The sequence below is a fragment of the Bradyrhizobium sp. genome (assembly GCF_036735945.1).
In the GTDB taxonomy this organism is placed as follows: domain Bacteria; phylum Pseudomonadota; class Alphaproteobacteria; order Rhizobiales; family Xanthobacteraceae; genus Bradyrhizobium.
The window spans coordinates 54818-101096 of the sequence record NZ_DAINNI010000009.1 but is presented as its reverse complement, the minus strand read 5'-3'; the positions used below and the strand labels follow the sequence as shown (position 1 = coordinate 101096).

The following is a 46279-nucleotide window of genomic DNA, read 5'->3' as shown; positions in this document are numbered from 1 at the left end:
CCATGTAGCTTTCGAGCTTGGTCATGTTGACGCCGTTGGTGGCAAAGCCGCCGAGTGCCTTGTAGAGCGCGGCCGGCAGGTTGCGCACCCGGAAAACAAAGGATGTGACCAGCGGCCCCGAGCCCTGTTTGGCCCAATCGGCCTCGCGCGCCAGCACCACGAAGCGCGTGGTGTTGTGGGCCTCGTCCTCGACGTCCTCGGCCAGGATATCGAGACCGTAGATCTGCGCCGCCAGCCGCGACGCAATCGCGGCCACGGTCTTGTCCTTGCGCTCGGAGACGTCGCGCGCGCTGCCGGCGGTATCGGCCGCGACGACCGGCTTGATGCCGAGCTTGCGAATGATACGGCGGCACTGGCCGAGCGCGTGGACGTGGCTTTCCACCGACTTGATATCGGAGAGCTCGGTCCCCTTCAGCGCCATCAATTGGTGGCGGACCGGCAGAAACCATTCGCCAATGATGAAGAGGCCGGAGGCCGGCAGCAGATGATGGATGTCGGCGACACGGCCGGCGACCGAGTTCTCGATCGGGATCATGCCGAGATCGGCCTCGCCCGAGGAGATCGCGGACAGCGCGTCCTCGAAGGTCGCGCACGGCAACGGCTCGGCGTCGGGATAGGCCTCGACGATCGCGATATGGGAATTGGCACCAGGCTCGCCCTGGAATGCGATTTTCAGCTTTTTGGTCATGGCTCGTTTCTCTGGCGGGCCTTTTAGCAGCCGCTCAGGGCTTGGCTAGTACGTCTTGGCTAGTATCTTGCGGGCGATTTCGAGGTCGGCCGGGGTATCGACGCCGCGGGGGACGCTGTCGACGAGGGTGATGTCGATCCGCATCCCTGCCTCCAGCGCGCGGAGTTGCTCGAGCTTTTCGTGTTGCTCCAGCGGCGACGGCGGCAGGGTCACGAACCGCTCCAGCGCGGCGCGGCGGTAGGCGTAGAGCCCGATATGGTGGTAACGCGGCCCGTCGCCGTAGGGCGCGGTGGCGCGGGTGAAATAGAGTGCGCGCAGCCGGTTCGGCCCGATCGGCGAGCCGACCGCCTTCACCACGCTCGGCGCCTTGTCCTCCTCCTCGGTATGGATCTGTGAGGCCAGGGTGGCGATATCGACCGCGGGATCGTCGAGCGGGGGCAGCGCGGCGCGGATCGTATCGGGCACGATGGTCGGGAAATCGCCCTGCAGATTGACCACGATCTCCGCCCTGCCGGCCGGGTCGAGCGCCAGCATGGCTTCGTGGATGCGGTCGGAGCCGGAAGCGTGGGCTGAGCGGGTCATCACCGCCTCGCCGCCGGCGGCCCTGACAGCGTCGGCGATCTCGGCCGTGTCGGTCGCCACCGCCACCCGGCCGATATCGGCCTCCTGGGCCCGGTGGAGGACGTGCACGATCATGGGCAGTCCGGCGATGTCGAGCAGCGGCTTGCCCGGCAGCCGGGTCGCCGCCATCCGGGCGGGGATTAGCACCAAAATACGGGAATCGGTCATGGTCTGAGGGCCCGGGCGGACGGCTGGATTTGATGGGGATGGGACTAAATCCGGCGCGTTTATACGGGTTGCCAGAGCCCGGGCAAACCGATATCTCAACCCTGCTGAGGGTGCGGCGCGAAAGGCTGATTCCTCGCGCCCACCCGTGGCCGTTTTGCCGGCCTTCAGTCGATCTATCCGGCCTGGAGCCTGATCCGTTATGGACTCCTTCGAACTCAACAAGATTATCGGTGCCATCCTCGGCACCTGCATTCTCGTTCTGGTGACGAGCTTTGCCGCCCATGCGATTTTCGCTCCCGTGATGCCGGAAAAGCCGGGCTTCGAGATCGCCGTGAAGGAAGACAGCCATGGCGGCGGAGCCAAGGAAGCCGCGGCTCCCGCAGAGCCGATCGAGAAGCTGCTGCAGACCGCGTCCGTCGAGAAGGGCGCTGCCGCCGCCAAGAAGTGCGCGGCCTGCCACACCTTCGAGAAGGGCGGCCCCAACCGCGTCGGCCCGAACCTCTACGGCGTCGTCAACGAGCCGAAGGGCCAGGGTCATGCCGGGTTCAATTTCTCGGCTGCCATGAAGGGCAAGGGCGGCAACTGGACCTTCGACGATCTCAACAAGTTCCTGACCAACCCCAAGGCTTTCGTTCCGGGCACGGCCATGGGCTTCGCCGGCATCGCGAAGGACAGCGAGCGCGCCGACGTCATCGCCTATCTGAATTCACTGTCGGAGCATCCCGCGCCGCTGCCGACCGCGGCGAAGTAAGCTCGACCGTCCGGTATGGACGTCGCCACCACTTGACGGCCAGGCATTGCCTGGCCGTTTGCGTTATCGGGGATCGCATCGTTGCTAGCGGGGTTGTTACCGGGGCTATTCGCCGCAGCAGGCATGTTCCCAAGCTGCTATCATGAGGAAAAAGCAACGTAATTCGTCGAATACTTGCCTTATATTAGGTCCTCACTAGCTCCGCCTTGTTGCACGGTTCGCGCCTGGGGCCGCCGCGGACTTCGGCAACACGGATATTGGTGTCAGCAACAGGAATTCTGCACTTGGCAATTACCCGACGACATCTCCTCCAGGGCGCCGCGGCTGCCGCCATGGCCCCCGCGCTGGGGCTCGCCCCCGGAATTCCCGCGATCGCGCCAGCCAATGCTCAATCTGCGGCCGGCGAAGCCACCTGGCGCCATGCGCTGTCGCTGTTCGGCGAGGTCAAGTATCCGGCCGACTTCAAGCGGTTCGACTACGTCAATCCGGACGCCCCCAAAGGCGGCACGGTCCGCCAGATCCAGGTCGGCACGTTCGATAACTTCAACATCGTGGTCTCGGGCGTGAAGGGCTCCATCGCAGCCGCGGTGCAGCTCATCTACGAATCTCTGATGACGGCGTCGCTGGACGAGGTCTCGACGGAATATGGCGCGCTGGCCGAGGCCGTCAGCCATCCCGATGATTTTTCGTACGTCATCTACCGCCTGAGGCCGCAGGCGAAGTGGCACGACGGAATGCCGGTGACGCCGGAGGACGTGGTCTTCTCGCTCGACTCCTTCAAGAAGCATCATCCGTTCTATTCAGCCTATTACCGCCACGTCGTGAAGGCGGAAAAGAGCGGCGAGCGCGAAATCAAGTTCACCTTCGATGCTTCAGGCAACCGCGAACTGCCGCAGATCGTCGGCCAGCTCATTATCCTGCCCAAGCATTGGTGGGAAGGCACCGACAGCGAGGGCCGCAAGCGCGACATTTCCGCGACCACGCTGGAGAAGCCGCTCGGCTGCGGGCCCTACCGTATCAAGGATTTTGCAGCCGGCAGAACGGTGACGCTCGAGCGCGTCAAGGAATACTGGGGCCGCGATCTCGGATTCGCCATCGGGCGCAATAACTTCGACGAACTGCGTTACGAATACTTTCGCGACGGATCGGTCGCGCTTGAAGCCTTCAAGGGCGATCAGGTCGATTGGCGCACCGAGAACAGCGCGAAGAACTGGGCGACGGCCTACGACTTCCCGGCCGTCACCAACAAGCGCGTGCTGCTGGAAGAATTTCCGAACCGCAGTTCCGGCGTGATGCAGGCGTTTGCGCCGAATCTCCGCCGCGCCAAGTTCGGCGATCCCCGGGTGCGCCGCGCGCTGAACTACGCGTTCGATTTCGAGGAAATGAACAAGCAGATCTTCTTCGGCCAGTACAAGCGCATCAGCAGCTATTTCGATGGCATGGAAGAGCTGATGGCAACCGGCTTGCCGGAGGGCAGGGAGCTGGAAATTCTCGAAGCCGTCCGCGCCGAGGTGCCCGCCGAAGTCTTCACCAAGCCGTACACCAACCCGGTCGGCGGCAACCCGGAAGCGGTGCGCGAGAATTTGCGCGAGGCGGTGCGGCTGCTCAAGGAAGCCGGTTACGAGGTGCGGGATCGCAAGCTTGTCGATGTCAAGTCCGGCGCGCCATTTGCGATCGAGTTGCTGACGCAACAACCGGACTTCGAACGGGTCATGCTGTTCTACAAGCCTTCACTGGAACGTCTCGGCATCGCCGTCAGCGTGCGCACGATCGACCCGATACAGTATGAAAACCGCATGCGTAGCTGGGATTTCGATATCATCACCCAGTCCTGGGGGCAATCGCTGTCGCCGGGCAATGAGCAGCGAGAAGACTGGGGTTCGCAGGCGGCCGACATGGCAGGCTCGCGCAACATCGTCGGCATCAAGAATCCGGCGATCGACAAGCTGATCGATCGCGTGATCTTTGCCAAGGATCGAGCCGATCTCGTCGCCGCGACCAAGGCTCTCGATCGCGTGTTGTTGTGGAACCACTACGTCGTGCCGCAGTGGAATTATCCCAAGGTTCGCACCGCGCGCTGGGATCGCTTTGGCCGGCCCTCCGAACTGCCGAAATATGGCCAGTCGGGTTTTCCGACGCTGTGGTGGCACGACGCCGACAAGGCAGCCAAAAACGGAAATAGGTCTTGAAGGAAAAGCGCATGGCGCTACTCAATCGCCGGCACGTACTCGGTCTCGGCATCGGCGCGCTGACGGCTGTCCGGTTTTCTCCCGCTCTTGCCGACAATGGCGGCGCCGAGATGCATGGCATGTCGGTGTTTGGCGACCTGAAATATCCGGCCGACTTCAAGCATTTCGACTATGTGAATGCGCAGGCGCCGAAGGGCGGATTGTTCTCCACGATCCCCTCGACCCGTGCCTACAACCAGTCGTTCCAGACGTTCAATTCGTTCAACGCCTTCATCCTCAAGGGTGAAGGCGCCAAGGGCATGGAGCTGACCTTCGACTCGCTGATGGCTCGCGCCAATGACGAGCCTGACGCGATGTATGGCCTCGCGGCAAAGTCGGTCTGGATCTCGCCGGACAAGCTGACCTACAGATTCACGATGCGTCCCGAGGCGCGGTTCAACGACGGCTCGAAACTGACGGCGCATGACGTTGCCTTCTCGCTCAATACACTGAAGGAAAAGGGGCACCCGCTGATCCTGGTGCAGCTCCGCGATTTCGTGAAGGCGGAGGCGCTGGACGACGCGACGGTGGCTGTGACCTTCGCGCCGAACCGCGCGCGCGACGTGCCGCTCTATGTCGCGAGTCTGCCGATCTTCTCCAGGGATTATTACGCGAAACGTCCGTTCGATGAATCGAGCATCGATGTTCCGCTTGGCTCGGGGCCGTACAAGGTCGGCAAGTACGAGATCAACCGCTACGTCGAGTTCGATCGCGTCAAGGATTGGTGGGCGGCCGACCTTCCCGTCAACCGTGGCAGCTATAATTTCGACACGGTACGCTACGAGTTCTATCGCGACCGCGACGTCGCGTTCGAAGGCTTTACCGGCAAGAACTATCTCTACCGCGAGGAGTTCACCGCGCGGATCTGGGCGACGCGCTACGACTTCCCGGCGATCAAGGACGGCCGCGTCAAGCGCGAGACCCTGCCGGACGAACTGCCGTCGGGCGGGCAGGGCTGGTTCTTCAATACCCGCCGCGACAAGTTCAAGGACCCCCGGGTCCGCGAAGCGGTCATCAACGCGTTCGATTTCGAATGGACCAACAAGACCGTGATGTACAGCGCCTATGCGCGCACGGCGTCGCCATTCCAGAATTCGGACATGGTGGCGGCCGGAAAGCCGTCGCCGGCAGAATTGAAGCTGCTCGAGCCGTTCCGCGGCCAGGTGCCGGACGAGGTGTTCGGCGAACCCTTTGTGCCGCCGGTGTCGGACGGGTCGGGCCAGGACCGTCAGTTGCTGCGCAAGGCACAGCACTTGCTGCAGGAGGCGAAACTGCCGGTCAAGGACGGCAAGCGGCTGCTGCCGAACGGCGAGGTCTTCACCATCGAATTCCTGCTCGATGAGCCGTCGTTTCAGCCGCATCATGCGACCCTCATCAAGAACCTCGGCCAGCTCGGCATCGAGGCCAGCATCCGCCTGATCGACGCCGTGCAGTATCGCGCGCGGGTCGAGTCCTTCGACTTCGACATGACGACGATGCGCCTTTCGATGTCGCCGACGCCGGGCGACAGCCTGCGTCCGTACTTCACTTCGCAGGCAGCGGCCACCAGGGGATCGTACAATCTGGCCGGCGTGGCGAACCCCGCGATCGATGCGCTGGTCGACAAGGCGATCGGCGCCGAGACGCGCGAAGACCTGACGGTCGCCTGCCGCGCGCTCGATCGCGTGTTCCGGGCCGGCCGTTACTGGGTGCCGCAATGGTATCGCACCAATCACCCGATCGCCTATTGGGACCTGTTCGCCCATCCGGAGAAACCGGCGCGCTACGCGCAGGGCACCGGCGCGCCTGACAATTGGTGGTATGACGCCGCCAAGTCCGCCAAGCTCGATCAGGCGAAGTGATCCATGACCGGCTATATTGCCCGCCGAATCCTCCTGATGGTTCCGACGCTGCTCGGGATCCTGTTCGTGTCCTTCGTGGTCGTGCAGTTCGCGCCGGGCGGACCGGTCGAGCGCGTGCTGGCGCAGCTCTCCGGCGCCGATACCGGCGGCACCTCGCGGATTTCGGGCGGCGGCAGCGATCTCGGCCCGCGTGGCCAGCCCGGCGCGGCGGCGGATGCCGTCAGTTCGAAATATCGCGGCGCGCAGGGGCTCGATCCCGATTTCATCAAGAAGCTGGAAGCGCAGTTCGGGTTCGACAAGCCGGCGCCGGAACGCTTCGCGCTGATGGTGTGGAATTTCGCCCGCTTCGATTTCGGCAAGAGCTATTTCCGCGACGTCAGCGTGGTCCAGCTGATCAAGGAAAAGCTGCCGGTCTCGATGTCGCTCGGCATCTGGATGACGCTCTTGACCTATCTCATTTCGATCCCGCTCGGCATCCGCAAGGCCGTCGCCGACGGATCGAGGTTCGACACCTGGACCTCGGCCGTGATCATCATAGGCTTTGCGATCCCGGGATTCCTGTTCGCGATCCTCCTCATCATCCTGTTCGCCGGCGGCTCGTTCTTCAATATCTTTCCGTTGCGCGGGCTGACCTCGGACGGCTGGTCGCAGTTCCCCTGGTACTGGAAGATCATCGACTATTTCTGGCACATCACGCTGCCGCTGATCTCGATGGCGCTCGGCGCCTTCGCCACCATGACGCTGCTGACCAAGAACTCGTTCCTCGACGAGATCCGCAAGCAGTATGTGATGACCGCGCGCGCCAAGGGCTGCAGCGAGCGGCAGGTGCTCTACGGCCACATTTTCCGCAATGCGATGCTGATCGTGATCGCGGGCTTTCCGGGCGCGTTCATTCACGCCTTCTTCTCCGGCTCGCTCCTGATCGAGACCATCTTCTCGCTCGACGGCCTCGGTCTGCTCGGTTTCGAAAGCGTCCTGAACCGCGACTATCCCGTGGTGTTCGGAACGCTGTTCATCTTTTCGCTGGTCGGCCTGGTGATCAACCTGGTCTCGGACCTGACCTATATGTGGATCGATCCGCGGATCGACTTCGAGGCGCGCGAGGTCTGATGACGATCACTGCGCCCCAACCGGTGGAAACCTCGACGCAATCGCCGCTCGGCGAGGCGGTCCCGATCACCCGCCATCGCTTTGCGCCGTCACCGCTCAACCGCCGCCGCTGGCAGAACTTCAAGGCGAACCGTCGGGGCTACTGGTCGTTCTGGATATTCCTCGCGCTGTTCGGCATTTCGCTGTTCGCCAACTTCATCGCCAACGACAGGCCGCTTCTCGTCAAATATGACGGCCGTCTCTATTGGCCGGTGCTGTTCAACTATTCGGAGACGACCTTCGGCGGCGACTTCGAGACCACTGCCGACTACCGCGATCCGTACCTGCAGAAACAGATCGCGGAGAAGGGCGGCACCGTCATCTGGCCGCTGATCCGCTTCTCCTACGACACCCATAACCTCGACCTGCCGACGCCTGCGCCGTCGAAGCCGACCTGGATGCTGACCGAAGAGCAGTGCAAGGAAGTGGTGCAGAGGAAGGGGCTCAAAGGCTGCCGCGATCTCGAATACAACTGGCTCGGCACCGACGACCAGAGTCGCGACGTGGTGGCGCGGCTGATCTACGGCTTCCGCATCTCGGTGCTGTTCGGCCTGACGCTCACCATCGTCTCCTCGATCGTCGGTATCGCCGCCGGCGGCGTGCAGGGCTATTTCGGCGGCTGGGTCGACCTGACCTTCCAGCGGCTGATCGAGGTCTGGACCGCGATCCCCTCGCTCTATCTGCTGCTGATCATCTCGGCCGTGCTGCCGCCGGGCTTCTTCATCCTGCTCGGCATTCTCCTGCTGTTCTCCTGGGTGTCGCTGGTCGGCCTCGTGCGCGCCGAATTCCTGCGCGGACGAAACTTCGAATACATCCAGGCGGCGCGGGCGCTCGGCGTCTCCAGCCGCGTCATCATGTTCCGCCACCTGCTGCCGAATGCGATGGTAGCGACCATGACGTTCCTTCCCTTCATCGTGTCGTCCTCGGTGATGACGCTGACCGCGCTGGACTTCCTCGGCTTCGGCCTGCCGCCCGGCTCGCCGTCGCTCGGCGAACTATTGTCGCAGGCCAAGGCCAACGTGCAGGCGCCATGGCTCGGCTTCACCGGTTTCTTCTCGGTCGCGATCATGCTGTCGCTCCTGATCTTCATCGGTGAAGCCGCGCGCGACGCGTTCGATCCGCGCAAGACGTTCCGGTAGGGGCCCGCGCATGGATGCCATCAACCAGCCCCTGCTCGATGTCCGCGACCTCTCGGTGGCGTTCGGCAACACGCTCGCCGTCGACCAGGTCTCGTTTTCGATCAGACGCGGCGAATGCGTGGCGCTGGTCGGCGAGTCCGGTTCCGGGAAATCCGTCAGCGCGTTGTCGATCCTCAAGCTCCTGCCCTATCCCGCCGCCTCGCATCCGTCCGGCAGCATCCGCTTCCGTGGCAGCGATCTCCTGCGCGCGTCGGAAGGCGAGATGCGCGAGATCCGCGGCAACGACATCTCGATCATCTTCCAGGAGCCGATGACCTCGCTCAATCCGCTGCACACGATCGAGGCGCAGATCGGCGAGATTCTTCTGCTGCACAACGGCATCAGCGGGCAGATGGCGCGGGCGCGCACGCTCGAACTGTTAACGCAGGTCGGAATTCCCGATCCCGAAACAAGGCTGAAGAGCTATCCGCATCAATTGTCCGGCGGTCAGCGCCAGCGCGTCATGATCGCGATGGCGCTTGCCAATGAGCCTGATTTGTTGATCGCGGACGAGCCGACCACCGCGCTCGACGTCACGGTGCAGGCGCAGATCCTGGCGCTGCTCGCCGACATTCGCCAGCGGCTCGGCATGAGCATGCTGTTCATCACCCACGATCTCGGCATCGTGCGCCGCATCGCCGACGTCGTCTGCGTGATGAATTCCGGCAAGATCGTCGAGCAGGGGCCGGTCGAGGAGGTCTTTACGACGCCGAAGCACGCCTACACGCGCGCGCTTCTGGCGGCGGAGCCGAAGCCCGATCCGGCGCCGCCGCGGCCGAACGAGCCGGTGGTGATGTCGGCCGACAATCTCAAGGTCTGGTTTCCGATCAAGCGCGGGCTGTTTCGTTCGACCGTCGGCCACATCAAGGCGGTGGATGGCGTCAGCATCGCGGTGCGCAAGGGCGAGACGCTCGGCGTCGTCGGCGAATCCGGCTCGGGCAAGACCACGCTGGGGCTGGCGCTGCTGCGGCTGATCTCCTCCGATGGACCGATCGTCTTCCTCGGCAACGACATCCAGGGCCTGCGCTTCAAGGACATGCTGCCGTACCGCCGCGACATGCAGATCGTGTTCCAGGATCCGTTCGGCTCGCTCAGCCCGCGCATGTCGGTCGGCGACATCGTCGCCGAAGGCCTGACCGTGCACCAGAAGTCGCTGTCGTATGAGGAGCGCGAGGCGCGTGTCGTCAAGGCGCTGCGCGACGTCGGCCTCGATCCCGAAACCCGCTTCCGTTATCCGCACGAATTCTCCGGCGGGCAGCGCCAGCGCGTTTCGATCGCGCGTGCCGTGGTGCTGGAGCCGAATTTCGTCGTGCTGGACGAGCCGACCTCGGCGCTCGACATGCTGTTCCAGGCGCAGATGGTCGACCTGCTGCGCGAGCTGCAGCGCAAGCGCGACCTCACCTACATGTTCATCTCGCACGATCTGCGCGTCGTCGCCTCGCTGGCCAGCCATCTGATCGTGATGCGCAACGGCCGGGTGGTCGAGGAGGGGCCGGCGGCCGAGTTGTTCAAGAATCCGAAGACCGATTACACCCGCGCGCTGTTTGCGGCTGCGTTCCGCATCGAGGCGGTGCCGGACGTCACCGCCGCTACGTAGCTTGCGGCATCTCGGCCGCATGATTCGAGACGGCGCTTCGCGCCTCCTCACCATGAGGAACTGAGACCCTCATCCTGCGGAGCCGCGAAGCGGCGTCTCGAAGGATGTGGCCCGGCTTGCTCAATCCAGCCGCTTGATCGCCGCCACTTCACTGCCCGCCGCCTTGATCCGCGCAATCGCCTCGCGCGTGTTCTCCACCACGGTTGCCATGTAATGCGCGTTGGCGTGCACCATGGTGTCGGCGTCGCGGACGATCGCGACGTGACCCTTCCAGAAGATCAGGTCGCCGCGCTGCAGCTTTTTCATTTCGGCAGGACTTAACGCCCGGCCCAGGCTATCCTGCTGCATGTCGCTGTCGCGTGGGCAGCCGGTGCCGGCGGCATTCAGCGCGACCTGGACCAGGCCGGAGCAATCGATGCCGAGCGAAGTCTTGCCGCCCCAGAGATAGGGCGTGCCGACAAAGCGTTCGGCGACGGCGACGAAATCCTGCTCCATCTCGTCGAGGCCGCCGACATGGCGGCGCGGCAAATAAAGGCCATCGCTCGTCACGGCGAAGGCGCCGTCTTCGCGCGCCACGTTTATCCGCGCGCCCATCGGCAGCGTCTCGGCCGGCGGCAGTTTGATGGAGGGACCGGGGAACGCGAAGGTCAGCAGCGCCGTGACCTTGTGCGTCGGCGCGGCGCCGGGCCTCGCAAGCGCGGCATCGGGAATCCAGCCGACATAGCCGTCGCTGCTCAGTTGCCCCCAGGCCCAGCCTTCACCATTGCGGTCATAGATCGTGACGCGTTCGCCCTTGAGCGCCTGCGTCGACAGCATGGCGTCCGAAGCGGGCCCCTCGCGCAGCGGCGCGATGGGGGCGCGCACGCAAAACTCCTCGCCGTCGACGAAGCGCGCGGCCTGCACCTTGCCTTCGAGATATCTTGCGGCGACTTCGGGCCGGGCCGGCGTCAGGCGCGGATCATCCATAGCGTTCGCTCAACAGTTTGTAGATCGCGCGCGCGGCCTGGCATTCGCCGCCCTCGGGGCGCGCCGGCTTCGCCGACGGCGTCCAGCCGTAGATATCGACATGCAGCCAGCTCCTGGCATCGGTGACGAAGCGCTGCAGGAACAGCGCACAGGTGATCGAGCCGGCAAAGCCGCCGCTTGGTGCGTTGTTGATGTCGGCCACCTTTGAATCCAGCCAGGAATCATAGGGCGGCCACAGCGGCATTCGCCACAACGGATCGTTCTCTCGCTTCGCGTGCACCGAGACGCTTTCGGCGAGCGTCTCATCATCTGTGTAAAATGGCGGTAAATCCGGCCCCAGCGCCACCCGCGCCGCGCCGGTCAGGGTGCCGAGATCGATCAGGAGATCCGGCTTCTCCTCGTCGGCCAGCGCCAGCGCATCCGCCAGCACCAGCCGTCCCTCGGCGTCGGTGTTGCCGATCTCCACCGTCGGCCCCTTGCGCGACTTGAAGACATCGAGCGGGCGGAAGGCGTTGCCGGCGACCGCGTTCTCCACCGCGGGGATCAGGACGCGCAGCCGCACCTTCAGCTTCGCATCCATCACCATCTGCGCCAGCGCCAGCACGTTGGCGGCACCGCCCATGTCCTTCTTCATGATCAGCATGCCGCTGGACGGCTTCAGGTCGAGGCCGCCGGTGTCGAAGCAGACGCCCTTGCCGACCAGCGTGATCTTGGGATGCGCGGGGTCGCCCCAGCGGAGGTCGATCAGGCGCGGGGCGCGCGGCGAGGCCATGCCGACGGCGTGGATCAGCGGAAAGTTCTGCGTCAGGAGTTCACAGCCGGTGATGCAGTCGAAGCTGGCGCCGAAGCGCTCCGCCAGCGCCTCGGCGGCATCGGCCAGTTGCTCCGGCCCCATGTCGTTGGACGGCGTGTTGATCAGGTCGCGCGCCAGCGCGGCGGCTTCCGCCATTCGCGCGATATCGGCGGCATCGACGCCATCCGGCGGCACCAGCCGGACATCGGGCGTCTCCGCCTTGCGGTAGCGGCCGAAGCGGTAGCTGCCGAGTGCAAAGGCGAGCGTCGCCAGCCGCGTGTCGTGCGGCGCGTTGGCGAATCGATAGACGCCCGGCGGCAACAGGCCGGGCAGCGCCCCGGGCCGGAACAGGTCGCGCGATTTGCTGCTCTCGTCCTCCAGCCCGAATACGACCTGCGCGATTCGTCCGTCGGCGGTGGGCAGCGTCAGGCATTTGCCGGGCCTGGCGGTGAAATCATTGGCCAGCGCGAATTGCCGTGCCTGCTCGGGAAGCTCCCTGGCGACCGCATCCCAGGTGGTCTTGCTGGCGAAGGTGATCGGAATGGCGGGGGCGGAGGGCGCGGTCTCGAACGGGGATGGCATGCAGGTCTCGCGAAGGGGACGGGAGGGCGGGCTGTGGGGCTGCATAGCACGGCCGATTAACCGGCCGTTAGGGTTAACAGTTTATTGCTGCCTTGTTCGGACCCATCCGCCAGCCATTTTCGCGAGTTCAAGTAGCCATGCGCCGACCGTCCAGCCATGCCGGGTTTCTTGCCGGGTCTCTCGCCGGATCCCTTGCCCGGTTCCTTACCTCCGCGGCCGTCACTGCCATGCTGGCCGCAGGCCTTGGCGGCTGCCAGACCATGTCGGACATCACGGGTTCGCTGACCTCGTCGTCGTCAAAGACGCAAACCGCTGCCGTCCCCGAAGATCCGCGCCGCGCCGCCGAGATCTATGGCGAACGCTATCGCGCCAATCCCAAGGACGCCGAGGCGGCGCTCGGCTACGGCCAGGCGCTCCGCGCCACCGGCCAGCGCGCGCAGGCCGCCGCCGTGCTCGAACAGGCCACCATCGCGCATCCCGGCAACAAGACGATGCTCGCCGCTTACGGCCGCGCGCTCGCCGACAACGGCAATTCGCAGGCCGCCTTCGATGTGCTAAGCCGCGCCCATTCGCCCGCCAATCCCGACTGGCGCATCCTTTCGGTGCAGGGCACCACGCTCGACAAGATGGGCAAGCACGAAGAGGCCCGCGGCTACTATGCGAGCGCGCTGAAGATCGTGCCGGAAGAACCCTCGGTGCTGTCCAATCTCGGGCTCTCCTACATGCTGACGCGGGAATTGCCGCAGGCCGAGGAAACCCTGCGGCGCGCCTATGCCAATCCGGGCGCCGACGCCCGGGTGCGGCAGAATTTGGCGCTCGTGGTCGGCCTGCAGGGCCGCTTCGCCGAGGCCGAGACCATCGCCAAGGGCGGTCTGCCGCCCGACGAGGCCAGCGCGAACGTGGCGTACCTGCGGGAAATGCTGAACCGCAAGGACAAGGACAATTCGCGTCCGCCCGGCGGCAAGGCGACCATTCCGGTCGCAGCCCTCGGCCGGGACTGAACCCGCAAGCCCGCGGCCGGGATCGCAGCCGCGATAGCCCGCCCACATCCACCATCATTCATGAATGATCGATCCGCCGCAGCGCATCGGCTGAAGGCGGGTCGGGCAGCGCTGTCCGGAATTTCATCGGGCTGTCGCCCCGGCTGAGACGTTCGCGGGCCGCGGTCGAATGGGCGCGGCTCGCGGCCGCGCCGATCGCCTCACGGCATCATCTGGAGCTTGATGTAGGTCGGTCCGAGAATGACGATGAACAGGCAGGGCAGGAAGAACAGGATCATCGGCACGGTCAGCTTCGGCGGCAAGCCAGCCGCCTTCTTCTCGGCCTCGGTCATCCGCATGTCGCGGTTTTCCTGGGCCATCACGCGCAGGCTCTGGCCGAGCGGGGTGCCGTAGCGTTCCGACTGCATCAGCGCCAGACAGACCGATTTGACGCCCTCGAGGCCGGTGCGCTTGGAGAGGTTCTCGTAGGCGATCTTGCGATCCTGCAGGTAGGACAGTTCCGCCGTGGTCAGCGCGAACTCTTCCGACAGCGCGACCGATTGCGAGGTGATTTCGGTCGAGACCTTGCGGAAGGCGACTTCGACCGACATGCCTGATTCGATGCAGATCAGCAGCAGGTCGAGCGCGTCGGGAAAGGCGCGCTTGATCGAGAGCTGGCGCTTGCTGATGGCGTTCTTCAGGAACAGCATCGGCGCCTGCAGGCCGAGATAGGCGGCGCCGACGCAGATGCCGAGCTTGACCGTCAGCGATTTGTCCATCTGCGCGATCACGAACACGTAGAGGGCCGCGCCGAGAAACAGCACGATCGGCGTCACCGCGCGGGCGAACAGGAATGTGACGTAGGGCGCATGGCCGCGATAGCCGGCCATGATCAGCTTGTCGCGCGCGGCCTCCTGGGCCAGCCATTTGGTCAGGTTGAAGTCTTCCACCACCTTGGAGACGAGTTGCTTCGGGGTTTGCCGCAGCGACACCTTCTCCGACTTGTTGAGGCGCTCGCGCTCACGCTGACGCAGCCGCTCGCGTTCGCTGGCCACCGCCTTCATGCGCTTGGCCAGGCCCTCGCCGGCGAGCAGCGGCATGATCAGCGTATACGCGGTCGCGCTCGCCGCAATGGCGGCGAGCAGCATGGTCATGAACCGCGGGTCGTGCATTTTCTGGATGATGAAGTCAATCATGGTCGCACCGTCAGAAGTCGAAGTTGATCATTTTCTTCATCACCAGCACGCCGATCGTCATCCAACCGACGCAGCACAGCAGCATGAACTGGCCGATATGATGAGTCCAAAGCAGCGAGATGTAATCGGGCGTCGAAAGCCAGACCAGGAACATCACGGCCGGCGGCAGCGAGCCGATGATGCCCGCGGAGGCCTTGGCTTCCATCGACATCGCCTGGATCTTTTCCTTCATCTTCTTGCGGTCGCGCAGCACCTTGGAGAGGTTGCCGAGCGCTTCCGACAGATTGCCACCGGACTTCTGCTGGATCGCGACGACGATGCCGAAGAAGTTCGCTTCCGGAAGCGGCATCCGCTCGTACAACCGCGAGCAGGCTTCGCCGAGCGGCATGCCGATGGTCTGGGTTTCGATGATGGCGCTGAATTCGCTCTTGAGCGGCTCCGGCGCGTCGGCGGCCACCACCTTGATCGACTCGAACAGCGGCAGGCCGGCCTTGATGCCGCGCACGATGACGTCGACGGCATCAGGCAGCGCCTTCAGGAACGCCGTCTCGCGGCGCTTCTTCAGATAGCCGAGCAGCCAGCGCGGCAAGCCGAGGCCCGTGGCGAACGCCATGGCCACGGCCGCCAGCGGGTTGTGGCCGACGAAGAACGCGATCACGAATCCGACCGCGCCCATGACGCCGGACACGATCCAGAATTTCTGGGTCGTCCACGTTCCGAGGCCGGCCTGGGCGAGGCGAGTCGAGAGCGGAATGGACTTTTCCTTCTTGCGGCGGGCGTCGAGTTCCTTCAGCGATCCCTCGACCTGCTCGCGGCGGGAGCGCTGGGTTTTCTCGACCTGCCGTGCCGGCGCGTCGTTGCGGGCAATCGAGGCGCGGCGGGATTCCGCCTTCCGCTCGCCCGACAGCATCGGATAGATGAATACCCACGCCAGACCGCCGATGGCGGTGGCGGCCAGAAAGGCCAGTGCGAGTGCCTGCATTGTTGCCTCTGTTAAGCGCCTTCGGTGACTTCAGCAGCGTCGAGCGCGGCTGCCAGCCGCTTCTCTTCGTTGTAATAGCGCGCCCGGTCCCAGAATTTCGGGCGTCCGATGCCGGTCGAGCGGTGCCGGCCGATAATCTTGCCGTTCGCGTCCTCGCCGACCATGTCGTACAGGAACAGGTCCTGCGTGATGATGGTTTCGCCTTCCATGCCCATCACCTCGGTGATGTGGGTGATGCGGCGCGAGCCGTCGCGCAGGCGCGCCGCCTGCACGATGACGTCGATCGAGGCGCAGATCATTTCCCGAATGGTGCGCGAGGGCAGCGAGAAGCCGCCCATGGTGATCATCGATTCGCAGCGCGACAGGGCTTCGCGCGGGTTGTTGGCGTGCAGCGTTCCCATCGAGCCGTCGTGGCCGGTGTTCATGGCCTGCAGCAGGTCGAACGCCTCGGGTCCGCGGACTTCGCCGACGATGATCCGCTCGGGACGCATACGCAGGCAGTTGCGGACCAGTTCGCGCATCGTGACCTGGCCTTCGCCTTCGATGTTGGGCGGCCGGGTTTCCAGCCGCACCACGTGGGGCTGCTGCAACTGAAGTTCGGCGGCGTCTTCGCAGGTGATGACGCGCTCGTCATGCTCGATGTAGTTGGTCATGCAGTTCAGAAGGGTGGTCTTGCCGGAACCGGTGCCGCCGGAGATCAGGACGTTGCAGCGGACGCGGCCGATGATCTGCAGGATCGTCGCGCCCTCCGGCGAGATTGCGCCGAACTTGACCAGCTGGTCGAGGGTGAGCTTGTCCTTCTTGAACTTACGAATGGTGAGCGCGGGGCCGTCGATCGCCAGCGGCGGCACGATGGCGTTGACGCGGCTGCCGTCGGCGAGGCGGGCGTCGCATATCGGCGAGGATTCATCGACGCGGCGGCCGACCTGGCTGACGATGCGCTGGCAGATGTTGAGCAGCTGCTGGTTGTCGCGGAAGCGGATGCCGGTCTTCTGGATCTTGCCGGCGACTTCGATGAACACCGTGCCGGCGCCGTTGACCATGATGTCGGCGATGTCGTCGCGCGACAGCAGCGGCTCCAGCGGACCGTAGCCGAGCACGTCGTTGCAGATGTCGTCGAGCAGCTCTTCCTGCTCGGCGATCGACATCACGATGTTCTTGATCGCGATGATCTCGTTGACGATGTCGCGGATTTCCTCGCGCGCCGATTCGCCGTCGAGCTTGGCAAGCTGGGCGAGGTCGATCGCCTCGATCAGCGCGCCGAAGATGGTGGCCTTGACCTGGTAGTAATTGTCGGACCGCCCCGAAGCCGCGGCCGGGGCGGGCGGCGGCTGCGGCTTGGGCGGGGCAATAGGAGGCGAGGCGACGGTCGGCGCGGCGACCTCGCGCGGCGGCGCTGCGGCGGGAGCCGGCTCCGGTGCCTGGAAGGCGGGCTTCAAAGCCCGGTTATCATCATTTCCGCTACGCTTACCGAACACGATGGCACTCCACGCGGGCGATCTACTTCTTGGCCCGCAACTTCTCGATCAAGGGCGACAGCAACGAACTCTTCGGCTTCTTGGTCTCGCCGCGGCCGGTAAGCCGCTGCGCGATCTGCAGGAAGATCTCAGTGGTGCGATGGCTCGCGGCAATTTCCGCGATCATCTGGCCGTTATTGGCGGCCGAACCGAACATCTGTGGCTCGAACGGGATCGTGGCGATCGGGTGGCTCTCGATCGCCTTGGCGAACTCGGCCGCCGGGATTTCCGGGCGCTTCGGGACGCCGACCTGGTTGAGACAGTAGAGCGGGGCGCGATCGTTCGGCCGTGAAGACTTCAGCAGGTCGAAGATGTTCTTGGTGTTGCGCAGATTGGCGAGATCGGGCGCGGCGACGATCAGGATGTCGTCGGCCGCGATCAGCGCGCGCCTGGTCCATCCCGACCATTGGTGGGGAACGTCGAGCACGATGCAGGGCATCGTGGTGCGAAGCGTGTCGAAAATCGCATCGAACGCCTCGGCGCCGAAATCGTAGACCTTGTCGAGCGTCGCCGGCGCCGCCAGCAGGCTGAGATGGTCGGTGCATTTCGACAACAGGCGGTCGAGGAACGCGGTATCGATCCGGTCGGGGGAGAACACCGCATCCGCGATGCCCTGTGCCGGGTCCTGGTTGTAGTCGAGGCCGGCGGTGCCGAACGCGAGGTCGAGATCGGCGACCACCGAATCCAGCGCCAGATCGCGGGCGATCGCCCAGGCGACGTTATGGGCGACGGTGGACGAGCCGACGCCGCCCTTGGCGCCGACGACGGCGATGATGCGGCCGACCGCCTTGGCTTCCGGCGATGCGAAGAGGTTGCATACCGAGCGCACGACGTCGATGGCGCCGACCGGGGCGATCACGTAGTCGCTGACGCCGCGGCGGACGAGCTCGCGGTAGAGCGTGACGTCATTGATGCGCCCGATCACGACGACGCGGGTGCCGGCGTCGCACACGGTGGCGAGCTGGTCGAGGCCGGCGAGAATGTCGTTGCGGCCTTCGGTCTCGAGGATGATGACGTTCGGCGTCGGGGCCGAGCGGTAGGCCTCGACGGCGGCCGCCATGCCGCCCATCTGGATCTTGAGGTGGGCCTTGCCGAGGCGGCGGTCTTCGCCCGCCGCCTGCACGGCGGCGGCGGTTTCCACCGTCTCGCAGAAGGCCTGCACCGACACCCTGGGCGCGGGCGCGATGTGATCCTCGGTCGACGGCGCCATGGCGTCCGGCTCCTGCAACTGCGATTCTGAGTTCTGGCGCGAGTAAGTGATCATTTGCCGGTATCGCTGAGTTTGGCCTTGTCGGCCTCGGGATAGTTGGTGGTGGTGGTCTGGCCCTTGCGATATTTCTCGAACGCGATGGAGCGACGGGGCGTGTAGGCCGGGGTTTCAGGACGCGGCTGCACGAGGTCGGACGGGTTGTCGATCATCGACGCCAGGTTGCGCTGATTGGCGCAGCCGAAATTGTAGTAGGGCTTGTTCTCGAAGTAGCTCTTGTTGTTGATCGAGTTGCCAAGATCCTCCGGCCACAGCCCGCACGGACCGGCGACCGCCGAGATCCTCGGATAATTCAGCCGGATCGCGGCCATGTGCCTCGGATCCTCGGGCGTGTACTGGCGGACATTGACCGCGCGCGGCGGCACGCCGGCCGCGGCGAAGCTCGCCCGGATCTCGCGCATCGTATCCTCGGCCGCCCGCGCATTCGGCGTCCTGACGGGCACGTCGACGCTGATGGCGCCGGTGCCTTCGCGCAGCCAGCTTTGGGCGAGAGCCATCACGTCGGCGCGCTGGGCCGCGGAAAGGCCGCCGCGTCCGCGGCCGACGAACACCACGATCGAGCGGTCGGCTTCCTGGATCGCGATCGGATGCCGCAGGCGATAGTCGTCGGGCACGCTCGCCGCCATCACGAGGTCCGAGGAGGTCTTGCAGGCGCCAAGCGCCATCGAAACGCCGACCAGCGCGCCTGCCAGGCAGAGGGGACGCCGGAGCGCGGCGGGCCTTGTGGGTTTAATACTGCGTGTCATGGTCCCGCCTCAGTCCGTAATAAAGCCGTAGGTGCCGCGATAATTCCGTGCCTTCTCGACCCGGCCCGGAACGCCGTAGATGCGATTGATGCTGCCGAGCAGGTCGGCCTGCGGGTCCGAACTGGCGGCGAAGCCGTCGTCGGGGCGCGACAGGTCCTTCTGCGCCACCGCGCGCACCACGTAGGGCGTGACCAGGACCATCAGTTCGGTCTGGTTGTTGACGTAGTCGCGGCTGCGGAACAGCGTGCCGAGGATCGGCAATTGCGACAGGCCGGGGAGGCCGTTGATGGCCTGCTTGGTCTGCTCCGCGATCAGGCCCGCCATCGCCATCGAGCCGCCCGAGGGAATCTCCAGGGTGGTTTCCGCGCGACGGGTCTTGATCGAGGGAATGGTCAGTGAGTTCGTCGAATTGTTGCTCAGCGACTGGGTCAGCGTGATCGAGTTGTCGTTCGACAGCTCCGACACTTCCGTCATGACGCGAAGGCTGATCCGTCCTTCCGTCATCACGACGGGCGTGAAGTTGAGCGAAATGCCGAACTTCTTGAACGAGATCTGGGTCGTACAGACGCGCGTGACGGGATCGCAGGCATAACCCGCAGGCACCGGAAATTCGCCGCCGGCGATGAAGGTCGCGGATTCACCCGAAATCGCGGTCAGGTTGGGTTCGGCCAGCGTGCGCACGACGCCGGCGGTTTCCATCGCGCGGAGCGTCGCCGTCACCGACTGAGGGCCTCCTCCGAACGTTGTCAAGGCACCGTTGGCTCCGACCAGTGGACGGCCCAGCGCGGTAAACGGATTGGAGTTGTTGAAATTCACGACCGCGGTGCCGTAGTTCAGGTTGGCCGAGAGGTCGATCCCGAGCTGCTTGACGATGTTGCGGGCGACTTCGGCGACCGTCACCTTGAGCATCACCTGGTCGCGGCCGCGCACGGCGATCGAGTTGACGACCTTGTCGGCGCCGCTGGTGAGGCGGGCGGCGATTTCGGCGGCCTGTTGCGCTTCAATCGGGGTAGCTGCGGTGCCCGACAGCACCACGCTGTCGCCGATACCCTCGATCTGGATGTCCGAATTCGGCATCGCCTGCTTCAGCGCGGCGCGCACGCCGTTGAGGTCGCGCTTGACCGCGATGTCATAGGCGGCGATCTGCGCGCCTGTGGAATCGAAGAAAACGATGCTGGTCTGGCCGACCGCGGCGCCGATGATATAGGCGCGCTGGCTCGTGCGGACCACGGCGTTGGCGATCTTCGGATCGGCGACAAGCACGTCCTTGATCTCGCGCGGCAAGTCGATCACCATCGATTTGCCGATCCCGAGCGAAACGAAACGCGCGTTCATCTGCCCTTCGGCGGCGACCGGCGCCGCGCGATAGTCGCTCGCCAGCACCGGCGTCAATGCCGGATTGAGCGTGAGAGCCGCCACGGCCGAAAACGACAGGGCGCGGACGATGAACGTTCGCATCATCGGCTGTTTTTCCCTGCACTTCATAACCTCGGTCCTTTCGGTCACTTCTGCATCATCTGCTGGATGGCAACGCCGTAGCGGATGACGTTGAGATTTTCGCCGCGCTTGGTGAGCGACTCATCGGGCTTCTCGACTGCATTGGCGTCCGCGATGCTGCGCAGCGCCAGCGTCAGCGAGCCGCTCTGGCGGGAGCGCGCCAGCGTCTCTGCCTGCTCGGGCTTCAGTTCGAGGGTCACGGTCTTGCCGACCAGGGAGCTGGAGCCTTCTTTCTCCTTGGGAGCCTGGTCGATGGCGAGAACGCGGACATTGCTGAGAATGACTTCCGAGTTGGAAATATCAGGACCCTTGCCGTCCGGGTTCTTCTCGCGCTTGGTGAGAAGGACGTCGACGCGGTCGTTCGGCAGGATGAATCCGCCGGCGCCGGTCTCCGGCGAAATCTCGGTGGAAATGGCCCGGTAGCCCGCGGGCAGGATCGCGGCCATGAAGCCGGCACCATCGGCCTTCACCAGCTTCTGCTCGCGGATCGGCTCGCCCGCAACGAACGGCGAGCGCGCGATCGAGCCGGTGATGTCCTTCATCGCTTCGGCCCGGTTGGCGCGGCTGATGAAGTTGCTGCTGTTCGCCGCTGCCGGCCAGGCCTGCCATAGCAGATCGTCCGGCTTGACCGACTGGCCAAGGCCGATATCCGATTTTGCGACGAGAATATCGACGGTCTGCATCTGCGCGGCCTGTTGGGCCGGTGCAGGCTTGTCGTCTGACCCGCTCGCGAGATAGGCGGCAATGCCGCCGGCGACGATAGCGATGGCCAGGACCACGATGCGTGGCTTATTCATACGCTTCACTTTCCACATTACGCTGCGACGATGCCGTCGCCGTACTGGGAGTTGACCAGCTATTCGTCAAAGCATGGTTAATGAGGCGTGTGGAAATTGCCTTAACGGAAAGTTAGCGGCGAGAGATCAGCGCATCGCGAGGTGCGCGAGGTCGACCGCCTTGATCCATTGGGTCTCGGGATAGACGATCAGCGCGCCGAGCGCGAGCGCGATGCCGTAGGGAATGCCGCTCTGCCTGTCGTGCAGCCGGTTCAACCAGGCTTGTCCGGAGAGCAGCGAAGGCAGCGGCCATTGCCGGAATTGAATCAGCAGGATCGTCAGCGCGCCGCCGAGCAGCGAGACGTAGAGCAGATAGTTGAGCAGGTGATCGAAGCCGAACCATAGCGCCACGCTGGCCGCGACCTTGGCGTCGCCGCCGCCGACCCACCCCATCGCGAAGCAGGCGAAGGCCACCACCAGAACGGCTGCGCCGGCGCCGAAATGCATCAGGATGTCGTGCAGGCCCATGCCGCCCGGCACCGCAAGCGCCACGAAGCCGGCGATCAGCGCCAGCGAGACCCGGTTCGAGATCGTCATCGTGAACAGGTCGCTCGCAGCCGCGAAGGCCATCAGCGCCGGAAACAGCAGAAGGCGGGCGGTATCGAGGATCATGACCAGTGGCCCATTGATTTTGGAATGCGTTTGCCGCGTCCGCGCAGCCTATTGACGAGAGGTAAACGTTCGGAAAATGGCTACCGTCAGATCAGGGATGCGGCCGGACGCGATAGATCTCGAGCGGCTCGCTGGCGTCCTGCGGCAGCTTCTCGAGCCAGTCCGGCGGCTCGCCGCGGCGCAGCGCGGCGAGGAAACCGGCCGGTGCGTGTCCGGTCAGCAGCGCGGTCTCGGCGTTGCCGCGGCAGAGCACGACAAGCCCGATCCGGTTGCTCTCGATCGTGGCCCGCGCCTGTTCGGCCGTGCCCGTGAAGGCGTCGAGCGTGAACAGGATACCGCTGGTGTTGCGGTGATAGAGCCCGGCCAGCACGCGGTGAGGCGAGCGCGCAAGGATCTGCGATCCGAGATTGGAGATCGCAAGCACGGTGGTCGGCGACTGCGCGGCGAGAGTGGCATAATCGGCAGCCCGTTCGCAGGTGCCCGCGGGCGAAGCCAAAGGCGCCGTCTCTCCAAGAGCCGTCGACGCCGCATGGGCGGCCGCGCTCCAGGCGACGTTCAGGGAAACCAGCCAGACCGTCACCATCCGCGGCATGGCGTACCGGTCCGCCGTCAATGCCGTGCGGTGTCGCCAGTCGCCGACCCAGGCCGCGAGCGCGACGGCGGCGAGCGGCAGCGAGAAGGTGACGCCGCGCACCTGCCAGAGGCTGACGGCGAAAGCCGCCGTCAGGAATGCCAGCAGGATCCATCCCTCAGCGTTGCTATGCCGGCGCAGCCGCAACCCGAGCACGATCAGCGCGAGGATGGGCGTGACGTAGAAGCCTGCGGCCTTGACCCAGTCGCCCGAGAGCACGCGCCAGAACGGTTGCGCCTCGGTCACCTGACTGAGGTAGAGCTGCTGCAGCTTGGGATCCAGTCCGGCATAGGGCTGGGCAATGCATTGGGGAAAGGCCGCTGCCACCAGGGCGGCAACCGCGATGCCGAGTGCCAGCAATGCGGCGAGCCTTGCGCGGAAGCTGCGGCCGAGCACGGCGGAGGCGGTGGCCGCCGCCAGGCCAATTCCGGACAATGCCGCAACGGAGAATTGCGGGATCGAGTAGGCGTCGCAATATGGCGAGAGCCAGAGGCTGGCCGGCACCGTCGCAACGAAGACGGCAAGACCAAATCCGGCAAGGCCTGTTCCGAAGCCGGCCGCCTTTGCAGCGGCTTCTCCTGAAGCGTCGGAGCGGCCGTTCAGCAGATAGGCGGTCGCCACCGTCAGCCCGGCAACCGCGACATAGGGCAGGGTTTCCATGCCGACGCCCAGCATCAGCGCGCAGGCGGCGCCCGCGGCGATTCCGGCCACATAGCCACGTCCGGCGATCAGCGCGGCGACGGCGGCAAGGCAGAGCGTGAGCTGGACATTGTGGTGGTCGATATTGCCGGGGGCAAAGACGCCGCTGAAGTGCAGCGCCGCGGCGCAGATGATGAAGGCGGGCATCGTCGCCCATTCGTCACCGACCGCGCGTGCGATCCGCAGCAGGAAAGTCAGTGCGGCCGCCATCAACGGCGTGGTCCAGACCAATAGCGCCACCGCTTCGCCGGTCGCCGGCTTTCCGGTCAGGGCAGACACGGCAAGGATCACGGCCGCGATCGGCGCATCGACGAGGCGTGACCAGTGCATGATGAAGCCGCCGGGCGGGCCCATCCGGTACTGATGCAGGTCGAACCACGGCTGCCCGGCGATGAGATCGCGAATTTCGACCAGCCGAAGCAGGCTGTCATTGTCGCCGTTGGCGCCCGCGAGCGTCGGGAAACCGGCCAGCGCATGCAGGCCGAGCGCCAGCAAGGCCCCCGCAAGTCCCAGCATGGCATCGACGCGCCAGGTACCCGGCCGGACAGCACTTTGGGGCATCATCGTCTCGTTCATGGTTGTTCGAAAGCGGGACGTCGGAGAGCGCAGGCTAGCGGTGTGCGTTCAACAAAGCGTAAAGGATGTTCCGCGGCATCGCTGTCGTCGGGGCAATCCAGCAGGGCCCGACAAAAAAGGCCCCGGCGATGCCGAGGCCTTTAAAGCACCTGAGTGAGGCTTCGCTTACTTCAGCGAGCTCGAGATGGTGTTGAAGTTGCTCGACAGCTTGCCGCCGAGGCCGTTGACGGCGGTGATGATCGCGATCGCGATGCCGGCGGCAATCAGGCCGTACTCGATGGCGGTGGCGCCGGACTCATCCTTGACGAAACGCGAAACGAGATTCTTCATAGATATAACTCCTGTGTACACGTGGCTGGTCGAACTTAAGTTTGGTCTCGCGGCGTTCTCAGCACCGTGACCATGGCGTCACCCTAGGGTGCGACAATTTCGGCGCAGTTAATTCGACCACGCAAAAATGCGAGGAACTTGCAGATATTGAGCACAGTAAACGTCGCATTAAGGCGTTCGATAAAATGCAGCGCGGAAGGATGCTCGTCCTTTATCGGCAGGACTCCTTCGTTCAAGGTTTCTCCTTCGTTCAAGGCTCCTCCTTCGTTCAAGGCTCCTGCATCATTCACGGCTCCTTAAGCGCGACGCTATACCGCTGAGGTCTCCGATCGAATGAGGCCCTCATGTCCAGCCCGCTAATGCAAGTCATCGAAGTCGTCGGCCAGACGATGACGAAGGTCGTACCGGTTACGGTCGCGCTCGCGCTCGTGTTCACGGTGCTCTCGCATTTCTGGGCCTGCAATCCGGGCAAGCCCTGGTGGCGCAAGAGCGAGCTCATCACCGATATCTGCTACTGGTTCTTCGTGCCGGTGTTTGCGCGAGTATTCCGCATCGGGCTATTGGTGCTGGGCGCATCCGTCGTCTTCAACATCAACGAGCCGGATGCGCTGATCGCGTTCTACGAGGATGGCCATGGACCGCTGGCGCAGCTTCCGCTCTGGATGCAGGCGCTGCTGTTCCTGGTCGCGTCGGATTTCATGCTGTACTGGCTGCATCGCATGTTTCATGGCGGCGGGTTCTGGAAGTATCACGCCATCCACCATTCTTCGGAAGATCTGGAGTGGATCTCGGCGGCGCGTTTCCACCCGGTCAACCTGTTCATCGGAACGATCCTGGTCGATGTGATCCTGCTGATGGCCGGCATTTCACCCAACATCATGCTGTGGGTCGGGCCGTTCACGACCTTCCACTCCGCGTTCGTTCACGCCAACCTGAACTGGACGCTCGGGCCGTTCAAATATGTGCTTGCCACGCCGGTCTTTCATCGCTGGCATCACACCTCGCTCGAAGAGGGCGGCAACACCAATTTCGCGGGCACCTTTCCGATCTGGGATATCCTGTTCGGAACGTTTCGCATGCCGGAGAACCGGCTGCCTGACGGCTATGGCGTGGAAGATGGTGAACAGATTCCGAACGAGATCGGCGGGCAACTGGCCTATCCGTTCCGCCACTAGCCCGGCCGGCAATTTCGCATGCACGCCGAAGTCGGAGCGATCCAGCGGGAAAAGGCTTTCAGCCTTGGCGGCGTTCCGGCATGGCTCTGGCTTGGCATCGGCGTTTACGCGCTGCTGCTTGCTGACGGCCGGACGCTGCTGACCGACGCCGACACCTACTGGCAGATCGCGGTCGGTCAGTGGATCCTCGATCACGGCGCTCTGCCGCGCGTCGATATCTATTCCTTCAGCAAGCTTGGCGAGGCCTGGATTTCATCTTCCTGGCTTGCGCAAGTCATCTATGCGGTAAGCTACAATCTTGCCGGCTGGACCGGGCCGGTCGTGGTCGCGGCCGGCGTGATCTCCGCGACCTTCGCCCTGCTGGCGCATTATCTGGAGCGCCGCATTCCATCGACCTATGCGGTGCTGGTCGCGCTGGCGGCGATGGTGCTGTCGATGCCGCATTTCCTGGCGCGTCCGCACGTGCTGGCGATGCCGCTCATGGTTGCCTGGACGCACGGCCTGATGACGGCGAGCGAGCGGCGTCAGCCGCCTTCGTTCTGGTTGCTGCCGCTGATCGCGCTGTGGGCCAATCTGCACGGCGGCTTCGTGTTCGCCCTGGTGCTGGCCGGCGGCTTCGCGGTCGATGCGCTGTGGAACACCGAGCCGCCGCTGCGCAAGCCGCTGGCGCTGCGCTGGATCGCATTCGGCGTCGCGGCCCTGGCGGCCTGCTGCGTTACCCCTTACGGCTGGGAATCGATCCTGGCTTCGCGCAAGATTCTGGATCTCGGCGAACTCTTGCGCCTCCTCACCGAATGGGCGCCGCCGAATTTCAGCACGCTCAGCCCGTTCGAACTGACGATCCTCGCCCTGATCGCCGGCGCGCTCCATTTCGGGGTCAAGCTGTCGCCGCCGCGGATCGTGCTGCTGCTCGGCCTGCTGCATATGGCGCTCTCGCATGGCAGGAACGTCGAGGTGTTGGCGCTGCTGCTGCCGATCGTCGTGCTGACGCCGGTGTCACAGCACTTCGCGTTGCAGTCTTCTCCGCCCCGCAGGATGGCGTCTGTTGCAGCGGCGATGCTGGTCGTCACGCTCGGCGCCGCGACCTGGGCCTGGGCGGCGCATTGGACGTATTCGCCTCCGAAAAGCCTGTCGCCGGCCGCCGCGGTCGAGGCCGTAAAAGCCCACGGTGTGCGGCGGGTTCTCAATGATCGTGCCTTCGGCGGCTATCTGATCTGGCGGCAGACGCCCGTCTTCATCGACGGAAGGGCCGAGCTGTACGGCGAGCAATTCACCATGGCCTATTACAACGCGGTGGAGCTCAAGGACGTCGGCCAGCTCGTCGGTCTGCTCAAGGACTATGACATCGACGCCCTGCTGCTGCAGCCCGGCATGCCGGCGGCGAGCCTGCTCGATCATCTCGGCGGGTGGCGGCTTGTGCATGCCGACGATGCGGCGGTTCTCTACGTGCGCGGCAGTTGACCGATGAGCGCAGCAGAATTTCCCGGTACTTCGCGAGCTGTCGGTATGAATGGCGGCATTGCCGTGACCTCTGACGAAAGGACTTCCATTCTCGGACGGGTGCCAGCCTGGCTGTGGGTCGGCATCGCGGTTTATGCGCTCGCGCTGATCGGCGGCCGCCTGCTTCTGGGCGATTCCGATACCAATTGGCACATCGCCGTGGGCCAATGGATCATCGATCAGCGCGCGATGCCGCGCGTCGACATCTATTCCTTCACCAAGGCGGGCGAACCGTGGACCTCGTCCTCCTGGCTGGCGCAGGTGCTGTATGCGGTGAGCTACAACCTTGCGGGCTGGACCGGAGTTGTGGTTCTCCCCTCGACCGCGATCGCCGCAACGTTTGCGCTGCTCACGCATATTCTCGGCCGCCGCATCCCCGCCAGCTACGCGGTCGCCGTCGCCGTGGCCGTGCTGGTGCTCTCGATGGGACATCTGCTGGCGCGGCCGCACGTGCTGGCGTTGCCGGTCATGGTCGCGTGGGTGCATGGCCTGATCTCGGCGAGCGAGCGCGGCAAGGCGCCGTCGCCCTGGCTGCTGCCATTGATCGCGCTGTGGACGAACCTGCACGGCGGCTTCATGTTCGGGTTGATGCTGGTCGGCGCATTCGCGCTCGATGCGCTGTGGAATGCCGCGCGTGAGCGGCGTATCCCGCTGGCGCTGCGCTGGGCGGTGTTCGGCATCGGCGCTTTGCTGGCCTGCTGTGTCACGCCCTATGGCTGGGGATCGATCCTCGCCGCACGCAAGATTCTCGATCTCGGCGAATTGCTGCATCTGATCTATGAATGGATGCCGGCGGATTTCAGCAGGCTCGGCGCCTTCGAGCTCACGATCCTGGCGCTGATCGGCGGCGCGCTCTACGGCGGCGTCAGGCTCACGCCGCCACGGATCGCGCTGGTGCTCGGCCTGCTGCACATGGCGCTGTCCCATGTCCGAAACGTCGAGATCTTCGCGCTGCTGCTCCCGATCGTCGTGCTTGCGCCGGTGGCATCGCAGTTCGCGTTGCGGCCGGCCTGGCCTGCGCGCAGCGGCGCCCCGATGCCCCTGACGGCGGCGATCCTGATCCTGCTCGGCGGCTGGAGCTGGCTGGTCGCGGCGCATACGAATTTCGCGCCGCCCCAAAGCCATTCGCCGACGGCCGCTGTCGACGCGCTGAAGGCCCTCAATCCGAAACGCGTGCTGAACGATCTGCCGTTCGGCGGCTATCTGATCTGGCGGCAGATTCCGGTATTCGTCGACGGCCGCGCCGAACTCTATGGCGAAGCGTTCGACGTGGCGTATTACCGCGCCATGCAGCTCAAGGACGTCAACCAGCTGCTCGACATTCTCAGGAAATGGGACATCGACGCCGTGCTGCTGACCCCGCACACCCCGGCCGTCGGCGCGCTCGACCATATCGGTGGCTGGCGGCGCGCCTATGCCGATGAGAACGCCGTGCTGCACGTTCGCTCGCCCAACTGATCCGGCCGCTCCGCGGGCCACGCGCGAACTGGCGCGCGGAGCGTGATTCTGCTACGCGGGCCGGATGAACCTGCCGGCCGAAATCATCGAGATGCTGGGCCAGACCCTGGCCAAGGTGGTGCCGGTGACGATCGCGCTGGCGCTGGTGTTCTCGGTGCTGGCGCATTTCTGGGCCTGCAATCCGGGCAGGCCTTGGTGGCGCAAGCGCGAACTCGTCACCGATGTCTGCTACTGGTTCCTGGTGCCGCTGTTCGCGCGCGTGTTCCGCATCGGCCTCCTGGTGCTCGGCGCCGCCCTGCTGTTCGGGATCAGCAACGCCGACGCGCTGATCGCCTTCTACGACAACGGCCATGGCCCGTTGTCGCACCTGCCACTGTGGCTGCAGGCGATCCTGTTCCTGATCGCCGCCGACTTCATGATGTACTGGCTGCACCGCATGTTTCATCGCGGCGGCTTCTGGAAGTATCACGCGATCCATCATTCGTCGGAAGATGTCGACTGGATTTCGGCGGCGCGCTTTCATCCCGTCAACCTTCTGCTCGGCACCATCGGCGTCGACGTCGCGCTGCTGCTGGGTGGGATCTCGCCGGGCGTCATGCTCTGGCTCGGGCCGTTCAACATTTTTCATTCGGCCTTCGTCCACGCCAATCTGAACTGGACGCTCGGGCCGTTCAGATACGTCGTGGCGACACCAATATTCCACCGCTGGCACCACACCTCGCGGGCGGAGGGCGGCGACACCAATTTCGCAGGCACCTTTCCGCTCTGGGACATCCTGTTCGGCACCTTCCGCATGCCGCGGGATCGCCTGCCGGAAGGGTACGGCGTGGACGACCAGCCCTCGTTCCCCCGCGAGATCATCGGCCAGATAGCCTATCCATTCCGCAAATAGGGCCCGCCTCTGGCCTGAAATGGCGCGGATACCGGCCGGCGGCGGATTTCTTGGCCCAATCCCGGGCCTATTTGCCCTTTGTTCACGAATTATCGTCAGATTCACCAGTGTTGGGCGCCGGCTCCGCTGCGTATCGCCATTGCCGGCCTGTTGATGCCCCGAGGTAGAGTATGTCGTTCAGGTTCCAGCGTTTCGGATTTCGTTCCCTCGTTGCAGGACTCCTGCTGTGGCCGGCTGTCAGCCTTGCCGCGCCGGATCCGGATCGCATCGCCGTTTATGTCGACCAGGCGAAGCTCGTGAAGCTTCCCGCCAAGGTCTCCACCATCGTGGTCGGAAATCCGCTGATCGCGGACGTGACCCTGCAGAGCGGCGGCATCATCGTCGTCACCGGCAAGGGCTACGGCGCGACCAATTTCATCGCCATGGATCGCAATGGCGAGGTGCTGGTGGACCGCCAGATTCAGGTCGAGGGACCGACCGATCAGCTCGTCACCGTGTATCGCGGCGTCGAAAGGGAATCCTATAGCTGCATGCCGATCTGTCAGCGCCGCGTGACGCTCGGCGACGGCGATGGCTACTTCAAGACCGCCATCGACCAGGCCGGCTCGCTCTCCAGCCAGGCTGCCGGTTCGGCGGGCGGCGCCACCAAGTAAGCTGATCGGCTTCTCGAAGGCCCGCCGGTACATCCGGCGGGCGGCATCGGTCCCGGCCTGCCGCTACGGTTAAGATGCGGTTAACGGAATGGGTCGCTCTGGCCGAATTGGCCGAAACACTTCAACAATCTGTTTTGGATAGATTCCTGCGGCAAGTCTCCTCGCGTTCTGAGGTTCTTTCGATGCCGCCTGCTACAGCTCCCAAGACGACTATCCTGCGCCGGTTTGGTCGCAACCGAACGGGCACCGCTGCCGTCGAGTTCGCACTGGTCGCGCCAATCTTCTTCGCCGTCCTGTTCGCGATCATCGAACTGGCGATGATATTCTTTGCCAGCCAGGTTCTCGAGACCGTGACCCAGGATACCTCGCGCCTGATCATGACGGGCCAGGCGCAGAACGCGGCCTTCACCCAGGCGCAATTCAAGAACGCGGTTTGCGCCAAGCTCACCGTGATGTTCGATTGCGTGAACGGCATCTCGATCGACGTGCAGAGCTACAAGACCTTCGCCTCGGTGAATATCAGCGACCCGATCGACGCTGGAAAAAATTTCGTGCCGCCGAACAACTATCTTCCCGGCGCCGCCGGCGACATCGTCGTCGTGCGGCTGTTCTACAAATGGCCGCTGTTCGTCACCGGCCTTGGCTTCAATCCCGCCAATCTCAGCGGAAATCAGCGGCTGTTGACGGCGACCGCCGCGTTCCAGAACGAACCCTACTAAGGCAAACGGCAATGAACCTGATCAGGAAAATCTGCCTTCGATTGCGCCGCCGCGCGGTCGAGATGCGCGACAACACCAGCGGCCTGGCGGCGATCGAATTCGCGATGATCATCCCGTTGATGGCGTTGATGCTGGTTGGAACCAACGAGTTTGCGGCCGGCGTCGCCATCGACCGCAAGGTGACGATCATGGCGCGCACGCTGTCGGACCTGACGTCGCAGAACACTTCGGTGTCCGATACGCAGTTCACCAACTTCTTCAATGCCGCCAACGCGATCATGACGCCTTACGCATCTTCGCCGGTGCAGGGCACGATCTCGGAGCTCTACGTCAATCCGAGCACGCTGAAGGCGCGGGTGCAGTGGAGCAATGGCGCCAACGCGCGTACCGCGGGCGAAATCATGGACATCCCCGATGCGCTCAAGATCGCCGGCACCTACCTGATCCTCAGCGAGGTCAAGTACAAGTACGTGCCGAGCGTTGCCTGGTTCATCAACAAGGTGAACGGCATCACGCTGACCAATTTCTCCTACACCCGTCCGCGCCAGGGACTTTGCGTGATGTACAACACCTCGGTCTGCACCACGACCTGAGCCGCACGCGCTCCGATCGAATGAGCGCGGAGAAGACGCGCGCGTAGAGAAAACCAACCCACGAAAAAAAGGCCGCTCCATTGGCGCGGCCTTTTGATTTATTCGGCGGTGATATGCCGGGACGCTGCGCGCGCCCCGCGCAATCGCTCAACCGGCGGCGCGGAGATTGTCGGCCGAAGATTTGCCAGAGCGGCGATCTGCCACGATTTCGTAGGAGATCTTCTGGCCTTCACGCAACGTTCCGAGGCCGGCACGTTCGACAGCGCTGATGTGCACGAACACGTCATTGCCGCCGTCGTCCGGCTGGATGAAGCCATAGCCTTTGGTCGCGTTAAACCACTTCACGGTTCCCATGCTCACTGGGGTAGTCCCTTCTCAGATATACAAGTCGTAGCCCGTCTCGCGACGGGCTGGTGAGATCGAATTTTTGGAAGGGTCGTCAGCGTCTAAACCGGCTGTACCGGTGGATAGCTAATGTCGTCCGGCCGAAAATCGATCCCCAATATTATTCGATAGAGGCCCCCAAAACAATCCTGACGTGCACAAAAATTGATTCGGCCGGCCAGCCGCCCGCATTCGCGCACGACAGGAGCCTGCCGGGCGCGTTTTCAAGGGACGTTAAGGGTTCGTTTACCGACGGCGGAACTGGCCGCCGCGCGGCGGCCCGCCGCGGGGAGCACCGGCTGTCGGAGGACGCTCGTCCTTGTGACGGAAGATCAGGCGCCCTTTCTCCAGATCGTAGGGTGACATTTCGACCGTGACCCGATCGCCCGCGAGCGTCTTGATCCGGTTCTTCTTCATCTTGCCCGCAGTATAGGCAACGATCTCGTGCCCGGCGTCGAGCTGGACGCGGTAGCGCGCATCGGGGAGGATTTCGGTCACCAGTCCTTCGAACTGGATCAGCTCTTCTTTAGCCATGGTGGTCTCCAGGTCGATCGAGGCTAGCGCTGCGGTCGTTGGCTGCGGTTCGGTTGATTATTCGGACGGCTCTCGCGATGCAAGAAGGCGACGCCTTGAATGCCCTCGCCGTGGCCGCCCTGGCCCTTGCCGCCCTCACGCGCCGGACGCGCCCCTTCGTGCCGGTTCGGCTGCGGCGGCGCATTATTACCACCACCGCGGCGCCGTCGGCGAGGGCCTTTTGCGGCCTGCGCCTGTTCGCTGGAGCGGCCGCCATGGGGACGTGCCCCGGGCCGTCCGTTGCGGTGCTGGACGGGGTGCGGCGCGGCCGGAGCGGCGTCGCGGCTGCCCGGCGTCCGCCGGTCTTCCCGCGGCAGCGTGATGCGGATCAGCCGCTCGATGTCGCGCAGATAGCCCATCTCCTCGGCGCCCGCGATCAGCGAGATCGCAACGCCCTCGGCGCCGGCGCGGGCGGTACGCCCGATGCGGTGCACATAGGTTTCGGGCACGTTGGGCAGGTCGAAATTCACCACATGGCTGACGCCGTCGACATCGATGCCGCGGGCGGCGATATCGGTGGCGATGAGGGTGCGGATCTCGCCGGAGCGGAACGCCGCCAGCACGCGCTCGCGGTGGTTCTGCGATTTGTTGCCGTGGATGGCGTTGGCCTCGATGCCGGCCCTGGCCAGCACCTTCACCACCTTGTCGGCGCCGTGCTTGGTGCGGGTGAATACCAGTGCGCGGTCGACCGGTTCCTGCTTCAGGAGCTGGGCCAGCACGGCCGGCTTGGCCGCGAAATCGACCTGGATGATGCGCTGGGCGATGCGGTCGACCGTCGAGGCCACCGGCGTCACCGCGACCCGGGCGGGATCGCGCAGCATGGACTCGGCGAGTTCCGCGATGTCCTTCGGCATGGTGGCCGAGAAGAACAGCGTCTGCCGCTTGATCGGCAGCTTGGCCACGACTTTGCGGATGTCGTTGATGAAGCCCATGTCGAGCATGCGGTCGGCCTCGTCGAGCACGAGGAACTCGACCTGGTTCAGCTTCAGCCCGTTGCTCTGGACGAGGTCGAGCAGGCGGCCGGGGGTCGCCACCATCACCTCGACGCCCTGCATGACCGAGCGAACCTGACGGCCCATCGGCACGCCGCCGATCGCCAACGCGGAGCTCAGGCGGATATGGCGGCCATAGGCGTTGAAGCTGTCGAGGATCTGGCCCGACAATTCGCGAGTCGGCGACAGCACCAGCACGCGGCAGCTCTTGGGCTGCGGGCGGATGCGGTTTTCCAACAGACGGTGCAGGATCGGCAGCGCGAAGGCCGCGGTCTTGCCGGTTCCGGTCTGGGCAATGCCGACGACGTCGCGGCCGGCTAATGCGAGGGGGATGGTCTGGGCCTGGATGGGCGTAGGCGTGTGGTAATTCTCTTCCTTGAGCGCACGCGAAATGGGATCAGCGAGGCCGAAATCCTGAAAGGAGGTCAAAAGGGTGGTTCTTTCCATAAAAGAGCAGGCGCCCGGCAGTCGGCCAGGAGCGCGCGAGTGTGTCTTTGGGACACCCGCGTGTTGGGGGCGTCGGTTTTGCTAGCTGAAGGGGGCAAGCCAGAAACCGCAAAAGACGGGATCAGAACACGCGGCTCGCAGGGACCTGATGATTCTCTAGGTCACGCGCATCATATGGCGCACACCACCGGCTCTTTCAAGGCGAATTCCGCCCCGGAGCCTGATGCGGTTAAGGAATCCGATCAACCGGAGGGCGCTCGCTGCCTTTCAGAAACCTGAACGATCAAAATTCGTGCAAGAAATTTAGCCAATTTCCAGACCTTGCATAAAAAATAGACTGTTTGCCGCCAAAGCATACATTTCCACTGTCCAAAAAACAGGCGAGCTTTCTGCCGCTGGTTTCCGCGGACTCCGGATTCCCGAACGATTAGATAGGCTTATCGCGCCCCCAAGGCGTGGCATGGTTCTTGCGATTCCCTTAACGCAGGCGGCCGTGGGGCCGTTTCGCAGCGTTTAACGCCTGCGTCAGGGAGATGACACCTCATGCTTACTCAATTGACTCACGATATAGCGACGATGAGCCGCCGTCGCTGGCTGGCGGCCACCGCCGGCCTGGTTTTGGGCCTGGCTTCATTTTCAAGCGCCAGGGCCGCTGACGATACCATCAAGGTCGGCGTCCTGCATTCGCTCTCCGGCACCATGGCCATCAGCGAAACCACGCTGAAGGACACCATCCTTTTCCTGATCGACGAGCAGAACAAGAAGGGCGGCGTGCTCGGCAAGAAGCTCGAAGCCGTCGTGGTCGATCCCGCCTCGAACTGGCCGCTGTTTGCCGAAAAGGCCCGCGAGCTGATCACCAAGGACAAGGTCTCGGTCGTGTTCGGATGCTGGACCTCGGTGTCGCGCAAGTCCGTGCTCCCGGTATTCAAGGAGCTGAATTCGATCCTGTTCTACCCCGTGCAGTACGAGGGTGAGGAGAGCGAGCGCAACGTGTTCTACACCGGCGCCGCGCCGAACCAGCAGGCGATCCCCGCGGTCGACTACCTGATGAAGGACGAAAAGGTGAAGCGCTGGGTGCTGGCCGGCACCGACTACGTCTATCCGCGCACCACCAACAAGATCCTCGAAGCCTACTTGAAGTCGAAGGGCGTCAAGCAGGAAGACATCATGATCAACTACACGCCGTTCGGTCATTCCGACTGGCAGACGATCGTGGCCGACATCAAGAAGTTCGGCTCGGCCGGCAAGAAGACCGCCGTGGTCTCCACCATCAACGGCGACGCCAACGTTCCCTTCTACAAGGAGCTCGGCAACCAGGGCGTCAAGGCGACCGACATCCCGGTGGTTGCGTTCTCGGTCGGTGAAGAAGAGCTCGCCGGCATCGACACCAAGCCGCTGCTCGGCCATCTCGCCGCCTGGAACTACTTCCAGTCGATCAAGTCGCCGGAGAACGACAAGTTCATCAAGGCCTGGCAGGCCTACACCAAGAATCCGAAGCGCGTGACCAACGATCCGATGGAAGCGCACGTGATCGGCTTCGACATGTGGGTCAAGGCGGTCGAGAAGGTGAAGTCGACCGATCCGGACAAGGTGATCGACGCTCTGCCCGGCATCGAAGCCAAGAACCTGACCGGCGGCGTCTCCAAGATGCTGCCCAACCATCACATCACCAAGCCGGTGTTCATTGGCGAGATCAAGGCCAACGGCCAGTTCGACGTGGTGTGGAAGACCCCGGGCCTGGTGGCAGGCGACGCCTGGTCGAAGGAGCTCGACGGCTCCAAGGACCTGATCGGCGACTGGGTCGGCAAAAAGTGCGGCAACTACAACACCAAGACCAACAAGTGCGGCGGTCAGGGCTCCTAACCCCTGCCTGACCTGTAACGACAAACTTCCAAGAGAATGACCAAGAACGGAGAAGGCGGCGATGTCGCCGCCTTCTCCTAAACACTCCTGCCGGGGTCGTAACGTGTCTGCAAATTTCATTCACCGCTTGCGGGCGCTGCTGCTCGCTGTCTTCCTGACTGCTTCCTTCGCGGCGCCGGCGCTGGCGGGTCCGTTCGAGGATGCCGTCGCCAAATTCGCCAACGACGATTTCTCCGACACCGATGAAGCGATCGGCGCGGTGGCGAGTTCGGGCAATCCGCTGGCCATTCCCATCATCAGCGCGCTGCAGGACGGACGGCTGTCCGCCGATCCCGACAGCAAGAAGGTGTTCGTCACCGGAAGCGACGGCAAGATCATCGACGCCGCCACGGGCGCTGCGGTCGACAAGCTGCCCGACAATGCCGCCGCTGTCCGCCTCAATAACCGATTGCGCCGCACCGTGGAGGCCGCGCTCGGCGGCCTGACGCTGCTGTCGCCGGATCCCGCCAGGCGCATCGCCGCCGCGCAGTCGGTGTTCAAGAGCCATGAGGAGAGCGCGCTCGCAACCATCGACGACGCACTCGCCAAGGAGACCAGCAAATCCGTGAAGACGGCCTTCACCGAGGCCCGCGCCGCCATCCTGCTCTATAAGCCCGACGCCAGCGAGGTCGAAAAGCTCGAGGCCGTCGCCGTGCTCAAGGCGAAGGGCGACCAGGAGGCGATGGCGCTGCTGACCGGGCTGCCAAGCGACCAGCCGCCGAATGTCGCCCGTGCGGCGACCAGCGCGATCGCCGCGATCCAGAGCAATCTGGCGATGTGGTCGATGGTGCAGAACGCCTGGTATGGCCTGTCGCTCGGCTCGGTGCTGCTGCTCGCTGCGATCGGGCTTGCGATCACCTTCGGCGTCATGGGCGTGATCAACATGGCCCATGGCGAGATGGTGATGATCGGGGCCTACACCACCTTCGTGGTGCAGGAAGTCATTCGCACCCGCTATCCCGCCCTGTTCGATTACTCGCTTTTGATCGCGGTGCCGCTCGCCTTCCTGGTCGCCGGCGCGATCGGCGTCCTGATCGAGCGCGGCATCATCCGCTTCCTCTACGGCCGCCCGCTGGAGACGCTGCTCGCGACCTGGGGCCTGTCGCTCGTGCTGCAGCAGGCGGTGCGCACCGCGTTCGGCCCGACCAACCGCGAGGTCGGCAATCCCTCCTGGATGAGCGGCGCATTCGAGCTCGGGCAGATCACCATCACGTACAACCGGCTCTGGATCCTGGTCTTCACGCTGGCCGTCTTCGCCATCCTGCTTGCCATGCTGCGCTACACCGCGCTCGGGCTCGAGATGCGCGCGGTGACGCAGAACCGGCGCATGGCGGCGTCGATGGGCATCGCCACCTCGCGCGTCGATGCGCTGACCTTCGGCCTCGGCTCCGGCATTGCCGGCATCGCCGGCGTGGCGCTGTCGCAGATCGACAATGTCAGCCCCAATCTCGGCCAGAGCTACATCATCGACAGCTTCATGGTGGTGGTGTTCGGCGGCGTCGGCAATCTCTGGGGCACGCTGGTCGGCGCCTTCACGCTCGGCATCGCCAACAAGTTCCTGGAGCCGGTGGCGGGCGCGGTCCTCGGCAAGATCGCCATCCTGGTGCTGATCATCCTGTTCATCCAGAAGCGTCCGCGCGGCCTGTTCGCGCTCAAGGGCCGGGCGGTGGAAGCATGACGCCGCACGTTCTCACCCGTTCGCTCGACCGCGGCGCGGCGCTCTTCATCCTGATCGTCGCAGGGCTCGGCATTCTCATCCCGCTGTCGAACCTGCTGCTGCCTATTGGCTCGATGTTCCAGGTGCCGACCTACCTCGTGGCGCTGTGGGGCAAATATGTCTGCTACGCCATCCTCGCGCTCTCGATCGACCTGATCTGGGGCTATTGCGGCATCCTCTCGCTCGGCCACGGCGCGTTCTTCGCGCTCGGCGGTTACGCGATGGGCATGTACCTGATGCGGCAGATCGGCAGCCGCGGCGTCTACGGCAATCCGCTGCTGCCCGACTTCATGGTGTTCCTGAACTGGCCGAAGCTGCCGTGGTACTGGTACGGCTTCGACATGTTCTGGTTCGCGGCGCTGATGGTCGTGGTGGTGCCGGGCCTGCTGGCGTTTGCCTTCGGCTGGTTCGCCTTCCGCTCCCGCGTCACCGGCGTCTATCTCTCGATCATCACGCAGGCGATGACCTACGCGCTGCTCCTCGGCTTCTTCCGCAACGATTTCGGTTTCGGCGGCAACAATGGCCTGACCGATTTCAAGGATATCCTCGGCTTCAACGTGCAGGCCGAAGGCACGCGCGCCGCGCTGTTCTTCCTGAGTTGCGCCGCGCTGATCGGCGCCTTCCTGATCTGCCGCGCGGTCGTCACCTCCAAGCTCGGCAAGGTGCTGGTCGCGATCCGCGACGCGGAATCGCGCACCCGCTTCCTCGGCTACCGCGTCGAATCCTACAAGCTGTTCGTGTTCACGCTGTCGGCCTGCATGGCGGGTGTGGCCGGCGCGCTCTATGTGCCGCAGGTCGGCATCATCAACCCCAGTGAATTCTCGCCCGGCAACTCGATCGAGGCGGTGATCTGGGTCGCGGTCGGTGGCCGCGGCACGCTGGTCGGCGCCGCGCTCGGTGCCGTCGTCGTCAACTACGCCAAGACGTTCTTTACCTCGGGTGCGCTGGCGCCGTACTGGCTGTTCATGCTGGGCGCGCTGTTCATCCTGGTCACGCTGCTGCTTCCCAAGGGCATCATCGGCACGTTCAACGCGTGGTGGGAGCAGCGCAAGCCCGGTTTCGGCAGTGGCGCGGCAGCAAGCGCTGCGCTCGAAGACGGCGCCGAGCCGAAACCGAATCCGGCGGAGTGAGCACATGAACGTCATGGACACCCGCAAGACTTCGGCCATCCTCTATCTCGATGGCGTGCATGTTTCTTTCGACGGCTTCCACGCCATCAACAATCTGTCGCTGGCGCTCGAGCCCGGCGAGATGCGCGCCATCATCGGCCCAAACGGCGCCGGCAAGACCACGATGATGGACATCATCACCGGCAAGACCAAACCGGACGAGGGCGTGGTGCTGTTCGACGGCACCACCGACCTGACGCGGCTCGACGAGACCCGCATTGCCGAACTCGGCATCGGCCGCAAATTCCAGAAGCCGACCGTGTTCGAAAGCCAGACCGTGCAGGACAATCTGCTGCTGGCGCTCAATGTCGATCACAGCGTCAAGGGCACGCTGTTCTGGCGCGGCAACAGGGACGAATCCGAGCGCATCGACAAGGTGCTGGAAACCATCCGCCTCACCGATGCGCGCCATCGCCTCGCCGGAAGCCTGTCGCACGGCCAGAAGCAATGGCTCGAGATCGGCATGCTGCTGGCGCAGGATCCGAAGGTCCTGCTGGTCGACGAGCCCGTCGCCGGGATGACCGATGTCGAGACCCACCTGACGGCGGAACTGCTCAAGCAGATCAACCGCAACCACACCATCATGGTGGTCGAACACGACATGACGTTCGTGCGCGAACTCGGCGTCAAGGTGACGTGCCTGCATGAAGGAACCGTGCTGGCGGAAGGGACCATCGATCAGGTCTCGTCGAATGAGCGGGTGATCGAAGTGTATTTGGGAAGATAGGGGCGCGAATGGCGAATAGCGAATGGCGAGTAGGGAAGTGGTTCAACGACTTCTATTTGCTATTCGCCATTCGCCATTCGCTACTCGCCAAGAGGCACCGACGATGCTGGACGTGAAAAACATCAATCTCTATTACGGCGCGGCGCAGGCGTTGCGCGGCGTGTCGCTGACCGCCGAGCCCGGCAAGGTGACCTGCGTGCTCGGCCGCAACGGCGTCGGCAAGACATCGCTGCTGCGCGCGCTGGTCGGGCAATACCCGATCTCCTCGGGCAGCATCACCTTCGACGGCGAGGACATCAATCCGCTGAAATCCTACGAGCGCGCGCGGCGCGGCATCGGCTTCGTGCCGCAGGGCCGCGAGATCTTTCCGCTGCTCACGGTGGAAGAAAATCTCAAGACCGGGTTCGGTCCCTTGAAGCGCGATCAGCGCAACATTCCCGACGACGTCTACTCGCTGTTTCCGGTGCTCAACACCATGCTGAGCCGGCGCGGCGGCGACCTTTCCGGCGGCCAGCAACAGCAACTGGCGATCGGCCGGGCGCTGGTGATGCGGCCGAAACTGCTGCTGCTGGACGAGCCGACCGAAGGCATCCAGCCCTCGATCATCAAGGACATCGGCCGCGCCATTTCCTATCTGCGCAACCTCGGCAGCATCGCGATCGTGCTGGTCGAACAATATCTCGACTTTGCCTGCGAACTCGGCGACAATTTTGCCGTCATGGATCGCGGCGCGGTGAAATATGCCTGCGACCGCGCCGATCTCGATCCTGCCGAGATCAGCCGCCAGATGGCGCTGTAGGCCTCGCGGGTCGGGTTCAAGTCGTAACGCCGTTGGGGGACGGATGCGGACCGAAACTGCCCGCGCGGCATCAGCCATCTTCGCCGCCAACCGCGCCCGGGGCGCGGTCCGGTTCGGCGTGCATCTGCAGGATGGCGTCACCCGCCGCGGCGACCTGCATGAGTCAGGCTCGCTGCGCGTGCGCTTTCCCTCGCCCGAGGCCGAGGGGCTGTCGGGCGTATTCGTCAACACCGCCGGCGGCATCGCCGGCGGCGACCGCTTCGACATCGGCATCACGGCCGGCGAGGGGGCGCGGCTGACGCTGACGACGGCGGCGGCCGAAAAGGTCTATCGCGCGCCCGGTCCCGCCGCGCAGCTCGATATCGCGCTGAAGGCGGAGCAGGGCGCGCATCTCGCCTGGCTGCCGCAGGAGACCATCCTGTTCGACCGTGCGCGGATTGTCAGGCGCATCGATATTGAGCTAGCCGAAGACGCCTCGCTTCTGCTCTGCGAAATCGTGGTGTTCGGCCGCACGGCGATGGGCGAGAAGATGCTCCACGGCGAGTTCGTCGACCGCTGGCGGCTGCGCCGCGGCGGCCGGCTGGTGTTCGCGGAGACGATCCGGCTCGACGGAGACATCGGCGCCAGGCTGGCGCGGCCGGCGGTCGCCAAGGGCGGCGCCGCCATCGGCACGGCACTGATCGTGCCCGGCAGTGAAGCGGTCCTGGAACGGATGCGCGAAGCATCCGAAACGTTCGGCGGCGAGGTCGGCATCTCCTGCTGGAATGGATTTGCAATGGCGCGCTTCTGTGCCCAAGATGCCGCGCGGCTGCGTGCCGACATGATAACGGTGCTCGGCCGTGCCTCTCCCACGCCGCTGCCGCGGCTGTGGCTGAACTAGTTCTCTCAACACCAGAGTGCCCGCATGAATCTTTCTCCCCGCGAAAAGGACAAGCTTCTGATCTCGATGGCCGCGATGGTGGCGCGCCGGAGGCTGGAGCGCGGCGTCAAGCTCAACCACCCCGAAGCGGTCGCGATCATTTCCGATTTCATCGTCGAGGGCGCGCGCGACGGCCGCACCGTCGCCGAACTGATGCAATCCGGCGCGCAGGTCATCACCCGTGCGCAGTGCATGGACGGGATCGCGGAAATGATCCACGACATCCAGGTCGAGGCGACGTTTCCTGATGGCACCAAGCTCGTCACGGTGCACGAGCCGATTCGTTAGTTGTTCGTCATTCCGGGGCACGCGAAGCGTGAACCCGGAATCCAGAGGTTGTTATCTCGAACTTCCGGGTTCGATGCTGCGCATCGCCCCGGAATGACGGAGGAGGAAAGATTGATCCCCGGCGAACTCTTCATCAAGGACGGCGAGATCGAGCTCAATGCCGGCCGCAAGACGGCGACGCTTACCGTCGCCAACTCCGGCGACCGTCCCATTCAAGTGGGCTCGCACTACCATTTCTTCGAGACCAATCCCGCGCTGAAGTTCGACCGCAAGAAAGCGCGCGGCATGCGCCTCGATATTGCCGCCGGCACCGCCGTCCGCTTCGAGCCCGGCCAGACCCGCGACGTGCAGCTCGTCGCGCTCGCGGGCAAGCGCACCATCTACGGCTTCCGCGGCGATGTGCAGGGGAAGCTGTGATTTGCAGTGAGGTGACCACGCCGTCAGGGCTCCCCCTTGCGGCGTAGGGTTGGGGAGAGGGCATCCCGCGACTCCCGCTGCACATGATTTCCACTTCGAACATAACGAACGACAAGGCTGGAGCCTGACATGTCCGTGAAAATCAAACGTTCCGTCTATGCCGACATGTTCGGGCCGACCACCGGCGACAAGGTGCGGCTGGCCGATACCGATCTCATCATCGAGGTGGAAAAGGATTTCACCGTCTATGGCGAGGAGGTGAAGTTCGGCGGCGGCAAGGTGATCCGCGACGGCATGGGCCAGTCGCAGGCGACCAACAAGCAGGGTGCGGCGGATACCGTCATCACCAATGCGCTGATCGTCGATCACTGGGGCGTCGTGAAGGCTGATGTCGCGATCAAGGAAGGCATGATCGCCGCGATCGGCAAGGCCGGCAATCCCGATATCCAGCCCGGCGTCACCATCGTGATCGGTCCCGGCACCGACGTGATCGCGGGCGAAGGCAAGATCCTCACCGCCGGAGGGTTCGACAGCCATATCCATTTCATCTGCCCGCAGCAGATCGAGCACGCGCTTATGAGTGGCGTCACCTCGATGCTCGGCGGCGGCACCGGCCCCTCGCACGGCACGTTCGCGACCACCTGCACGCCCGGGCCCTGGCACATGGGGCGGATGATCCAGTCGTTCGATGCCTTCCCGGTCAATCTCGGCATATCCGGCAAGGGCAATGCCGCGCGCCCGGCCGCGCTGGTCGAGATGATCAAGGGTGGCGCCTGTGCGCTGAAGCTGCATGAGGACTGGGGCACCACGCCGGCCGCGATCGACAATTGTCTCAGCGTTGCCGACGATTACGACGTGCAGGTGATGCTGCATTCGGACACGCTGAACGAATCCGGCTTCGTCGAGGATACGGTGAAGGCGTTCAAGGGCCGCACCATCCACGCCTTCCACACCGAGGGCGCCGGCGGCGGCCATGCGCCTGACATCATCAAGATCGCCGGGCTAAAGAACGTGCTGCCGTCCTCCACCAACCCGACGCGCCCGTTCACTCGCAACACCATCGACGAGCATCTGGACATGCTGATGGTGTGCCACCATCTTGATCCCTCGATCGCGGAAGACCTCGCCTTCGCCGAGAGCCGCATCCGCAAGGAAACCATTGCCGCCGAAGACATCCTGCACGATCTCGGTGCGCTCTCGATGATGTCGTCGGACTCGCAGGCGATGGGCCGGCTCGGCGAAGTCATCATCCGCACCTGGCAGACCGCCGACAAGATGAAGAAGCAGCGCGGCGCATTGCCTGAGGACAAGGGCAACGACAACGACAATTTCCGCGTCAAGCGCTACATTTCAAAATACACCATCAACCCCGCCATCGCGCATGGCGTCTCGAAACTGATCGGTTCGGTTGAGAAGGGCAAGCTCGCCGATCTCGTGCTGTGGTCGCCGGCGTTCTTCGGCGTCAAGCCGGATTGCATCATCAAGGGCGGCTCGATCGTTGCCGCGCCGATGGGCGACCCCAACGCTTCCATTCCGACGCCGCAGCCGGTGCACTACCAGCCGATGTTCGCAGCTTTCGGAAAATCGCTGACGGCGTCCTCGGTGGTGTTCACCTCGAAGGCGGCCATCACGGGCGGTCTGGCGCGCAAGCTCGGCATCGCCAAGAAGCTCTACCCGGTTAAAAATACCCGCGGCGGCATCTCCAAGAAGAGCATGATCCATAACGGCGCCACCCCGAAAATCGAGGTCGATGCCGAGACCTATGAGGTGCGCGCAGACGGCGAGCTCCTGACATGCGCGCCGGCGGAGGTTCTGCCCATGGCGCAGAGGTATTTCATGTTCTAAGGTCTCTCCCGGAACTGTATCAAGAACAAGAGTCCGGGAGGATACAAGTGATTTACGTTGTCGCAACGCTGACCATCAAGCCGGAAACCCGCGCCGATTTCATCGCCGCCGCCACCGCCTGCATCAAGGAAACCCGCAAGGAGCCCGGCAACATCGCCTACGATCTCCACGAAAGCGTCACCGATCCCGCCAAGATGGTGTTCGTCGAGCAGTGGGAAAATGCCGAGGCGCTGGTGCCGCATCGCGGCGCCGAGCACATGAAGACGTTCGGCCGCGTCGCTGTGAAATGCATGTCGGCGCCGCCCAGGATCGAAGTCATTACGCCTGAAAAAGTCGATGTCCGCTAATCAAGAAGAAACCAGGGAGAACAACTCATGATCTACGTTATCGCCACCACGCCGATGAAGCCGGAAAACAAGGACGACTTCATCAAGGGGCACAAGGCCTGCACCGTCGAGACGCTGAAGGAAAAGGGCTGCATCTCCTATGAGGGCCATGTCAGCGTCAACAATCCCAATTTGTATGTGGTGGTGGAGCGCTGGGAGACCCGCGACGACCTCAACGCCCACGGCCGCGCGCCGCACATGAAGGTGTGGCGGGAATATTCCTCGCAGATGAAGACGGCGCCGACGGTGATCGAGATCATCAGCGACGGCAAGGTGGAGAAGTTTTAGCAAAGCGTTTTCAAGCGAAGTGGAACCGGTTCGCGTGAAGAAAACGCGTCAAAACATAAGGCACCCATGATCCGCGCGACCAGAGTTCTTGGCCAGCATCGCTGGACGCAATCCGCAGCCGATACCGTCGTGCTCGATTTCGACGACCGGCACCGGCGGCGGATGGCGATGACCGGCACGCGCGGGCTTGAATTCCTGCTCGATCTCGAGAATGCGGTGGCGCTGCGCGGTGGCGATGCGCTGGTGCTGGAGGACGGCCGGCTGATCGAGGTCGTCGCGGCCGCCGAGCCGCTGATCGAGATCCGCGGCGCCGATCCGCTGCATCTGGTTCGCATCGCCTGGCATCTCGGCAACCGCCATCTGCCGACCCAGATCATGCCGAAGGGACTGCGCATCCGCCGCGACCACGTCATCGAGGCGATGGTGAAGGGGCTGGGTGCGCGCATCATCGAGATCGAGGCACCGTTCGATCCCGAGGGCGGCGCCTATGCGCAAGCCTCCCATGATCATGCCGCGCACCCTCACGGCCACGATCACCACCACCATCACCACGACGAGCATTGCGACCACGATCATCACCACCACGATCACTCCCATGCTCATGACCGCAAATGAGCAGGCTCCTGCCGATGCGCCTGGCGGGATGAATTCGGAGCAATCCGCCTCGCTCTACCGGCTGATGACCTGGCTGTCGCCGTCCTTCCCGGTCGGCGCGTTCTCCTATTCCAGCGGCATCGAATGGGCGGTGGAGGCGGGCGACATCACCAATGCCGCCGCGCTGCGCGACTGGCTGGGGGCGATGCTCAGCGACGGCTCCGGCTTCTGCGATGCCGTGTTTCTGGCGCAGGCACACCGCGCCGCATCCGCGCAGGGTGACGCCCCGCTGCGCGGGATCGCCGAGCTCGCCGCGGCCTTCGTGCCTTCGCGCGAGCGCCAGCTCGAAACCTCGACGCAGGGCCGCGCCTTCATCGAGATCGCCCGTTCGGCCTGGCCCTGCGAGGGGCTCGACGGCCTGATCGCGGCTTGCGGCGGCGATACGGTCTATCCCGTCGCGGTCGGCATCGTCAGCGCCGCCCATGGCGTGCCGCTGGCGCCGGCGCTGCAGGCGTTCCTGCATGCTGTCGTGGCGAACTGGATTTTCGCCGGCGCGCGCCTCGTGCCGCTTGGCCAGACCGACAGCCAGCGCATTCTGGCCAGCCTCGAAGCCGATGTCGCCGCCACCGCTGGGCGAGCGCTGACAGCATCGCTCGACGATCTCGGCAGCGCCACCTTCCGCGCCGATCTCGCCGGCCTGCGTCATGAGACGCAGTACACGCGGCTGTTCCGGTCATGAGATGGCACGCCGTAGCCCGGATGGAGCGCAGCGTAATCCGGGACAGTCACGCGTTTGGATCAACCGCTCCCGGATTTCGCTGCGCTCCATCCGGGCTACGATTCCAGAAGTGAAGGAAAGAGCACCGCACATGTCTAAATCTCACGGCCCGCTCCGCATCGGCGTCGGCGGCCCCGTCGGCTCCGGCAAGACCGCGCTGATGGACCTGCTCTGCAAGTCGATGCGCGAGCGCTACGACATTGCCGCGATCACCAACGACATCTACACCAAGTGGGATGCGGAATTTCTGGTGCGCTCGGGCTCGCTGACGCCGGACCGCATCGCAGGCGTCGAGACCGGCGGCTGCCCGCACACCGCGATCCGCGAGGACGCCTCGATGAATCTCGCCGCCGTTGCCGACATGCGCGCGAAATTTCCCGATCTCGATCTGGTGCTGATCGAATCCGGCGGCGACAATCTTGCCGCGACGTTTTCGCCCGAGTTGGCCGATCTCACGATCTACGTAATCGACGTTGCCGCCGGCGACAAGATCCCCTCCAAGGGCGGCCCCGGCATCACCCGCTCGGACCTGCTGGTGATCAACAAGATCGACCTCGCGCCCCATGTCGGCGCGTCGCTGGAGAAGATGGATACCGATGCAAAGCGCATGCGGGGCGAGCGTCCCTTCGTGAT

46 protein-coding genes (1 of these 46 only partly in view) are annotated in these 46279 nt (G+C 64.3%); 28 read left to right on the top strand and 18 right to left on the bottom strand.

Going from position 1 to position 46279, the window contains the following annotated elements:
* Both V7E26_RS05520 and V7E26_RS05515 read right to left on the bottom strand, forming a co-directional pair.
* Positions 1–688 (bottom strand): prephenate dehydratase (locus V7E26_RS05520; protein ID WP_324414331.1); only part of this gene is annotated, 688 nt, incomplete at its 3' end.
* 45 nt (positions 689–733) lie between these two features.
* Complete coding sequence (locus tag V7E26_RS05515) at positions 734–1477, bottom strand: 3-deoxy-manno-octulosonate cytidylyltransferase (RefSeq protein ID WP_324414330.1); 744 nt, start codon at positions 1475–1477, stop codon at positions 734–736.
* 199 nt (positions 1478–1676) lie between these two features.
* On the opposite strand from V7E26_RS05515, the gene V7E26_RS05510 reads away from it, so the two are divergent.
* From V7E26_RS05510 to V7E26_RS05485, 6 genes are all read left to right on the top strand, one after another.
* Positions 1677–2228: a c-type cytochrome gene (locus tag V7E26_RS05510; protein WP_324414328.1), complete on the top strand. Its 552-nt coding sequence runs from the start codon at positions 1677–1679 to the stop codon at positions 2226–2228.
* A 284-nt stretch (positions 2229–2512) separates the two neighbouring features.
* Positions 2513–4417 carry an extracellular solute-binding protein gene (locus tag V7E26_RS05505; protein ID WP_324414326.1) on the top strand — a complete coding sequence of 635 codons (1905 nt, stop codon included), beginning with the start codon at positions 2513–2515 and terminating at the stop codon, positions 4415–4417.
* A gap of 11 nt (positions 4418–4428) precedes the next feature.
* On the top strand, positions 4429–6297 hold the full coding sequence (locus V7E26_RS05500) for an extracellular solute-binding protein (RefSeq protein WP_324414324.1): 1869 nt from the start codon (positions 4429–4431) through the stop codon (positions 6295–6297).
* Between the two features lie 3 nt (positions 6298–6300).
* Entirely contained in the window at positions 6301–7407 is a 1107-nt protein-coding gene (locus V7E26_RS05495; RefSeq protein ID WP_324414322.1) for a microcin C ABC transporter permease YejB, read from the top strand.
* Positions 7407–8585, top strand: a complete 1179-nt coding sequence (locus V7E26_RS05490; RefSeq protein ID WP_324414320.1) for an ABC transporter permease — start codon at positions 7407–7409, stop codon at positions 8583–8585. Before V7E26_RS05495 ends, V7E26_RS05490 begins: the two co-directional genes overlap by 1 nt.
* Before the next feature lie 10 nt (positions 8586–8595).
* Positions 8596–10221: an ABC transporter ATP-binding protein gene (locus V7E26_RS05485; RefSeq protein ID WP_324414318.1), complete on the top strand. Its 1626-nt coding sequence runs from the start codon at positions 8596–8598 to the stop codon at positions 10219–10221.
* Positions 10222–10341: 120 nt separating this feature from the next.
* On the opposite strand, the gene V7E26_RS05480 is transcribed toward V7E26_RS05485, so the two are convergent.
* A complete protein-coding gene (locus V7E26_RS05480; protein WP_324414316.1) occupies positions 10342–11187 on the bottom strand; it encodes a C40 family peptidase in 846 nt (281 codons plus the stop codon).
* The gene (locus V7E26_RS05475; RefSeq protein WP_324414315.1) at positions 11180–12562 is read right to left on the bottom strand and encodes a leucyl aminopeptidase family protein; all 1383 of its coding nucleotides are present in this window, start codon (positions 12560–12562) and stop codon (positions 11180–11182) included. Before V7E26_RS05475 ends, V7E26_RS05480 begins: the two co-directional genes overlap by 8 nt.
* Positions 12563–12789: 227 nt before the next feature.
* Here V7E26_RS05475 and V7E26_RS05470 point away from each other — a divergent pair, with 227 nt between their 5' ends.
* Positions 12790–13563 (top strand): tetratricopeptide repeat protein, encoded by a 774-nt coding sequence (locus V7E26_RS05470; RefSeq protein WP_324414313.1) that lies wholly within the window; start codon positions 12790–12792, stop codon positions 13561–13563.
* 200 nt (positions 13564–13763) lie between these two features.
* Here V7E26_RS05470 and V7E26_RS05465 read toward each other — a convergent pair whose 3' ends face one another.
* The 11 genes from V7E26_RS05465 to V7E26_RS05415 form a co-directional block, all read right to left on the bottom strand.
* On the bottom strand, positions 13764–14738 hold the full coding sequence (locus V7E26_RS05465; RefSeq protein WP_324414311.1) for a type II secretion system F family protein: 975 nt from the start codon (positions 14736–14738) through the stop codon (positions 13764–13766).
* A gap of 10 nt (positions 14739–14748) precedes the next feature.
* Positions 14749–15720 (bottom strand): type II secretion system F family protein, encoded by a 972-nt coding sequence (locus V7E26_RS05460; protein ID WP_324414310.1) that lies wholly within the window; start codon positions 15718–15720, stop codon positions 14749–14751.
* 11 nt (positions 15721–15731) lie between these two features.
* Positions 15732–17198 carry a CpaF family protein gene (locus tag V7E26_RS05455; protein ID WP_324414308.1) on the bottom strand — a complete coding sequence of 489 codons (1467 nt, stop codon included), beginning with the start codon at positions 17196–17198 and terminating at the stop codon, positions 15732–15734.
* 22 nt (positions 17199–17220) lie between these two features.
* Positions 17221–18501 (bottom strand): AAA family ATPase, encoded by a 1281-nt coding sequence (locus tag V7E26_RS05450; RefSeq protein ID WP_324414306.1) that lies wholly within the window; start codon positions 18499–18501, stop codon positions 17221–17223.
* Positions 18498–19250, bottom strand: coding sequence for a CpaD family pilus assembly protein (locus tag V7E26_RS05445; RefSeq protein ID WP_324414304.1), 753 nt, complete (start codon positions 19248–19250; stop codon positions 18498–18500). The genes V7E26_RS05450 and V7E26_RS05445 overlap by 4 nt, the downstream gene beginning before the upstream one ends.
* Positions 19251–19259: 9 nt before the next feature.
* Positions 19260–20735, bottom strand: a complete 1476-nt coding sequence (locus V7E26_RS05440) for a type II and III secretion system protein family protein (RefSeq protein ID WP_324414301.1) — start codon at positions 20733–20735, stop codon at positions 19260–19262.
* A 17-nt stretch (positions 20736–20752) separates the two neighbouring features.
* Positions 20753–21544 carry a Flp pilus assembly protein CpaB gene (cpaB, locus tag V7E26_RS05435; RefSeq protein ID WP_324414299.1) on the bottom strand — a complete coding sequence of 264 codons (792 nt, stop codon included), beginning with the start codon at positions 21542–21544 and terminating at the stop codon, positions 20753–20755.
* A 126-nt stretch (positions 21545–21670) separates the two neighbouring features.
* Complete coding sequence (locus V7E26_RS05430; protein ID WP_324414297.1) at positions 21671–22195, bottom strand: A24 family peptidase; 525 nt, start codon at positions 22193–22195, stop codon at positions 21671–21673.
* A gap of 91 nt (positions 22196–22286) precedes the next feature.
* On the bottom strand, positions 22287–24101 hold the full coding sequence (locus V7E26_RS05425) for a GtrA family protein (protein WP_324414295.1): 1815 nt from the start codon (positions 24099–24101) through the stop codon (positions 22287–22289).
* Positions 24102–24266: 165 nt separating this feature from the next.
* Entirely contained in the window at positions 24267–24431 is a 165-nt protein-coding gene (locus tag V7E26_RS05420) for a Flp family type IVb pilin (protein WP_324414293.1), read from the bottom strand.
* An 83-nt stretch (positions 24432–24514) separates the two neighbouring features.
* Positions 24515–24685 carry a hypothetical protein gene (locus V7E26_RS05415; protein ID WP_324414291.1) on the bottom strand — a complete coding sequence of 57 codons (171 nt, stop codon included), beginning with the start codon at positions 24683–24685 and terminating at the stop codon, positions 24515–24517.
* 90 nt (positions 24686–24775) lie between these two features.
* Here V7E26_RS05415 and V7E26_RS05410 point away from each other — a divergent pair, with 90 nt between their 5' ends.
* From V7E26_RS05410 to V7E26_RS05380, 7 genes are all read left to right on the top strand, one after another.
* Positions 24776–25606, top strand: coding sequence for a sterol desaturase family protein (locus tag V7E26_RS05410; RefSeq protein ID WP_324414289.1), 831 nt, complete (start codon positions 24776–24778; stop codon positions 25604–25606).
* 18 nt (positions 25607–25624) lie between these two features.
* Positions 25625–27067, top strand: a complete 1443-nt coding sequence (locus V7E26_RS05405) for a hypothetical protein (protein ID WP_324414287.1) — start codon at positions 25625–25627, stop codon at positions 27065–27067.
* A gap of 63 nt (positions 27068–27130) precedes the next feature.
* A complete protein-coding gene (locus tag V7E26_RS05400) occupies positions 27131–28564 on the top strand; it encodes a hypothetical protein (protein ID WP_324414285.1) in 1434 nt (477 codons plus the stop codon).
* A gap of 64 nt (positions 28565–28628) precedes the next feature.
* Entirely contained in the window at positions 28629–29456 is an 828-nt protein-coding gene (locus V7E26_RS05395) for a sterol desaturase family protein (protein WP_324414283.1), read from the top strand.
* A gap of 170 nt (positions 29457–29626) precedes the next feature.
* On the top strand, positions 29627–30109 hold the full coding sequence (locus V7E26_RS05390; protein ID WP_324414281.1) for a pilus assembly protein N-terminal domain-containing protein: 483 nt from the start codon (positions 29627–29629) through the stop codon (positions 30107–30109).
* Between the two features lie 182 nt (positions 30110–30291).
* On the top strand, positions 30292–30828 hold the full coding sequence (locus tag V7E26_RS05385; protein ID WP_324414279.1) for a TadE/TadG family type IV pilus assembly protein: 537 nt from the start codon (positions 30292–30294) through the stop codon (positions 30826–30828).
* Positions 30829–30839: 11 nt separating this feature from the next.
* Positions 30840–31421: a TadE/TadG family type IV pilus assembly protein gene (locus V7E26_RS05380; RefSeq protein ID WP_324414277.1), complete on the top strand. Its 582-nt coding sequence runs from the start codon at positions 30840–30842 to the stop codon at positions 31419–31421.
* Positions 31422–31568: 147 nt separating this feature from the next.
* Here the strand turns inward: V7E26_RS05380 and V7E26_RS05375 are convergent, their stop codons facing one another.
* The 3 genes from V7E26_RS05375 to V7E26_RS05365 form a co-directional block, all read right to left on the bottom strand.
* Positions 31569–31781 (bottom strand): cold-shock protein, encoded by a 213-nt coding sequence (locus V7E26_RS05375; RefSeq protein WP_002714433.1) that lies wholly within the window; start codon positions 31779–31781, stop codon positions 31569–31571.
* Between the two features lie 270 nt (positions 31782–32051).
* A complete protein-coding gene (infA, locus tag V7E26_RS05370) occupies positions 32052–32339 on the bottom strand; it encodes a translation initiation factor IF-1 (RefSeq protein ID WP_324414237.1) in 288 nt (95 codons plus the stop codon).
* Positions 32340–32362: 23 nt separating this feature from the next.
* Entirely contained in the window at positions 32363–33817 is a 1455-nt protein-coding gene (locus V7E26_RS05365; RefSeq protein ID WP_324414235.1) for a DEAD/DEAH box helicase, read from the bottom strand.
* A gap of 576 nt (positions 33818–34393) precedes the next feature.
* Here V7E26_RS05365 and urtA point away from each other — a divergent pair.
* The 14 genes from urtA to ureG form a co-directional block, all read left to right on the top strand.
* Positions 34394–35680 (top strand): urea ABC transporter substrate-binding protein, encoded by a 1287-nt coding sequence (urtA, locus tag V7E26_RS05360; RefSeq protein ID WP_324414233.1) that lies wholly within the window; start codon positions 34394–34396, stop codon positions 35678–35680.
* A 103-nt stretch (positions 35681–35783) separates the two neighbouring features.
* A complete protein-coding gene (gene urtB / locus V7E26_RS05355; protein WP_324414231.1) occupies positions 35784–37397 on the top strand; it encodes an urea ABC transporter permease subunit UrtB in 1614 nt (537 codons plus the stop codon).
* On the top strand, positions 37394–38566 hold the full coding sequence (gene urtC, locus V7E26_RS05350) for an urea ABC transporter permease subunit UrtC (protein WP_324414229.1): 1173 nt from the start codon (positions 37394–37396) through the stop codon (positions 38564–38566). The genes urtB and urtC overlap by 4 nt, the downstream gene beginning before the upstream one ends.
* A gap of 4 nt (positions 38567–38570) precedes the next feature.
* Positions 38571–39332: an urea ABC transporter ATP-binding protein UrtD gene (gene urtD / locus V7E26_RS05345; protein ID WP_324414227.1), complete on the top strand. Its 762-nt coding sequence runs from the start codon at positions 38571–38573 to the stop codon at positions 39330–39332.
* A 103-nt stretch (positions 39333–39435) separates the two neighbouring features.
* A complete protein-coding gene (gene urtE / locus V7E26_RS05340; protein ID WP_324414225.1) occupies positions 39436–40131 on the top strand; it encodes an urea ABC transporter ATP-binding subunit UrtE in 696 nt (231 codons plus the stop codon).
* Between the two features lie 43 nt (positions 40132–40174).
* Complete coding sequence (locus V7E26_RS05335) at positions 40175–41011, top strand: urease accessory protein UreD (RefSeq protein ID WP_324414223.1); 837 nt, start codon at positions 40175–40177, stop codon at positions 41009–41011.
* A gap of 24 nt (positions 41012–41035) precedes the next feature.
* Positions 41036–41338 carry an urease subunit gamma gene (locus V7E26_RS05330; protein WP_324414220.1) on the top strand — a complete coding sequence of 101 codons (303 nt, stop codon included), beginning with the start codon at positions 41036–41038 and terminating at the stop codon, positions 41336–41338.
* A 111-nt stretch (positions 41339–41449) separates the two neighbouring features.
* Positions 41450–41755 (top strand): urease subunit beta, encoded by a 306-nt coding sequence (locus tag V7E26_RS05325; protein WP_324414218.1) that lies wholly within the window; start codon positions 41450–41452, stop codon positions 41753–41755.
* A gap of 129 nt (positions 41756–41884) precedes the next feature.
* Entirely contained in the window at positions 41885–43600 is a 1716-nt protein-coding gene (gene ureC, locus V7E26_RS05320; protein ID WP_324414216.1) for an urease subunit alpha, read from the top strand.
* A 47-nt stretch (positions 43601–43647) separates the two neighbouring features.
* Positions 43648–43947 carry a putative quinol monooxygenase gene (locus V7E26_RS05315; RefSeq protein WP_324414214.1) on the top strand — a complete coding sequence of 100 codons (300 nt, stop codon included), beginning with the start codon at positions 43648–43650 and terminating at the stop codon, positions 43945–43947.
* Positions 43948–43974: 27 nt separating this feature from the next.
* Positions 43975–44274: a putative quinol monooxygenase gene (locus tag V7E26_RS05310; protein WP_057858350.1), complete on the top strand. Its 300-nt coding sequence runs from the start codon at positions 43975–43977 to the stop codon at positions 44272–44274.
* A 66-nt stretch (positions 44275–44340) separates the two neighbouring features.
* A complete protein-coding gene (ureE, locus tag V7E26_RS05305; RefSeq protein ID WP_324414210.1) occupies positions 44341–44889 on the top strand; it encodes an urease accessory protein UreE in 549 nt (182 codons plus the stop codon).
* Positions 44870–45607 carry an urease accessory protein UreF gene (locus V7E26_RS05300; protein WP_324414338.1) on the top strand — a complete coding sequence of 246 codons (738 nt, stop codon included), beginning with the start codon at positions 44870–44872 and terminating at the stop codon, positions 45605–45607. Before ureE ends, V7E26_RS05300 begins: the two co-directional genes overlap by 20 nt.
* Before the next feature lie 130 nt (positions 45608–45737).
* Positions 45738–46279, top strand: partial view of an urease accessory protein UreG gene (ureG, locus tag V7E26_RS05295; protein ID WP_324414208.1) — the 5' portion only. The gene runs 91 nt beyond the window's last position; the window shows 542 of its 633 coding nt (coding positions 1–542); it begins with the start codon at positions 45738–45740; the stop codon falls past the right edge of the window.

Coding starts and splice junctions, on each gene's coding strand:
- V7E26_RS05335 (WP_324414223.1), top strand. CDS start 40,175: ATGCGGACCGAAACTGCCCGCGCGGCATCAGCCATCTTCGCCGCCAAC.
- V7E26_RS05480 (WP_324414316.1), bottom strand. CDS start 11,187: ATGGATGATCCGCGCCTGACGCCGGCCCGGCCCGAAGTCGCCGCAAGA.
- V7E26_RS05385 (WP_324414279.1), top strand. CDS start 30,292: ATGCCGCCTGCTACAGCTCCCAAGACGACTATCCTGCGCCGGTTTGGT.
- cpaB (WP_324414299.1), bottom strand. CDS start 21,544: ATGAATAAGCCACGCATCGTGGTCCTGGCCATCGCTATCGTCGCCGGC.
- V7E26_RS05500 (WP_324414324.1), top strand. CDS start 4,429: ATGGCGCTACTCAATCGCCGGCACGTACTCGGTCTCGGCATCGGCGCG.
- urtD (WP_324414227.1), top strand. CDS start 38,571: ATGAACGTCATGGACACCCGCAAGACTTCGGCCATCCTCTATCTCGAT.
- V7E26_RS05365 (WP_324414235.1), bottom strand. CDS start 33,817: ATGGAAAGAACCACCCTTTTGACCTCCTTTCAGGATTTCGGCCTCGCT.
- V7E26_RS05300 (WP_324414338.1), top strand. CDS start 44,870: ATGCTCATGACCGCAAATGAGCAGGCTCCTGCCGATGCGCCTGGCGGG.
- V7E26_RS05440 (WP_324414301.1), bottom strand. CDS start 20,735: ATGAAGTGCAGGGAAAAACAGCCGATGATGCGAACGTTCATCGTCCGC.
- V7E26_RS05450 (WP_324414306.1), bottom strand. CDS start 18,501: ATGATCACTTACTCGCGCCAGAACTCAGAATCGCAGTTGCAGGAGCCG.
- ureE (WP_324414210.1), top strand. CDS start 44,341: ATGATCCGCGCGACCAGAGTTCTTGGCCAGCATCGCTGGACGCAATCC.
- V7E26_RS05515 (WP_324414330.1), bottom strand. CDS start 1,477: ATGACCGATTCCCGTATTTTGGTGCTAATCCCCGCCCGGATGGCGGCG.
- V7E26_RS05430 (WP_324414297.1), bottom strand. CDS start 22,195: ATGATCCTCGATACCGCCCGCCTTCTGCTGTTTCCGGCGCTGATGGCC.
- V7E26_RS05330 (WP_324414220.1), top strand. CDS start 41,036: ATGAATCTTTCTCCCCGCGAAAAGGACAAGCTTCTGATCTCGATGGCC.
- infA (WP_324414237.1), bottom strand. CDS start 32,339: ATGGCTAAAGAAGAGCTGATCCAGTTCGAAGGACTGGTGACCGAAATC.
- urtE (WP_324414225.1), top strand. CDS start 39,436: ATGCTGGACGTGAAAAACATCAATCTCTATTACGGCGCGGCGCAGGCG.
- V7E26_RS05470 (WP_324414313.1), top strand. CDS start 12,790: ATGCTGGCCGCAGGCCTTGGCGGCTGCCAGACCATGTCGGACATCACG.
- V7E26_RS05510 (WP_324414328.1), top strand. CDS start 1,677: ATGGACTCCTTCGAACTCAACAAGATTATCGGTGCCATCCTCGGCACC.
- V7E26_RS05475 (WP_324414315.1), bottom strand. CDS start 12,562: ATGCCATCCCCGTTCGAGACCGCGCCCTCCGCCCCCGCCATTCCGATC.
- V7E26_RS05465 (WP_324414311.1), bottom strand. CDS start 14,738: ATGATTGACTTCATCATCCAGAAAATGCACGACCCGCGGTTCATGACC.
- V7E26_RS05395 (WP_324414283.1), top strand. CDS start 28,629: ATGAACCTGCCGGCCGAAATCATCGAGATGCTGGGCCAGACCCTGGCC.
- V7E26_RS05425 (WP_324414295.1), bottom strand. CDS start 24,101: ATGAACGAGACGATGATGCCCCAAAGTGCTGTCCGGCCGGGTACCTGG.
- V7E26_RS05405 (WP_324414287.1), top strand. CDS start 25,625: ATGCACGCCGAAGTCGGAGCGATCCAGCGGGAAAAGGCTTTCAGCCTT.
- V7E26_RS05390 (WP_324414281.1), top strand. CDS start 29,627: ATGTCGTTCAGGTTCCAGCGTTTCGGATTTCGTTCCCTCGTTGCAGGA.
- urtC (WP_324414229.1), top strand. CDS start 37,394: ATGACGCCGCACGTTCTCACCCGTTCGCTCGACCGCGGCGCGGCGCTC.
- urtA (WP_324414233.1), top strand. CDS start 34,394: ATGAGCCGCCGTCGCTGGCTGGCGGCCACCGCCGGCCTGGTTTTGGGC.
- V7E26_RS05410 (WP_324414289.1), top strand. CDS start 24,776: ATGTCCAGCCCGCTAATGCAAGTCATCGAAGTCGTCGGCCAGACGATG.
- V7E26_RS05420 (WP_324414293.1), bottom strand. CDS start 24,431: ATGAAGAATCTCGTTTCGCGTTTCGTCAAGGATGAGTCCGGCGCCACC.
- V7E26_RS05380 (WP_324414277.1), top strand. CDS start 30,840: ATGAACCTGATCAGGAAAATCTGCCTTCGATTGCGCCGCCGCGCGGTC.
- V7E26_RS05485 (WP_324414318.1), top strand. CDS start 8,596: ATGGATGCCATCAACCAGCCCCTGCTCGATGTCCGCGACCTCTCGGTG.
- V7E26_RS05490 (WP_324414320.1), top strand. CDS start 7,407: ATGACGATCACTGCGCCCCAACCGGTGGAAACCTCGACGCAATCGCCG.
- V7E26_RS05445 (WP_324414304.1), bottom strand. CDS start 19,250: ATGACACGCAGTATTAAACCCACAAGGCCCGCCGCGCTCCGGCGTCCC.
- V7E26_RS05310 (WP_057858350.1), top strand. CDS start 43,975: ATGATCTACGTTATCGCCACCACGCCGATGAAGCCGGAAAACAAGGAC.
- V7E26_RS05495 (WP_324414322.1), top strand. CDS start 6,301: ATGACCGGCTATATTGCCCGCCGAATCCTCCTGATGGTTCCGACGCTG.
- V7E26_RS05460 (WP_324414310.1), bottom strand. CDS start 15,720: ATGCAGGCACTCGCACTGGCCTTTCTGGCCGCCACCGCCATCGGCGGT.
- ureC (WP_324414216.1), top strand. CDS start 41,885: ATGTCCGTGAAAATCAAACGTTCCGTCTATGCCGACATGTTCGGGCCG.